This window comes from Thalassospira sp. B30-1 (genome assembly GCF_015767575.1).
Taxonomy (GTDB): domain Bacteria; phylum Pseudomonadota; class Alphaproteobacteria; order Rhodospirillales; family Thalassospiraceae; genus Thalassospira; species Thalassospira xiamenensis.
Window position 1 is genome coordinate 2,770,858 of the sequence record NZ_CP065232.1, and the last position, 57,671, is coordinate 2,828,528.

At 55.8% G+C, this 57,671-nt stretch carries 49 protein-coding genes (2 of these 49 only partly in view); 27 read left to right on the forward strand and 22 right to left on the reverse strand.

All coding sequences use genetic code 11. From position 1 onward, the window contains the following. Window positions 1–45, reverse strand: the 5' end (the start) of a protein-coding gene (gene asnB / locus IT971_RS13365; RefSeq protein ID WP_063095557.1) for an asparagine synthase (glutamine-hydrolyzing). It extends 1,896 nt beyond the left edge of the window; the window shows 45 of its 1,941 coding nt (coding positions 1–45); its start codon is at window positions 43–45; its stop codon lies off the left edge, out of view. 169 nt (window positions 46–214) lie between these two features. Between asnB and IT971_RS13370 the strand changes: the two genes are divergently transcribed. Next, entirely contained in the window at window positions 215–721 is a 507-nt protein-coding gene (locus IT971_RS13370) for an Lrp/AsnC family transcriptional regulator (protein WP_007091414.1), read from the forward strand. Here IT971_RS13370 and IT971_RS13375 read toward each other — a convergent pair. Beyond that, window positions 718–2,640, reverse strand: coding sequence for a sigma-54-dependent Fis family transcriptional regulator (locus IT971_RS13375; protein ID WP_063095555.1), 1,923 nt, complete (start codon window positions 2,638–2,640; stop codon window positions 718–720). The two genes, IT971_RS13370 and IT971_RS13375, sit on opposite strands and share 4 nt — an antisense overlap. Before the next feature lie 386 nt (window positions 2,641–3,026). Here IT971_RS13375 and adh point away from each other — a divergent pair, with 386 nt between their 5' ends. After that, window positions 3,027–4,547, forward strand: coding sequence for an aldehyde dehydrogenase (gene adh / locus IT971_RS13380; protein WP_063095879.1), 1,521 nt, complete (start codon window positions 3,027–3,029; stop codon window positions 4,545–4,547). Window positions 4,548–4,607: 60 nt separating this feature from the next. Further along, entirely contained in the window at window positions 4,608–5,021 is a 414-nt protein-coding gene (locus IT971_RS13385) for a DUF779 domain-containing protein (protein ID WP_007091411.1), read from the forward strand. 150 nt (window positions 5,022–5,171) lie between these two features. Here IT971_RS13385 and IT971_RS13390 read toward each other — a convergent pair whose 3' ends face one another. Further along, a complete protein-coding gene (locus tag IT971_RS13390) occupies window positions 5,172–6,176 on the reverse strand; it encodes a YeiH family protein (protein WP_063095553.1) in 1,005 nt (334 codons plus the stop codon). Between the two features lie 111 nt (window positions 6,177–6,287). On the opposite strand from IT971_RS13390, the gene IT971_RS13395 reads away from it, so the two are divergent. From IT971_RS13395 to IT971_RS13410, 4 genes are all read left to right on the forward strand, one after another. Further along, complete coding sequence (locus tag IT971_RS13395; protein ID WP_306460231.1) at window positions 6,288–7,181, forward strand: LysR substrate-binding domain-containing protein; 894 nt, start codon at window positions 6,288–6,290, stop codon at window positions 7,179–7,181. Between the two features lie 192 nt (window positions 7,182–7,373). Next, the gene (locus tag IT971_RS13400) at window positions 7,374–8,759 is read left to right on the forward strand and encodes a cytochrome ubiquinol oxidase subunit I (RefSeq protein WP_063095552.1); all 1,386 of its coding nucleotides are present in this window, start codon (window positions 7,374–7,376) and stop codon (window positions 8,757–8,759) included. Further along, window positions 8,756–9,754, forward strand: a complete 999-nt coding sequence (cydB, locus tag IT971_RS13405; RefSeq protein ID WP_063095550.1) for a cytochrome d ubiquinol oxidase subunit II — start codon at window positions 8,756–8,758, stop codon at window positions 9,752–9,754. Before IT971_RS13400 ends, cydB begins: the two co-directional genes overlap by 4 nt. Beyond that, on the forward strand, window positions 9,754–9,882 hold the full coding sequence (locus tag IT971_RS13410; RefSeq protein WP_040059893.1) for a DUF2474 family protein: 129 nt from the start codon (window positions 9,754–9,756) through the stop codon (window positions 9,880–9,882). Before cydB ends, IT971_RS13410 begins: the two co-directional genes overlap by 1 nt. A gap of 113 nt (window positions 9,883–9,995) precedes the next feature. Here IT971_RS13410 and IT971_RS13415 read toward each other — a convergent pair whose 3' ends face one another. Together IT971_RS13415 and IT971_RS13420 are read right to left on the reverse strand one after the other, a co-directional pair. Then, window positions 9,996–10,394 (reverse strand): cupin domain-containing protein, encoded by a 399-nt coding sequence (locus tag IT971_RS13415; RefSeq protein WP_063095548.1) that lies wholly within the window; start codon window positions 10,392–10,394, stop codon window positions 9,996–9,998. Window positions 10,395–10,426: 32 nt separating this feature from the next. After that, window positions 10,427–11,644 (reverse strand): PLP-dependent aminotransferase family protein, encoded by a 1,218-nt coding sequence (locus tag IT971_RS13420; RefSeq protein WP_063095547.1) that lies wholly within the window; start codon window positions 11,642–11,644, stop codon window positions 10,427–10,429. Between the two features lie 231 nt (window positions 11,645–11,875). Here IT971_RS13420 and IT971_RS13425 point away from each other — a divergent pair, with 231 nt between their 5' ends. Genes IT971_RS13425 through astB form a run of 4 tightly spaced genes read left to right on the forward strand, consistent with a single transcriptional unit; the run spans window position 11,876 to window position 16,996 of the window. Beyond that, entirely contained in the window at window positions 11,876–13,117 is a 1,242-nt protein-coding gene (locus IT971_RS13425) for a hydrolase (protein WP_063114506.1), read from the forward strand. Window positions 13,118–13,121: 4 nt separating this feature from the next. Next, on the forward strand, window positions 13,122–14,141 hold the full coding sequence (gene astA, locus IT971_RS13430; RefSeq protein ID WP_063092695.1) for an arginine N-succinyltransferase: 1,020 nt from the start codon (window positions 13,122–13,124) through the stop codon (window positions 14,139–14,141). Window positions 14,142–14,159: 18 nt separating this feature from the next. Then, window positions 14,160–15,641 (forward strand): succinylglutamate-semialdehyde dehydrogenase, encoded by a 1,482-nt coding sequence (gene astD / locus IT971_RS13435; RefSeq protein WP_063092694.1) that lies wholly within the window; start codon window positions 14,160–14,162, stop codon window positions 15,639–15,641. After that, a complete protein-coding gene (gene astB, locus IT971_RS13440; RefSeq protein WP_063092693.1) occupies window positions 15,638–16,996 on the forward strand; it encodes an N-succinylarginine dihydrolase in 1,359 nt (452 codons plus the stop codon). The genes astD and astB overlap by 4 nt, the downstream gene beginning before the upstream one ends. Window positions 16,997–17,015: 19 nt before the next feature. Here the strand turns inward: astB and IT971_RS13445 are convergent, their stop codons facing one another. Beyond that, a complete protein-coding gene (locus IT971_RS13445; RefSeq protein ID WP_139190028.1) occupies window positions 17,016–17,312 on the reverse strand; it encodes a hypothetical protein in 297 nt (98 codons plus the stop codon). Window positions 17,313–17,501: 189 nt separating this feature from the next. Between IT971_RS13445 and IT971_RS13450 the strand changes: the two genes are divergently transcribed. From IT971_RS13450 to cysN, 4 genes are all read left to right on the forward strand, one after another. Continuing rightward, window positions 17,502–18,914 (forward strand): aminotransferase, encoded by a 1,413-nt coding sequence (locus tag IT971_RS13450; RefSeq protein ID WP_063092692.1) that lies wholly within the window; start codon window positions 17,502–17,504, stop codon window positions 18,912–18,914. Between the two features lie 101 nt (window positions 18,915–19,015). Next, entirely contained in the window at window positions 19,016–19,477 is a 462-nt protein-coding gene (locus tag IT971_RS13455) for an Lrp/AsnC family transcriptional regulator (RefSeq protein ID WP_037990814.1), read from the forward strand. A 211-nt stretch (window positions 19,478–19,688) separates the two neighbouring features. Then, a complete protein-coding gene (cysD, locus tag IT971_RS13460; protein ID WP_063092691.1) occupies window positions 19,689–20,594 on the forward strand; it encodes a sulfate adenylyltransferase subunit CysD in 906 nt (301 codons plus the stop codon). Further along, entirely contained in the window at window positions 20,594–22,513 is a 1,920-nt protein-coding gene (cysN, locus tag IT971_RS13465) for a sulfate adenylyltransferase subunit CysN (protein ID WP_063092690.1), read from the forward strand. The genes cysD and cysN overlap by 1 nt, the downstream gene beginning before the upstream one ends. 111 nt (window positions 22,514–22,624) lie before the next feature. On the opposite strand, the gene IT971_RS13470 is transcribed toward cysN, so the two are convergent. Next, a complete protein-coding gene (locus IT971_RS13470; RefSeq protein WP_230729415.1) occupies window positions 22,625–23,482 on the reverse strand; it encodes a GIY-YIG nuclease family protein in 858 nt (285 codons plus the stop codon). 295 nt (window positions 23,483–23,777) lie between these two features. On the opposite strand from IT971_RS13470, the gene IT971_RS13475 reads away from it, so the two are divergent. The 4 genes from IT971_RS13475 to IT971_RS13485 are packed head-to-tail and all read left to right on the forward strand — an operon-like array spanning window position 23,778 to window position 29,405. Continuing rightward, window positions 23,778–24,521 carry an ImuA family protein gene (locus tag IT971_RS13475; RefSeq protein WP_063092689.1) on the forward strand — a complete coding sequence of 248 codons (744 nt, stop codon included), beginning with the start codon at window positions 23,778–23,780 and terminating at the stop codon, window positions 24,519–24,521. After that, a complete protein-coding gene (locus IT971_RS22415; RefSeq protein WP_252724152.1) occupies window positions 24,451–25,569 on the forward strand; it encodes a DNA polymerase Y family protein in 1,119 nt (372 codons plus the stop codon). Before IT971_RS13475 ends, IT971_RS22415 begins: the two co-directional genes overlap by 71 nt. Next, window positions 25,514–26,062, forward strand: a complete 549-nt coding sequence (locus IT971_RS22420) for a hypothetical protein (RefSeq protein ID WP_252724153.1) — start codon at window positions 25,514–25,516, stop codon at window positions 26,060–26,062. The genes IT971_RS22415 and IT971_RS22420 overlap by 56 nt, the downstream gene beginning before the upstream one ends. Before the next feature lies 1 nt (window position 26,063). Next, a complete protein-coding gene (locus IT971_RS13485) occupies window positions 26,064–29,405 on the forward strand; it encodes an error-prone DNA polymerase (protein ID WP_223305158.1) in 3,342 nt (1,113 codons plus the stop codon). Between the two features lie 64 nt (window positions 29,406–29,469). On the opposite strand, the gene IT971_RS13490 is transcribed toward IT971_RS13485, so the two are convergent. The 5 genes from IT971_RS13490 to IT971_RS13510 form a co-directional block, all read right to left on the reverse strand. Next, entirely contained in the window at window positions 29,470–31,221 is a 1,752-nt protein-coding gene (locus tag IT971_RS13490; RefSeq protein ID WP_063092686.1) for a M14 family metallopeptidase, read from the reverse strand. After that, a complete protein-coding gene (locus IT971_RS13495) occupies window positions 31,218–32,072 on the reverse strand; it encodes an ABC transporter permease (RefSeq protein WP_063092685.1) in 855 nt (284 codons plus the stop codon). Before IT971_RS13495 ends, IT971_RS13490 begins: the two co-directional genes overlap by 4 nt. A 4-nt stretch (window positions 32,073–32,076) precedes the next feature. Then, window positions 32,077–33,000, reverse strand: a complete 924-nt coding sequence (locus IT971_RS13500; protein WP_007091388.1) for an ABC transporter permease — start codon at window positions 32,998–33,000, stop codon at window positions 32,077–32,079. 69 nt (window positions 33,001–33,069) lie between these two features. Further along, on the reverse strand, window positions 33,070–34,602 hold the full coding sequence (locus IT971_RS13505; protein ID WP_063092684.1) for an ABC transporter substrate-binding protein: 1,533 nt from the start codon (window positions 34,600–34,602) through the stop codon (window positions 33,070–33,072). Window positions 34,603–34,667: 65 nt separating this feature from the next. Further along, window positions 34,668–36,500, reverse strand: a complete 1,833-nt coding sequence (locus IT971_RS13510; protein WP_063092683.1) for a dipeptide ABC transporter ATP-binding protein — start codon at window positions 36,498–36,500, stop codon at window positions 34,668–34,670. A 627-nt stretch (window positions 36,501–37,127) separates the two neighbouring features. On the opposite strand from IT971_RS13510, the gene IT971_RS13515 reads away from it, so the two are divergent. Next, window positions 37,128–37,841 (forward strand): GNAT family N-acetyltransferase, encoded by a 714-nt coding sequence (locus IT971_RS13515; RefSeq protein ID WP_063092682.1) that lies wholly within the window; start codon window positions 37,128–37,130, stop codon window positions 37,839–37,841. 51 nt (window positions 37,842–37,892) lie between these two features. Here the strand turns inward: IT971_RS13515 and IT971_RS13520 are convergent, their stop codons facing one another. The 3 genes from IT971_RS13520 to IT971_RS13530 all read right to left on the reverse strand — a co-directional run bounded on the left by IT971_RS13520 (window position 37,893) and on the right by IT971_RS13530 (window position 41,107). Continuing rightward, entirely contained in the window at window positions 37,893–39,089 is a 1,197-nt protein-coding gene (locus IT971_RS13520; RefSeq protein ID WP_063092681.1) for a CmpA/NrtA family ABC transporter substrate-binding protein, read from the reverse strand. A 3-nt stretch (window positions 39,090–39,092) separates the two neighbouring features. Further along, window positions 39,093–39,680, reverse strand: a complete 588-nt coding sequence (locus tag IT971_RS13525) for an ANTAR domain-containing response regulator (protein WP_007091383.1) — start codon at window positions 39,678–39,680, stop codon at window positions 39,093–39,095. Window positions 39,681–39,799: 119 nt separating this feature from the next. Next, on the reverse strand, window positions 39,800–41,107 hold the full coding sequence (locus IT971_RS13530; RefSeq protein WP_223305160.1) for an MFS transporter: 1,308 nt from the start codon (window positions 41,105–41,107) through the stop codon (window positions 39,800–39,802). A 777-nt stretch (window positions 41,108–41,884) separates the two neighbouring features. Here IT971_RS13530 and nirB point away from each other — a divergent pair. The 4 genes from nirB to IT971_RS13550 are packed head-to-tail and all read left to right on the forward strand — an operon-like array spanning window position 41,885 to window position 48,425. Continuing rightward, a complete protein-coding gene (nirB, locus tag IT971_RS13535; protein WP_063092679.1) occupies window positions 41,885–44,353 on the forward strand; it encodes a nitrite reductase large subunit NirB in 2,469 nt (822 codons plus the stop codon). Between the two features lie 5 nt (window positions 44,354–44,358). After that, window positions 44,359–44,709: a nitrite reductase small subunit NirD gene (gene nirD / locus IT971_RS13540; RefSeq protein WP_063092678.1), complete on the forward strand. Its 351-nt coding sequence runs from the start codon at window positions 44,359–44,361 to the stop codon at window positions 44,707–44,709. Then, the gene (locus tag IT971_RS13545) at window positions 44,699–47,434 is read left to right on the forward strand and encodes a nitrate reductase (RefSeq protein WP_063092677.1); all 2,736 of its coding nucleotides are present in this window, start codon (window positions 44,699–44,701) and stop codon (window positions 47,432–47,434) included. The genes nirD and IT971_RS13545 overlap by 11 nt, the downstream gene beginning before the upstream one ends. After that, window positions 47,406–48,425, forward strand: coding sequence for a bifunctional precorrin-2 dehydrogenase/sirohydrochlorin ferrochelatase (locus IT971_RS13550; RefSeq protein ID WP_063092676.1), 1,020 nt, complete (start codon window positions 47,406–47,408; stop codon window positions 48,423–48,425). The genes IT971_RS13545 and IT971_RS13550 overlap by 29 nt, the downstream gene beginning before the upstream one ends. On the opposite strand, the gene IT971_RS13555 is transcribed toward IT971_RS13550, so the two are convergent. Further along, window positions 48,422–49,618, reverse strand: a complete 1,197-nt coding sequence (locus IT971_RS13555) for a pyridoxal phosphate-dependent aminotransferase (RefSeq protein WP_063092675.1) — start codon at window positions 49,616–49,618, stop codon at window positions 48,422–48,424. The two genes, IT971_RS13550 and IT971_RS13555, sit on opposite strands and share 4 nt — an antisense overlap. 167 nt (window positions 49,619–49,785) lie before the next feature. Here IT971_RS13555 and IT971_RS13560 point away from each other — a divergent pair, with 167 nt between their 5' ends. Next, the gene (locus tag IT971_RS13560) at window positions 49,786–50,421 is read left to right on the forward strand and encodes a CDP-alcohol phosphatidyltransferase family protein (RefSeq protein WP_063092674.1); all 636 of its coding nucleotides are present in this window, start codon (window positions 49,786–49,788) and stop codon (window positions 50,419–50,421) included. A gap of 106 nt (window positions 50,422–50,527) precedes the next feature. After that, a complete protein-coding gene (locus IT971_RS13565) occupies window positions 50,528–51,682 on the forward strand; it encodes an ABC transporter substrate-binding protein (protein WP_063092673.1) in 1,155 nt (384 codons plus the stop codon). A gap of 45 nt (window positions 51,683–51,727) precedes the next feature. On the opposite strand, the gene IT971_RS13570 is transcribed toward IT971_RS13565, so the two are convergent. The 6 genes from IT971_RS13570 to IT971_RS13595 all read right to left on the reverse strand — a co-directional run bounded on the left by IT971_RS13570 (window position 51,728) and on the right by IT971_RS13595 (window position 56,120). Continuing rightward, window positions 51,728–52,075 carry a hypothetical protein gene (locus IT971_RS13570; RefSeq protein ID WP_037989728.1) on the reverse strand — a complete coding sequence of 116 codons (348 nt, stop codon included), beginning with the start codon at window positions 52,073–52,075 and terminating at the stop codon, window positions 51,728–51,730. Between the two features lie 78 nt (window positions 52,076–52,153). Further along, window positions 52,154–52,435 carry a GIY-YIG nuclease family protein gene (locus tag IT971_RS13575; RefSeq protein WP_063092672.1) on the reverse strand — a complete coding sequence of 94 codons (282 nt, stop codon included), beginning with the start codon at window positions 52,433–52,435 and terminating at the stop codon, window positions 52,154–52,156. Between the two features lie 53 nt (window positions 52,436–52,488). Then, entirely contained in the window at window positions 52,489–53,271 is a 783-nt protein-coding gene (locus tag IT971_RS13580) for an SDR family oxidoreductase (RefSeq protein WP_063092671.1), read from the reverse strand. Between the two features lie 91 nt (window positions 53,272–53,362). Then, window positions 53,363–54,025, reverse strand: a complete 663-nt coding sequence (locus IT971_RS13585) for a 2-dehydro-3-deoxy-6-phosphogalactonate aldolase (protein WP_063092670.1) — start codon at window positions 54,023–54,025, stop codon at window positions 53,363–53,365. Window positions 54,026–54,060: 35 nt separating this feature from the next. Then, window positions 54,061–55,008 (reverse strand): 2-dehydro-3-deoxygalactonokinase, encoded by a 948-nt coding sequence (locus IT971_RS13590; RefSeq protein WP_063092698.1) that lies wholly within the window; start codon window positions 55,006–55,008, stop codon window positions 54,061–54,063. Between the two features lie 143 nt (window positions 55,009–55,151). Continuing rightward, window positions 55,152–56,120, reverse strand: a complete 969-nt coding sequence (locus tag IT971_RS13595) for a cation diffusion facilitator family transporter (protein WP_063092669.1) — start codon at window positions 56,118–56,120, stop codon at window positions 55,152–55,154. Between the two features lie 823 nt (window positions 56,121–56,943). On the opposite strand from IT971_RS13595, the gene IT971_RS13600 reads away from it, so the two are divergent. Then, window positions 56,944–57,671: the 5' portion of an SRPBCC family protein gene (locus IT971_RS13600; protein ID WP_007091361.1), read on the forward strand. It continues 547 nt past the right edge of the window; 728 of the gene's 1,275 nt are visible here — the first part of the coding sequence; its start codon is at window positions 56,944–56,946; its stop codon lies off the right edge, out of view.

Below are 57,671 nucleotides of genomic sequence, written 5' to 3' on the forward strand. Positions count from 1 at the left end.
GCCGTCGCCATTGCGACCAAGCCACAGACCGGTGATGCCGCACATGAAAAATATCCCTTTATCATTTGCCCTACTTAAAAACGATCCGGGCGCGTTCGACAATCAAAATCATGGGCTTGCCGACAAGGATTTGCAGTTTGTTTCGGGGATTTTGGTCGCGTGTAATGACAAGCGGTGATAAACAGGCAGCATTGCCCATCAAGCTGGAAAGACCATGCTGAAACTGGATCGACTGTTCATCAAAATCCTGCAGGTTTTGCAAACCAATGGCCGGATTTCGAACCTTGATCTTTCAGAAGAGGTCAATCTGTCGCCCTCGCCCTGTCTGGAACGGGTGCGCAAGCTTGAGGAAGCCGGGCTGATCACGCAATATCTGGCGGAAATCGACCTTGATAAAATAGGTGCTAACCTGCACATCATGGCCGAAATCACGCTGGGCAATCATCTGGTCGATGATTTCAAACGGTTCGAAGCCGCAATCACCAACGTCCCCGAAGTCATTTCCTGCTATAAAATCGCCGGGCCGTTCGATTACACGATGGATATGATCTGCCGCGATATCGCGCATTTCAACCAGCTCAAAGAAAAGCTTCTGGCCGCCAATATCGGGATCGAGAATTTCCGTGGCCATGTGGTGATGGAACGCACCAAAACCTTTTCGGGCTATCCGCTCGAAAGCCTCACCGCACCCTCACCGCTTGACGGCGTGCTCAAGGGCTAGGCTTCACGCCTTATATCGAACCGATCCATCTTGCGATAAAGCGTATTGCGGCTGATGCCAAGCGCCTTGGCGGTTTTGCTGATATGCCAGCGGTGATCATCAAGCACCTGACGCAAAGCATCGGCTTCGGCCCGTTTCAGGATCGATCCGGCGTGATTTGGATCGCACGTAATGGCTTCGTGGAAATCGTCGGGCAGGTGCGACCGCAGGATCAAACCACCTTCGGCAAAAACGCAGGCATATTGTAATACATTGACCAGTTCGCGGATATTGCCCGGCCAGTCATGGCGTGACAGCAGCTCCAGAACGTCGTCCGAACAACGAACATCCCCCGCCATATCCCTGGAAATACCGCGAAGAAGCCGGGCGATGAGATCCGGCAGATCGGACCGTTCGCGAAGTGCTGGCAGGGAAAGGCGCGCACCTTTGATCCGGTAAAGCAGATCTTCGCGGAATTTGCCATCCGCCACCGCACGGGTCAGATCGACATTGCTGGCACAGATCAGACGGAAATTGACCGGCACGGATTTGGTACTGCCAAGCGGCTCGACCGTGCGTTGTTCAAGCACACGCAAAAGCCGCCCCTGTGCTGAAAGCGGCATATCACCGATTTCATCCAGGAACAAAGTCCCGCCATCGGCCTGCTTGATCCGCCCGCCAAAGCCATCGCGTGCCGCACCGGTAAAGGCACCACCGGCATGACCGAAAAGCTCGCTTTCAATCAGGCTTTCGGGAAGGGCCGCGCAATTGATCGCAACGAACGGTTTGCGCGCACCGACCGCAGCGGCATGAATGGCGCGCGCCATATGTTCCTTGCCGCTGCCGGTTTCGCCCGACATCAGAACATTGATACGATTGGTCAGAAGTTTGCTACCGACCTTGTAAAGACGACGGATTACCGGGTCCTGATCGGGGATGTCACCGGTTTCATTCGCCGCCGAACGCGCGGACGGACGCGATACTGGTGCTGGCCGCATCGAGATAAACTTGCGCCGCTGCTTTTCAGGCAAAGTCACCCGCCCGAACAAAAGCCCCCCCCCATTGACGGGCAGGGCCTTGGCCGATACAGAAGTTGATGCCCCCTCGCCCACGCCAAGCGTCGCGATCAGGCCATCCAGATCAAAACCGAACATCGATTGCACATCGCGCGCGTTGTCCGCCGCCGCCAGCAAACGGCGCGCGGTCGAGGTCGCACCACGGATATTACCATCCGGGCCAATCGAAATAAGGGCATCACGGGTCGATCCGACATGCTGGGCATCGGGATGAAGATGCAGGATCAGGTCGGATGCGCATTCATCAAAGAAAAGGATACGTTCAAGCGCATCGGCATAATCGGCAATCAGGCTTCGGACGCGCAGGCAATCGGTGCGTTTGATGTCATCGCGCACGGCAGACACATCAAGGACAGAGCAAACCTGCCCTTCGGGGTCAAACACCGGTGCCGCCGTGCAGGTCAGCACCGCATGTTGCACCAGAAAATGTTCGTCCTTGTGGATGGTGATCGGACGACCTTCAACGATGCAGGTGCCGATACCATTGGTGCCCTCGCGTTCCTCGCTCCAGACCGCACCGGGCAAAAGACCGTTGGTGCGAAACGACGGCAGCAACGTGTGGGCCGCGACACTGTCAAGGATCACACCGTCATTATCGGTCAGGAAAACCGCATAGCCCGACGCATCGATCTTGCGATAAAGCGTGCGCACCAGATCATGGGCATGATGATAAAGTCGCCCGCTGCGATCACGGCGCTGGCGGGTTTGGCTTTCGGGCATGACTTCGGGACGGCGCAAAGTGTCATGCGCCAGACCAAAGCGCTGTTCGCAACGTTGCCAGCTTTCGAGAACGGCGCGATTTTGGGCGACGCCACTTAACTGCAACGCAGCTTCGATCCGTCCACCGTAATGGTTTCCAGACATAAGACGTTATCTCCCTTGCGTCGGTATTTTGTCGGGAATGCGTTCTGGCATGGCCCGGCTTGCGGCTTTGTCCGCGTCCGATCACAGCCAAGATCGTAACACATCACAGCCCCGAAACGCCAAATGGTTTCCGTGCAAACAGACGGCATAATTGGTTGTGTCACGAATATGGGACAGTTTGTACCACCTGTGCCACGACACGGAACGGCATGACACAATCGCCCCCAATCAGCGCCATCTTCCAACCGATTGTAAAAAGGCAAAAAAAATCGGTCACCGGGTCCTCTGGCACAGAATTTTGCGAACTGGCACGTACTTTGCGGAACTGTCAGGGCCAAAACCAAAAACAGGTGGCAAAGCCGCCTTCCGATCATGGAGGATCCAAGATGATTTACAAGAATCCGGGCGACGCGGGCAGCGTCGTTGCATTCAAATCCCGTTATGACAACTATATCGGTGGCGAATGGACCGCGCCCACCAAGGGGCAGTATTTCGAAAATGTCTCGCCGGTGAATGGCAAGCCATTCTGCGAAATCGCACGATCCAGTTCGGAAGATATCGAAAAGGCACTTGATGCCGCCCACGGCGCAGCCGAAGCGTGGGGCAAAACATCGGTGACCGAGCGGGCCAATATCCTCAATAAAATCGCCGACCGCATGGAACAGAATCTTGAAATGCTGGCGGTTGCCGAAACATGGGATAACGGCAAGGCGGTGCGTGAAACGCTCGCCGCAGACATTCCGCTGGCGATTGATCATTTCAGGTATTTTGCCGGTGCGATCCGCGCCCAGGAAGGATCGCTTGGCGAGATTGACGACAATACCGTCGCCTATCACTTCCACGAACCGCTTGGCGTTGTCGGACAGATCATTCCGTGGAACTTCCCGATCCTGATGGCAGTCTGGAAACTGGCCCCGGCGCTGGCGGCGGGCAACTGCGTTATCCTGAAACCGGCCGAACAGACCCCGGCATCGATTTGCGTACTTCTGGAACTGGTTGGTGATCTTCTTCCGGCCGGTGTGCTGAACGTTGTACAGGGCTTCGGGGTTGAAGCAGGCAAGCCATTGGCACAAAGCAACCGGATCGCCAAGGTCGCCTTTACCGGTGAAACCACCACCGGCCGCCTGATCATGCAATATGCCAGCGAAAACATCATTCCGGTCACCCTCGAACTGGGCGGCAAATCGCCCAACATCTTCTTTGATGATGTGATGGCACAGGATGATGATTTCCGTCAGAAAGCCGCCGAAGGCATGACCATGTTCGCGCTGAACCAAGGCGAGGTCTGCACCTGCCCGTCGCGTGCGCTTATTCAGGAAAACATCTATGACAAGTTCATGGATAGCGTCCTGTCACGCGTGGCCAATATCAAGCAGGGCAACCCGCTGGATAGTGAAACCATGATCGGCGCGCAGGCATCGACCGAACAGATGGAAAAAATCCTGTCCTACCTTGATATCGGCAAGCAGGAAGGTGCCGAAGTCCTTTGCGGCGGCGGCAGGGCGGAACTGGGTGGCGATCTTTCGACCGGGTTCTATGTCCAGCCGACCATCTTCAAGGGGCATAACCGGATGCGGATTTTCCAGGAGGAAATCTTTGGCCCGGTTGTTTCAGCAACAACCTTCAAGGACGAGGCAGAGGCGCTTAAAATCGCCAACGATACGCTTTATGGCCTTGGTGCCGGTGTCTGGACCCGCGATGGCACGCGTGCCTATCGGTTTGGCCGCAATATTAAGGCCGGTCGCGTCTGGACCAATTGCTATCACCTCTATCCGGCGCATGCCGCCTTTGGCGGGTACAAGCAATCGGGTATCGGACGTGAAAACCACAAGATGATGCTCAACCATTATCAGCAGACCAAGAACCTGCTGGTTTCCTATGATCCAAAACCGATGGGCTTCTTCTGATCGGAATGTTCTGGCCGGGTGCCCGTTCGCACCCGGCCCTTCCCGATACAGGAGGCGAAGATGACAACAGATCAAATTCCGGCACGGGTCACGGCCACCGACGCGGCCACCGCCCTGATCCGGAAGCTCAAGGACATTCACGGCCCCCTGATGTTTCATCAATCCGGCGGGTGTTGCGATGGCAGTGCGCCAATGTGCTTTCCGGATGGGGAATTCAAAACCGGCGATCAGGATGTGTTACTGGGCGAAATTGAAGGCAGCCCGTTTTACATCGGACGCGCCCAATTCGAATATTGGCGTCACACACAGCTGATCATTGACGTCGTGGATGGACGCGGGGGGATGTTTTCGCTTGAGGGACCCGAAGGCAAACGCTTTCTGACCCGATCACGCATCTTCACCGATGACGAATGGAATGCACTGAAATACGCCGAACAAGGAAACGAGCAATCTAAAACAGAAGCAAGAACGTAAAGAAGATTACCAACGCAGATCTACCCGTGACATTGCGCGATCCCTGCCTCCCACAGTGCCTGCTCGCCAATGTCTGAAGATGCCGGACGCATCTTCCCCTTGCCCGTCGCCATTCCCCCCGAACAGGCGGCGGGCTTTTTTTATCTGCGATCAGGCCAAAATCACCAGCACCAGAAGACCAAGTGCACACAGCACCAGAAGCGACAGAAGGGCAGCTGCCATCACCCGCCCGCCAACATGCATGACGCTTCGGATATCGACACTTAACCCCAATGCCGCCATGGCAAGGATGGTCAGGAAGGATGAAATTGTGCGCATCGGCTCCAGCGCGATTTCGGGGATCATGCCAAATGAACGGGCTGCCATCGTCGCAACGAACCCGACAATGAACCACGGCACCATCTGGGTCACAGGCAGGCGAACCTCGCGCTTGCGCCCCCCCATAAGGGCAAGCGCAAAGATCACCGGGCCAAGCATCAGAACGCGGATCAGCTTGACGAGTGTTCCGACCTGCACCGCCAGGGGCCCCGCCGGGGCCGTCGCGGCCAGAACCTGCGGTACGGCATAGACCGTCAGCCCGGAAAAAATACCATATTGCGCGGCACTCAGGCCCAGCCCGACATGCACCAGCGGCAGGGCAAAAACAAACAGAACCCCCAGAACCGCGGTAAAGGCGATGGAGGCCGCAACATCATCGGATTTTGCTGAAATCACCGGGGCGGTGGCGGCAATCGCCGAATTGCCACAGATCGAATTGCCGCAGGCCACCAGCATCGCTAAATGCTTCGACAGTCCAAGTAACCGCCCGATATGGAAGCTTAAAAACAGACTGGTGCAAACCACCAGAACAATGGCCGCAATCAGGCCAAAGCCCGCCTGCCCCAAGGCCTGCGCGGAAATTGACGCGCCCAGCAAAACAATCGCGATTTCAAGCACGGTCTTCCCACAAAACCGCACACCATCATGAAACAGCTTGGCAAGGCCAAACACGGATCGCACCACCACACCAAGCAGGATGGCAAAAACCAGACTTTCGATCCAGCCATGCCCCAAAAGGCTACGCTCCGCCTGCTCGACCAGTTTGGCGATAAGGGCAATCGCCGTGGTCAGGAACAGACCGGGCAAAAGGGATTTGAGGTGGGCTTTAAAAAACATGATCTGCCTGTAAAATGTGACAGGCGAAAAATCACACGATCAATCATTTACTTCCATCGAATAAAAATGGATATTTCATTCGATAATTTCGAACAATAACGAGCATGTGCCATGATGACCCTTGAACAGCTTGCCATCTTTGTGGCCGTGGCCGAACGCGAACATCTTACAAAAGCCGCCGATGCAATTGGCCTCACCCCCTCGGCAGTCAGTTCGGCGATCAAGAACCTAGAAGGGTTTTATGGCGTTGCATTGTTCCACCGGGTCGGACGGCGGATCGAGCTTAGCGAAACCGGGCGGCTGTTCTTGAACGAGGCCAAGGCGACCTTGGCACGCGCACGCGCCGCCGAACTGACACTGGCGGAACTTGGCGGATTGCAGCGCGGCGAACTTAACGTTTATGCCAGCCAGACAATCGCCAGTTACTGGCTGCCACCGTTTTTGATGCAGTTTCATGATCAGTATCCCGGCATTGCCATCAATCTGACGATTGGCAATACAAAAACCGTGGCCGATGCCGTCCGTGGTGGTGCCGCCGATATCGGCTTTATCGAGGGCGAAGTTGATGAACCGGCACTTGCCATGCGCGAAGTCGCCGAAGATGCATTGGTGGTGGTGGTCGGCCCCAAACATCCCTGGGCCGATGGCAGGCCCTTAAGCGCGCAGGACCTGACAACTCAAAGCAGCTGGGTCCTTCGCGAAGCCGGATCTGGCACACGTTCGGAGTTTGAGAATGCGGTACACCAGTCGGGCATTGATCCGCAAAAACTCAAAATCGCCCTGACATTACCGGCGAACGAGGCGGTGATTACCGCGGTTGAAACCGGCATCAGCGCCACCGCCGTTTCAAGCTTCGCCGTCAGTTCCCTGATCGCGCAGGGGCGGCTTTTCCGTGCAGCATTTCACATCCGCCCACGCAAATTCATGATGCTGCGCCACAAGGAACGCCGCCAGACGCAAAGTTCGCTGGCTTTGGAAAAGCTTTGCCTTTCCACAAACGCATAATCGAATTTTTCCAGATCAAAATTGCGAATACGCAATGCACAATTCGGACGGGCCCTTTATCACTTTGTCCTTATGAACACGGCCCCTGATCCGCTGTTCTCAGTGAATCAGGTCATGCAATGAGCGATTTCGCGTTGCAACGAAAAACGCGGCCCGACAGGAAGGCTTTGCCTGATAAAAGGACCAACGCCAATGTTTGATCCCGACATATTGGCCCGCGTGCAATTCGCGTTCACCATCTCGTTTCACATCATTTTTCCGTCCTTTACCATTGGACTGGCCAGTTATCTTTTCGTGCTCGAAGCACTTTGGCTGCGCACGCGTGATGACACCTATCTGGCGCTATATAAATTCTGGCTGAAAATCTTTGCGCTGGCCTTTGGCATGGGTGTCGTTTCGGGCATTGTCATGTCCTATCAGTTCGGCACGAACTGGGGACCTTTTTCCGAATTTACCGGCAGCGTGCTGGGCCCGCTTCTGGCCTACGAGGTACTCAGCGCCTTTTTCCTCGAGGCCGGGTTCCTCGGCATCATGCTGTTTGGCCTTAACCGTGTCGGGCCGAAGCTGCATTTCACCGCGACCACGATGGTTGCAATCGGCACATTATTTTCCGCCTTCTGGATTTTGTCGGCCAATAGCTGGATGCAAACCCCCACCGGCCATATTATCGAAAATGGTCGGGCTGTTGTCCAAAGCTGGTGGGATGTGATCTTTAATCCAAGCTTCCCCTATCGGCTTGTTCACATGGTTCTGGCCGCCTTCCTGACCACCGCCCTTGTGGTTGGTGCGGTGGGGGCGTGGCATTTGTTGCGTGATCGGGAAAACCGCGCCGCACGGATCATGTTTTCCATGGCAATGTGGATGGCCGCCATTGTGGCCCCGATCCAGATCGTGGCCGGCGACATGCACGGGCTTAATACCCTTGAACATCAACCGGCCAAGGTCGCGGCGATGGAGGGCCATTTTGAAACACAGAACGGCGCGCCGCTGATCCTGTTTGGCTGGCCCGACATGGCGGCAGAGGAAACAAAATACGCCGTTGAAATCCCGAAACTGGGATCAATGATCCTGACCCATGACTGGGATGGCAGGATCACCGGATTAAAGGATTTCGCCCCCGAAGACCGCCCGAATGCGACCATCGTATTCTGGACATTCCGCATCATGGTCGGACTTGGCATTTTGATGGCGTTACTTGGTATCGTCAGCCTGTTCGCCCGGTGGCGCAAATCGCTTTATAGCTGCGCGTGGCTGCATCGCTTTGCCCTGATCATGGGGCCAAGCGGCTTTATCGCCATTCTGGCCGGATGGTTCACCACCGAAATCGGGCGTCAGCCCTGGGTGGTTTACGGGTTGATGCGCACATCCGAAGCCGGATCGCCCGTCGCCCCGACCGCAATTGCCGGATCGCTTGCCGCATTCGTCATTGTCTATGCCATCGTGTTTGGGGTTGGCACCGCTTATATCATCCGCGCGATGAACAAGGACCCGCGTTTTGCCCATTCGCCCAAGGGTGAAGTCCTGCGCGCCGGAAGCCGCCCGGTTTCTGATCCCACCATCCCGACGGCAGGAGAATGATCATGGATTATCAACTGATCTGGGTACTGCTGATTGCGGTTGCCGTTTTCGCCTATGTCACGCTTGATGGTTTTGATCTTGGCATTGGCATTCTGTTTCCGTTCATCAAGGACCCGGCCAAACGCGGCAAGATGATGAATACGGTTGCCCCTGTGTGGGATGGCAATGAAACCTGGCTGGTTCTGGGCGGTGGCGGGCTTTATGCCGCCTTCCCGCTGGCCTATTCATTGCTGATGACCGCGTTTTATATCCCGGTTTTCATCATGCTGCTCGCCCTTGTGTTTCGCGGGGTGGCGTTCGAATTCCGGTTCAAAAGCCGCGATCATCAAAAACACTGGGACTTTGCCTTTTCCGCCGGGTCGATCATTGCGGCCGCGATGCAGGGTGCAATGCTGGGTGCGTTTATCGAAGGCATTGCCGTTGAAAATGCCAAATTCGTTGGCGGCCCGTTTGACTGGCTAAGCCCGTTTTCGGTGTTCTGCGCGTCTGCCGTCGTGGTTGGCTATGCCCTGCTTGGCACCGGCTGGCTGATCATGAAGATGGAAGGCAATTTTCAGGGGCGTTTGCGCGCCCTTGCCAAACCTGCGGTCATCTGGATGGCGGCCAATCTTGGCGTGGTGTCATTGATGACAAGCTATATCCACCCAGCTTATGCCGCGCGCTGGTTTGATATGCCAAACCTGTTTTTCCTGGCTCCGATCCCGATTGTCACGACCGGTCTGCTTTTCTGGCTTTGGCATGCGGTCAAGCACCGGGAAAAGACGGTATTTGGCATTACACTTGGCATTTTCTTCCTGTGCTATGCCGGGTTTGGCATCACGCTTTATCCCAATATCGTCCCGCCGATGATTGATTTCAGAACGGCCGCCGCCCCCGACAACAGCCTGTCCTTCATGCTGGTCGGTGCTGCCATCCTGATCCCCATCATTCTGGCCTATACCGCCTATGCCTATTGGGTATTCCGGGGCAAGGTCGGGGATGAAGGATATCACTGATGACGGCATTTTCACCCAAACCCAAAACCCGGCGTGTGCTTTGGTTTATCGGGCTTTATGCCGGGGGCATCCTTGTGATCGGGGCCGTGTCGCTTTTGCTCCGCAGCCTGATCACCGGAATTTCATGAAAATATCCGATCACAAATATCGGATTACTCCGTCTACCTGCTGACACTTGTCAGCAACTCCGGCCCGGCAGCAAGGTCCCCCACCCCTGCCGGGCCTTTTCATTCGGGGTCAGTCATTGGCCCAGATAATCGCCATCCGCCACTTTTTCCAGCCAATCCACCGCCGATCCGTTGACGGATTCCGCAATCGCGATATGCGTCATCGCGGTTTTATCGGTCGCCCCGTGCCAGTGCTTTTCACCCGGTTCGAACCAGACGATATCACCGGGGCGGATTTCCTCGCGCGGTCCGCCTTCGCGCTGCGCCCAGCCAAGGCCGCTTGTGATAATCACGGTCTGGCCCAGCGGATGGGTATGCCATGCGGTGCGCGCGCCCGGTTCAAACGTCACAATGGCCCCGCCGACACGGGCGGGATCGGTGGTTTGAAACGGGCTGTCGATCCGAACCGTACCGGTAAAGTAATCCGGCGATCCCTTGGTCGATGGTTTTGATGCGTTGCGCAGGATGTTCATGGTGATCCTTCGGCTTTGTTTCGTGGTGCACTTTACTGATTGTGCACCCGCCGGATCAGCAATGCCAAGCGTTCGATACCATCACGGATGCGACCCGCCTTTTCGGTGGCAAAGCTGAGCCGTGCGGTATTACGACCAGTATGGTCACAGAAAAAGGCCTGACCGGGGACGAAGGCGACTTTGGCGTCGTGCAGGGCCTGTTCCAGCAATTGGCGACTATCGATATTTTCCGGCAGGGTCAGCCAGATGAACATGCCGCCTTCGGGCCTTGTATAGGATACGGTTTCGGGCATGAATTCATCCAATGCCGCCAGCATCGTGTCGCGTTTGGCGCGATAGGCATCGCGGATGGTATCAAGATGCCCCGGAAACAGTTTGCGCGCCGCACGAAGGGCGATTTCCTGATTGATGGTCGATACATGCAGATCACCGGCCTGCTTCATCAGAACCAGCCGTTCAATCACCGGACATGGCGCACAGACCCAGCCAATCCGAAGGGCCGGCACCAGCGTTTTGGAAAAAGTGCCAAGCTGAATGACGGTTCCGGCCTGTGGATCGCCATTGGTTTCATCAAGGGCAAGCAACGATGGCAAAACGTCGCCTTCGTAGGACAGCTTGCAATAGGCCGCGTCTTCAAGAATGACCGCACCATATTTGCGCGCGATTTCGAGCACGGCCAAACGCCGTTCAAGACTATAGGACCGCCCGGTCGGGTTCTGGAAATCGGGTGCGAGATAGGCAATGCGCGCACCACGTTCAAACGCGGCTTCGAGTTCGGCAATCACCGGGCCATCATCATCCATATTCACCCCGACATAGGTCGGACGGCGCATGGAAAAGGCCTGCATCGCACCAAGGTAACTTGGCTTTTCCACGACGATTTCGCGGCCCGGCTCCAGCAACAAACGGGCGAGCATATCAAGTCCCTGCTGCGCGCCACAGGTAATCAGGATGTTATCAATCCCGCGCACTGCCCCGCTGGTGGCCAGATCATCGACAATCCATTGGCGCAGGGCCGGCAGGCCTTCGCTAATGGAATATTGAAGGCTTTTGCGACCCGCGGCCTCGTCGGTCGTCAGACCACCATAGATGGCATTGAAATCGGCCAGCGGGAAGAGCGACGGGTCGGGTACGCCTCCGGCAAAGGAAATGATTTCCGGCCGGTCGGCCACTTTAAGCAGATCACGGATTTCGGAGGCGGTAAGCGCACGGGCATCGCGAACGATCAGGTCATTCCATTGGACAGTCATGGGGCTTCTCTTTAGGTCAGTGTTGTTGCCATTATTTGGCAAGGAAGACTGACCTAAATCAAGTTTATTTTTCTAGTGGCATAAATTTTGAAATAAAATTACCAAACCACATTTCATCAGACCGCATGTAATTCCGTTTCCATCCCCCTATCCCGCACCACCTGCCGGGCGGTTTTTGGCACGATATATCCAATAATCAATCAACAATGCCAAACCGCTCCAAAGGTTATCATGACCGAATATGCAAAGTTTCAGCCTTGGCTCGACTGGCTTGATCAGCGTTACGATGAAACGCTTGATCGCCTGAAATCGTGGTCGGCGATCAATAGTGGCACGGGCAATATCGACGGACTTGACCGGATGCGTGACGCCATTCTGGATGCCTTTGCCGAACTTGATGCCACAACCGCCATTATCGACCTGCCCGATGGCGAGGCGGTTGCGGCAGACGGTAGCATCGCCCCCGTGCGCTATGGCAAGCTTTTACATTTTTCCAGACGGCCACAGGCCCCGGTTCGGGTTTTGCTGTGCATTCATTATGACACGGTCTTTGCCATCGACAGCCCGTTTCAAACCCCGCGCCTGATTGATGAAAACACCTTGAACGGGCCGGGTGTTGCCGATGCCAAGGGCGGCATCCTGACGATCCTCAATGCGCTAAGCGCACTGGAACGAAGCCCCTTTGCCAATGGCATCGGCTGGGACGTGATCCTGAACCCGGATGAAGAAACCGGCTCCATCGGATCGGCCCCGATTTTGGCCGAACACGCACGCGCCGCCGATTTCGGGATGCTGTATGAACCGGCACTGGAAGACGGCACCCTTGCCGGGGCACGCAAGGGATCGGGCAATTTTTCCATCCGGATCAAGGGGCGTGCGGCCCATGCGGGGCGTGAATTTCATGCCGGGCGAAGTGCCATGGTCGCAGCCAGTGACTGCGTCATGCGCCTTGATCAGCTTAACGGCAAGGTTGGCGAAGCCACATTCAATATCGGCAAGATCGATGGCGGCGGGCCGGTCAATGTCGTGCCCGAAAGTGCCGTCGTGCGCTTTAACATTCGGGTTTCAAACCATGACGAACGCCATCAGGCCGAAAATGAAATTGCCGATGTCATTGCTGCGATCAATCAGCGCGACGGCATCACCGCCGAACTGCATGGCCAGTTTGGCCGCGCGCCAAAACCAATGGCTGGCAGGACCAAGGCGCTTTTTGAATGGGTGCGCGAGCTCGGTCATGACCTTGATCTTGATATCGCATGGAAACCCACCGGGGGCTGTTGCGATGGCAATAATCTGGCCGAGGCCGGATTGCCCAATATCGATACCCTTGGGGTACGCGGTGGCCTGATCCATTCCGATCAGGAATTTGTGAAGCTCGACAGTTTGATCGAACGGGCAAAGCTTTCGGCCCTGATCCTGATGAAAGCCGGTTCAGGCGATTTGCCCAACGCATTGAAAAAGACGGAGATATAAAATCATGATGCGTGTCCGCCCCGCCCGCATGAGCGACCTTGACCGGCTGGTTGATCTGGCATCCTCCGCCAGCAAGGGGTTAACCACCCTTCCGGCCAATCGTGACGTGCTTGAAGCCCGCATTACAGAAAGCATCGAGGCCTTCGGGGCCGATATCGACGGCCCCGGTGATGAAAGCTATTTCATGGTTCTGGAAGATACCGCCAATGGCAAGGTCGCAGGCACCTGCGCGATCTATGCCGGGGTCGGTTTATCGAAGGCCTTCTATAACTACAAAATCCTGAAACTGACGCAATATTCGCATGAACTGAATGTCACGGTGACATCGCGCCTGCTGACCCTTGTGAATGATTATCAGGGTGCTACCGAGGTGGGCACACTTTACCTTGACCCGGACTATCGCAAGGACGGCAACGGGCAGCTTCTGGCACGGTCGCGATACCTGTTGATGGGGTGCTTCAAGGAACGGTTTTCGGAAATGGTCATGGCCGAAATGCGCGGCTGGCAGGATGAAAACGGTAAATCACCAATGTGGGAAGCGCTGGGATCGCATTTCTTCAACATCCCGTTCCCCGATGCCGATTACATTTCCGGGGTGGGTAATAACCAGTTCATTGCCGATCTGATGCCGAAATACCCGATCTATATCGAAATGCTGCCCAAGGCCGCCCAAGATGTGATCGGCAAAACCCACGATGAAACGCGACCGGCACTGAACCTTTTGAAAAAGGAAGGTTTCCGGTTCTCAAATGCGGTCGATATTTTTGATGGCGGACCATGCGTTGATGTCCGGCTTGATGACATCCGCACCATCCGTCATTCCAAAATCGCCACCATCCGCAAAATCGTTGATCGCACAACCTCCATGGAACGCCATCTTGCCTGTACGCTGGAACTTTCCGGGTATCAGGCAAGCTGGCTTTACATGAATGTTGTGAATAGCACGCATGTCGATCTGGACCGCGATCAGGCCGAAATCCTTGGTCTGCGTGCTGGCGATCAGATCCGTTTTGTCACCGATTAACACGCAGGAGCAGGCATCATGACCCAGAAATCAAATCCCGCCCTGTTCATCAATGGCACATGGCAAACCGGCAATGGCAAAGCATTTCACGCCGAAAATCCAGCCAATGGCGATATCGTCTGGCAGGGGAATTCCGCCAGCAGTGATGATGTTAACGCTGCGATCATGGCGGCACGAAATGCCTTTCCGGCATGGGCAAAATGCGACCTCAGTGAACGGATCGAAATCCTTGAACGGTTTGCCGGGCTTCTCAACGATCACAAGGACGCACTGGCACGCGCCATCAGCCTCGATACCGGAAAACCGCATTGGGAGGCCTTGACCGAAGTCGGTGCTATGGCCGGCAAGATCGCGATTTCGATCAAGGCCTATCATGAGCGCACCGGCACGCGCCAAGGTGACGCACCGGGCGGCGGACAGGCGATTTTGCGCCACAAACCCCACGGGGTTGTGGCGGTCTTTGGTCCCTATAACTTCCCCGGCCATCTGCCCAACGGCCATATCGTCCCGGCCCTTCTGGCGGGCAATTGCGTGGTGTTCAAGCCATCTGAACTAACCCCGCTTGTCGCCGGGGAAACCGTAAAGCTCTGGCAACGGGCCGGATTGCCGGGCGGGGTTCTGAACCTTGTGCAGGGCGAACGCGATACCGGCATTGCCGTGGCGCAGCATCCCGGTATCGACGGGCTGTTCTTTACCGGCAGTGTCCCGACCGGACGCCATTTGCACCATGCCTTTGCCGGGCAGATGGACAAAATCCTGGCCCTCGAACTTGGCGGGAATAATCCACTTGTCGTCTGGGACGCCGCCGATCTCGATGCCGTCGCCCACCATACCGTCATGTCGGCCTTTATCACCGCAGGGCAACGTTGCACCTGCGCGCGCCGCCTGATCGTGCCATCCGGCGCAAGTGGCGATGCGATGGTCGCCGCGATCAATGACTATTGCGACAGGCTGATTATCGGTGCGCCAGATGTTGATCCCGAACCCTTTATGGGGCCGGTGATTTCCAACCGGGCGGCCGATGGCCTTATCGCGGCACAGGCAAAACTTGTTGCCAATGGTGGCAAAATCATCCGCGAAATGACGCGTCCCGATCCTGCCCGCGCGTTCCTGACACCGGGTCTGATTGACGTGACCGATGTAAAGTACCGCGCGGACGAGGAACTGTTTGGGCCGATCCTGCAAATCATCCGGGTCGACAGCTTTGATGCGGCCATTCTTGAAGCCAACAATACCCGTTTTGGCCTTGCCGCCGGGTTGCTGTGCGATGATGCCGAACTTTGGCAACGTTTCATCCATGAAAGCCGCGCCGGGATCGTCAACTGGAACAAGCAACTGACCGGCGCATCCAGTAGCGCCCCGTTTGGCGGCATCGGCGAAAGCGGCAACCACCGCCCGTCGGCCTATTACGCCGCCGATTATTGCGCATGGCCGGTCGCAACCCTTCAGACCGACAAACTGATCGCCCCCGATACCGCCCCCAAAGGAGTCCGCCCATGACCCGATACACCATCGAAGCCAATTTTGACGGTCTGGTCGGGCCAACGCATAATTATGCGGGATTAAGCTTTGGCAATGTCGCATCGACCAGCAACGCCAGCACCCATTCCAATCCGAAATCCGCCGCCCTTCAGGGCCTGATCAAGATGAAGGCCCTGCATGACATGGGCTTTGTTCAGGGCGTATTGCCACCCCATGAACGCCCGCATGTCAAAACCCTGCGCGATGTTTTCGGCTTTCGTGGATCGGATGGTGATGTTCTGGCCTCGGCCTGGAAAACCAACCCGAACCTTGTTCTGGCGGTATCATCGGCATCCCCGATGTGGACGGCCAATGCCGCAACCGTCTCGCCCAGTGGCGATACAGGCGATGGCAAGGTGCATTTCACCCCGGCCAATCTGTGCGCCATGTTCCACCGATCCATTGAACATCCGGTAACCGGGCGCGCACTTGCCGCGACATTCGCCGATCCCGATCATTTCACCCATCATGCCGCCCTGCCCGGCACGGACCATATGGGCGACGAAGGGGCTGCCAACCATACCCGTTTTTGCGGTGATTACGGTGCGCGTGGGGTCGAATTTTTCGTCTATGGCCGTCATGCTTTTGATCCGGGCAAAACCCGGCCAAACCGTTATCCGGCACGCCAGACGTTCGAAGCCAGCAGCGCGATTACCCGTCGTCATGGCTTATCCGAAAATGGTGTCGTCTATGCGCAGCAGAACCCGGACCTGATTGATGCCGGGGTGTTTCATAATGACGTGATTTCGGTCGGCAATGCCAATGTGCTGTTCCATTACGAGGACGCCTTTGTCAACACACCCGCCGTCATCGACGACATCCGGCGCAAGATGGATGGCATCGCTGATTTCATCAGCATTGCGGTGCCCAAAAGTGCCGTGCCACTTTCCGACGTGATCAAAAGCTATCTGTTCAATTCACAGCTTTTGCGCCTGCCGGAAAACGGTCAGATGATGCTGATCCTGCCGACCGAGGCCGAGGAAACCATATCGGTCCGCGATTATCTTTATGACCTGATCGGCAAGGGCAACATACCGATCCGTCAGATCAAGTTTTTCGACCTGCGCCAAAGCATGCGCAATGGCGGCGGGCCTGCCTGTTTGCGGCTGCGCGTCGCCCTGACAGAGGAAGAATTTGCCGCCACCAACCCGCAAAGCCTGATCGACGATCAACGCTTTGCCGAACTGACAGGCTGGGTCGAAAAACACTATCGCGACCGCCTAAGTGCGGATGATTTCCGCGATCCAACGCTTCTGAACGAAGTCCGAACGGCCCTTGATGAGCTCACACAGCTTCTTCAGCTTGGTCCGATTTATGATTTCCAGCACACCTAATTAGCATGCATCTACGGTGCTAATGGTTAAAGTAACGTCGGACGAATCTAACGTTTCCATGATGCGCTTTGTCCGTCAAAACAACCGCAACCACGGCTCCGATAGCTGCGAAAACCAGCATTGCAGCAAAACTGTACCCAAAGAAATTTGCCATAATAATACTAGACAATATCGATGCGCCAATACCTCCGAAAAGCATGGCAGTTTTTATTTCACTTGAAGTACTTCCGTAGACCACCTCGGCTTGGCAACCGATACAGACCTTTACTCCATTCTGAGAAACATAATGGCAATGTGGGCAGGCAATTTCAGACATTTTTACCCCAAACTTAGAAATTAAAAAGTGATTCGAAAATTAAACTATCTTCGGTTGCAAAGGCAACGAGTTTCAACCGCAGCCACTGCTGTAAAGTCTACCAGCTTCAAAATTTAATACCGGACCAATCGTGGCAGAATACCGGGAACAACAAGCTTTACGCCCCACACAAAGCCCCGGAGACCTGCCATGTCGACCCTCTATGATACCGAACTCCTCAAAAGATCGGATGCGGCCAATATCCTGCATCCGGCATCCGTGGTTGCCGATGTGTCAAACAACGGCCCGGCCCGCATTTTTGTTAAGGGCAAGGGCGCATTCATTACCGATACCGACGGCAATAGGATGCTGGACGGGGTTGGCGGGCTTTGGTGCATGAATATCGGCTATGGCCGGACCGAGATCGGCGATGCGATGAAGGCCGCATCCGATCAGATGGGCTATTTCCATACCTTTGCCGGGGCATCCAACCCGGCGCAGATCGAACTGGCCGAAAAGCTGGTGGCAAAGATGCCCGATCACATCACCAAGGTGTTTTTTGGCAGCTCCGGGTCGGATGCCAACGATACATTGATGAAGATCGTCTGGTATTATAACGGGCTTCGCGGCAAGCCGGAAAAACGCAAGATCATCGCCCGCAGGCAGGCCTATCACGGTACCACCATTGCCACCGCCAGCCTGACCGGGCTTGCATCGTTTCATCGCAATTTCGGCCTGCCGATCCCCGAAGTCAAACACACCTCGCTACCGCATTATTACCGCGAAGCCAAACCGGGCGAGACCGAGGAACAGTTTTCGGACCGGCTGGCAAACGAGCTTGAATCCCTGATCATCGCCGAAGGCCCTGAAACGGTCGGTGCCTTCATTGCCGAACCGATCATGGGGGCCGGTGGTGTGATCACCCCGCCCAAGGGCTATTTCAAGGCCGTTCAGTCGGTTCTGAAAAAGCACGACATCCTGTTCATCTGTGACGAGGTTGTTTGTGGTTACGGCCGCACCGGCCACTGGTTCGGTCATCAGCTTTATGACATTCGCCCCGATATGATCGCCACCGCCAAGGGCCTGACCAGTGGCTATTTCCCGATGTCGGCAGCCTTCATCAGCGATGATATCTGGAAAGTCCTGCGCGACGGGTCCGCAACCCTTGGCGCATTTGCCCATGGCTTTACCTATTCCGGCCATCCGGTGGGATCGGCCGTGGCACTGGCCAACCTTGCGATCATCGAAGGTGAAAATCTGGTCGCGAACTCGGCGGAAACCGGTGCCTATCTGCATGCGCAGCTTAACGATACCTTTGGCCATCACGCTCATATCGGCGAAGTCCGCGGTGTCGGCCTTCTGGGTGCCTTGCAACTGATGGCGGACCGGGACACAAAAACCGGGTTCGATCTGAAACACAAGATTGCCGCGCGCTGTGCCGCAGCCATCGGAAACCAGGGCGTGATTGTCCGCCCGCTTCCAACCGCCGACAGCCTGGCATTTTCCCCGCCCCTGACGCTTGACCGGCGCGAAGCCGACCAGATGGTCGATGCGATCAAAAAGGGCATTGATCAGGTGATGGGTGAACTGAGTGCCGAGGAACGCAAGGGCATGGCTGCCTGATTTTCGAAACACCCCAAATCCTGCCCCACTTGCCCGACCGGAATACTGGTCGGGCCGTTTTTTTATGTGTAAGGTGGCGCAAACAAGATAACGGCGACCCGATGATCAAGATCGACGAGATCAACCTTAAAATCCTGCGCGCCCTTCAGGCCAATGCAAAGCTGACCAATCTCGCCCTGTCAAAGCTGGTGGGACTAAGCCCGAGCCCCTGCCTTGACCGGGTCAAAAAGCTTGAAAAAGAAGCGGTCGTGAAACGCTACCGCGCGGTACTTGATATCGAAAAAATCTGCCCGCATGTCCGGGTCTTTGCCGAGGTCACACTGACCGGCAAGACCGCCGCCGATTACAAACGGTTTGCCGACGCGGCCAAAACCATCCCCGAAGTCGTTGCCGCCTACCGGATTTCAGGACCGTATGATTATATGCTGTGCCTCGTCTGTCGCGATGTGCAGCATTATCATTCCCTGTCCGAGGAAATGATCCACGGCAACCTTGGCATTACCAAATTCATCGGCCATGTCGCCTTGGCCCAGACCAAGGCATTCAGGGGCTATCCGGTTTAAGGTCAGAGCCTCATCAATCACAAAGAAAACACCCAAAGAACATATTTCCTTTGTACTAGAAAATATCTGGTTATCTTTTTTGTGTGATTTGGATAGAACGCGCTTGCATCAAAGCCGTTTCCATATTACCCATCAAAGCAACGTGAAATACATTTATAAACACACATTTTGTGTTATTTGCCACAGTTTTGATTGATCGGCAGGAACGAGAATGCAGCCTAATCTGACCCATCTCCGCCAGCTTGAGGCCGAGAGTATTCACATTATCCGCGAAGTTGCGGCGTCGTTCGAACGGCCTGTGATGCTTTATTCCATCGGCAAGGATTCGTCGGTTTTGCTGCATCTGGCGCGCAAGGCATTTTACCCGGCCCCGCCGCCCTTCCCGTTGATGCATGTCGATACCACATGGAAATTCCACGAAATGATCGAATTTCGCGACAAGGTGGCGGCGGAATACGGGTTTGAGCTGATTGTTCATATCAATCAGGAAGGCGTTGATCAGGGCATTGGCCCATTCACCCACGGATCAAGCCTGCATACCGACGTCATGAAAACCCAATCGCTGAAACAGGCGCTGAACAAATACAAGTTCGATGCAGCCTTTGGCGGGGCGCGGCGTGACGAGGAAAAGGCACGCGCCAAGGAACGCGTGTTTTCGTTCCGCACCGAAACCCATCGCTGGGATCCGAAAAACCAGCGCCCGGAACTTTGGGACATTTACAACGCACGGATCAACAAGGGCGAAAGCATTCGCGCCTTCCCGATCTCGAACTGGACCGAGCTTGATATCTGGCAATATATCTATCTCGAACAGATCCCGATTGTGCCGCTGTATTATTCGGCCAAACGCCCGGTTGTTGAACGTGACGGTATGCTGATCATGGTTGATGACGACCGTATGCCGCTTAATCCGGGTGAAAAGCCGGAAATGAAATCGGTACGGTTCAGAACGCTTGGCTGCTATCCGCTGACCGGTGCGGTTGAGTCCGAAGCCGCCACCCTGCCCGACATTATCCAGGAAATGCTGCTGACCCGCTCAAGCGAACGACAGGGGCGCATGATCGACCATGATCAGGCCGGTTCAATGGAAAAGAAAAAGCAGGAAGGCTACTTCTAATGGCGCATCAATCCAACCTGATTGCCGATGACATTCTCGGCTACCTGAAATCCCAGGAAGAAAAAAGCCTGCTGCGCTTCATCACGTGTGGCAGCGTTGATGATGGCAAATCGACCCTGATTGGCCGTCTGCTTTGGGATTCCAAACTGATCTTCGAGGATCAGCTTGCCGCTCTTGAATCCGATAGCCGCAAGGTCGGCACCCAAGGCGGCGAGATCGATTTCGCCCTGCTGCTCGACGGGCTTCAGGCCGAACGCGAACAGGGCATCACGATTGATGTCGCCTATCGCTTCTTTTCGACCGACAAACGCAAATTCATCGTCGCCGATACCCCCGGCCATGAACAATATACCCGTAACATGGCAACCGGTGCCTCGACTGCCGATGTCGCCGTGATCCTGATCGATGCCCGCAAAGGCATCCTGACACAGACACGCCGCCACAGCTTCATCACGTCGTTGCTGGGGATCAAGCATGTGGTGCTCGCCGTGAACAAGATGGACCTGATCGACTATGATCAGGACAAATTCGACACCATTGTTGCCGACTATAAAGAATTCGCCAAAGACCTTGGCTATAGCTCGATCATGCCGATCCCGTTATCGGCCCTTCGCGGCGATAACATGATCGAAGCCAGCCCGAACACCCCTTGGTATGATGGCCCCACGCTTCTGGCGCATCTTGAAACAGTTCAGGTCGAACAGGATGCGATTGAAAAGCCCTTCCGCCTTCCGGTGCAGTGGGTCAACCGCCCGAACCTTGATTTCCGGGGTTTTTCCGGCACCATCGCATCGGGCATCATCAAGCCGGGCGATCCGATTGCCGTCACCGCATCGGGACAGACCAGCAAGGTCAGGGAAATCGTCACCTTTGACGGCAACCTTGATCAGGCATTCGCCGGTCAGGCCGTGACCATTACACTTGAAGATGAAATCGACATTTCGCGCGGCGATGTTCTGGCACGCCCAGATGAACGCCCGGAATTTGCCGACCAGTTCGAAGCCCGCATCATCTGGATGCACGAAGATCATCTTCTGCCCGGCCGGCCCTATATCATCAAAATGGGCGCACAGGTCACCAACGCACAGATCAGCGACCTGAAATACAAGGTCAATGTCAACACGCTGGAACATATTGCCGGCAAGACGCTGGAACTGAACGAAGTCGGCATTGCCAATATCGCAACCGACAAGGCACTGGCCTTTGATCCCTATGATGACAACCGCCATTCGGGCCGTTTCATCATCATCGACCGTTATTCCAACGCCACCGTTGGCGCAGGCATGGTCAACCATTCGCTTCGCCGTGCGACCAACGTCAAATGGCAGGAAATGGACATCAACAAACAGGCGCGTGCCTATCAGAAAGGTCAGAAATCAGCCGTTCTGTGGTTCACGGGTCTTTCGGGTGCCGGTAAATCGACCATCGCCAACCTGGTCGAGAAAAAGCTGCATGCCATGGGCAAGCACACCTACACCCTTGATGGTGACAATGTCCGTCACGGATTGAACAAGGACCTTGGCTTTACCGATGCCGACCGGGTGGAAAACATCCGCCGTGTGGGTGAAACCGCCAAGCTGTTTGTCGATGCCGGGATCATCACGCTGGTATCCTTCATATCGCCGTTCAAAAGCGAACGCCAGTTTGCGCGCAACCTTCTCGAAGATGGCGAGTTCATCGAGGTCTTTATCGACACCCCGATTGAAGTCTGCGAACAGCGCGACGTGAAAGGCCTTTATAAAAAGGCCCGCGAAGGCAAGATCGCCAACTTCACCGGGATCGACAGCCCGTATGAAGCACCGGAAAACGCCGAGATCACGGTCAACACATCTGATCAAACTGCCGAACAGGCAGCAGAGATCATCGTTGCCAAACTCGAAGAATTCGGCGTTCTGGGTGCGTGGTATCCGGAAATTTAAGGTGAATGCCAAGATTAGAGAACAAGACTGGTCACCTTCCAAAACCCCGGCTAGACGCCGGGGTTTTCTTTACTTTTTAGTGATCATATTCAGAACCAACTCCCCAACCGATCATTCATCATCGCTATTTTCTATGGAAGCATCTGAAACGATTTGTTCGTTTTGCCAATCCGCATAAGTCTTATTTGTCCCTTTAACCCGCCAAGTTATGCGCCCATTGTCAGGACGACCGAAAATGGTCGCAGAGGCTGCGCTGGGACTATTGAATGTCGTATCTTCTTTAAACTTCAGCAGCCCATCACGATCAGGAACCAATCTTCCTTCGCGAACCAGCTGTTCATGAAGATTTCGATATCCACCTGCGCTACTCTCCCAAGAAGATCTTGCGTGAGAGTTAGCCAAAACAATAAAATCACCACCAATTTGTTGCGCTTGAGCAAACAACCCATATTTGGGACTTTTTATAATGAAAACAGGTGATTTATTTTCCCAAAACTCGGTTGATGCTGAGGAACTTTTTTGCATGACACCAGAGTCATCAACTCTTGGTTTTTCTCTAAGGAAATCCATCCCCAAAACAGGAAGCGTGATTCGTATTTGCTCAATAAAAAATTCCATATCAGCAAGATCAGCTTCAGGTAGAAAGCCATATTCTGGCGAAGTGCTATTTACAAGGCTAGCTCGGCCTGCAGCCGAGACAATTGATATCAATCGACTTTCCAGATAACGAGCATGCGCTTTCGTTAAATTCTGGTCCTTACTTGTTACAACGCAAACCTTATCCCAAAACTCTTTCGTCTCATCTTTATTGTGAGAGACGAGCCGTTTAGCGACATTATCGCTTTCTCCGACATAAACAAAAGTTTGCGTCGGTTCTTCCGGATTAACACCAGTTAAGAAATAGACCCCTGTTCGCGCTATCTCTGACCGCTTTATAAAATCAGGCAAGCGCGTACGCGGTGCGGTCATGACATGACCAGTCCAGTTCATTATCTCGGCTGTAATGATTCCGCTTGGTGTGCCATCGACCAAGAAGAGCCTAATACTCCTGCCCTTAAGCAAAGCAATTCCCCATATTGATAGCATTATGTTTAGTTGTATCATCCCCACGATAGCTCTGTCATTGCGAGAAACTCATACTATTTCGTTTTCGCCCAAAGGCTTGGCAGGTATTCAACACAACATCTGACATTTTCCCGGTCTTTGCTGCTTGACTCCTGTCCCGTCCTGACTACATAAAAAGAACAAATCAGGAACTTACATCATGTCGGACAGACGTCTTCATCTTGCCCGTGCTGCGTTGCAACGGGCCGAAAAACAATGGAAAGGACAGGTTGCCTGCCTGCCCGGCGGGACGGATCGGATCATGCGCCGTGCCTTTGGCGGGGTCGATCTTGCACATCATATCAGCATCGGGGGCATTGCCCCGGTGGGTCTGCATGAAATCATCTGCGGTCATGATGATGCCGCCGCCTCCATTCTGGCATGGTATCTGGCACGACTTTCCATCGGGGATCAAACAGGCAAAAGCCTGTTTTGGATTCGACAACGGCGCGCGATTGACCAAGGCGGGCTTTATCCGCTTGCGCTGCCAGCGACGGATATGCCGGTCATGATGGTGGTTGATCGGCAGGCCACCGCCCTTTGGACCAGCGAGGAATCAGCAAAATCCGGCCAGATCGCCAGCATCATTGTCGAAACCACGGATTATGACCTGACTGCGGCACGCCGCCTGCAACTAGCCTGCGAAGCCGGACATACGCGCCTGATTGCGATCCGGCATATGCGGTCCGATGGCAAAACCATCGCATCCAGTGCGCATACGCGGTGGCGGATAACGCCGGAAGCAGCGAAACATTCAACAACAGGCAACCGACACATACTCAGCCTGATCGGGGGACGCGGGGTTCGACCGGGCAGCTGGAGAATGCAAATTGATGCAACAACGTTTTCTTTATCTGTGGCTGACGCACTGGAAAACAGATTGCCACCGGATCGATATGCCTGAAACCGGGGATGATACCCCGCAAACCGCATCATCCCCGCAACGGGAACCGGTCGTGATCACGCGAGCTGATCACAAGGGTGTGCTTGTCTGCGGCAGCAACAAGGCAGCACAATCACGCGGGCTGGCACCGGGCATGAGCCTTGCCGAAGCACGCAGCATATACCCGGCTTTGCGCGACCTTCCCGAACAGCCCGATCTTTATGAACGCCATCTGGCGCGTTTGATCCGCGCGATGGACCGATACAGCCCGTGGGTTGCCCGCGACCGGTTCTTGCAGGAAGCCGATCATAACCATACAGGTGATGCCGGATTGTGGCTTGAAATTACCGGCGGCAGTCACCTTTTTGGTGGCGAAAGTGCGCTTCTGGCGCTGGTTCTGCGCGATGTCAAATCACGTGGTTATGCTGGCCGTGCCGCCATTGCCGATACGGCAGGTGCGGCATGGGGGGCGGCACGATGCCACCCTGCTGCCTTGGCTGATCAACGGATTTTAAGCCTGCCGCGCGATCATGATATTGCCGCCGGTTTTCCGATATCCGCCCTGCGTCTGGCCGAACAGACACGTGTCACCCTGTTTCGGCTGGGGCTGAAACATCTGGGCGACATCACCCCGATGCCGCGTGCCAATATCACCACGCGCTTGGGGCCCGAAGTTTTGCAACGGCTTGATCAGTTTTATGGACGTCTGCCCGAACATCTGAATTTCAATTTGCCAGATCGGCCATGGCTGATCCGGCGCAGCTTTGGCGAACCGCTGGGCGATGCGGCCAATCTGGCGATTACGGTTGAAAGCATGGTAACGGAACTCTGCAACAATCTGGCGCAGGAAAATCTGGGTCTGCGCCGCATTATCCTGCGCTGTGTACGGGTTGACGGGCATACCCATACCATCACACTTGGTACCGGAAGCCCGTGCCAGTCCGCCCAGCATGTGTTGCGATTGCTGTCTGAAAAAATGCCCCGGTGTCGATACTGGTTTTGGCATCGAACAGGTGATTGTCTACGCCCCGTGGGTCGAACATGTGGCCTTTCGCCAGTCGCGCCTTGACCAGCAACAGGAAGAAACCACCGACCAGATTGCCCTTGCCCAGTTGATCGACCGGATTTCCCACCACCTCGGCCCGCGCGACATGCTGTTTCACCCCGGCCACCACGCCAGCCACTTGCCTGAACAGGCTTCTGTGCGACAGGCCGTTAACGCCCGGACATATCCGGCCAGACGCACCGACATGACATTGCCCAAACGCCCGGCACGCCTGATCGACCCGCCCGAACCGGTCGAAATCCTTGCGCGCGACACCAATGGCACGCCAAGCCGCCTGCGCTGGCGCAAAATGGCGGTCGATATCATCCATGCCGAAGGCCCCGAACGGATTTGCCCGGAATGGTGGCAATGCCTTGATCAGGATGAATATGCCCTATCCCCCAAGACACGGGATTATTTCCGCATCCGCGATCAGGCAGGCCGATTGTTATGGGCCTTTCGCACCGGCCCAACCGGGCAGGATATCTGGTCCATCCATGGATTGTTCGGGGACTGACATGACCGATTTCCCCCTTCAGCAATCGGCATCTCCTTACGCCGAATTACAGGTCAGCAGCAATTTTTCCTTCCTGCGCGGTGCCTCCCACGCCGAAGAACTGGTTCTTATGGCCGCAACCAAGGGACTGCATGCCATTGCGATGACCGATCGCAACACCTTGGCCGGGGTCGTGCGTGGCCACACGGCACATCAGCCCCACAGGGACCGGCTGAATTATATTGTCGGCTGTCGGCTTGATCCCGTCGATGGTCCGTCGATGTTATGTTATCCGACGGACCGCACCGCCTATGCCCGGTTATGCCGGTTACTGACCCTTGGCAAACGCCGCGCGCCAAAGGGCGAATGCGAAATTTATCTGGCCGATATCATAAGTCATGCCGACGGATTGCTCTTCATCGCGGTCCCGCCACAAGTCCCCGATGACACCTTCCGCACGCAGTTGATCGACCTTAAACGCCATTTATCGGGCCAGCTTTGGCTTGCCATCGGTCGGTTCATGGACGGGTTTGATAGCGAACGGCTGGCCTTTACCGAGGCGGTCGAGGCTGAACTTGCCATCCCCGCAGTTGTCACCAATGACGTGCACATGCATGTCCGCTCGCGCAAACCGTTGCAGGATGTCCTGACCTGCATCCGCCATCATTGCCGGATCGAGGATGCCGGATATCGGCTGTTTCCCAATGGCGAACGCCATATCAAAAGCCCGCAGGACATGGCGAAACTTTTCCCGACCCATCCCGAATGGCTGGCTCGCACGATTGAAATCGCCGATCAATGTCGGTTTTCCTTATCCGAATTACGCTATGAATATCCCGATGAAAATGACGGATCGGGCGAAGGCACGCAGGAACGCCTGACCCGCCTGACATGGGAAGGCGCGCATAAACGCTATCCCGACGGCATTCCCGACAAGGTCCGGGGATTGATTGAGGCCGAACTTAAACTGATCGACGAACTGGGCTACGCTCCCTATTTCCTGACGGTGCATGACATTGTCGCCTTTGCCAGATCGCAAAACATTCTGTGTCAGGGACGCGGATCGGCCGCCAATTCATCGGTCTGTTTCTGTCTGCATGTCACATCGGTCGACCCGGCCAAGGTGGAACTTCTGTTTTCGCGCTTCATCAGCAACGCACGGAACGAGCCGCCTGACATTGATGTCGATTTCGAACATGAACGCCGCGAAGAGGTGATCCAGCATATCTATCAACGTTATGGCCGGGAACGGGCCGGATTGACGGCAACCGTGATTTCATACCGGTCGCGAAGCGCCATCCGCGATGTCGGCAAGGTGTTCGGCCTGCCCGAAGACACCATTATCAAACTGACCAAAACCATCTGGGGATCGGGCAGCAAGGGCGCGCATGATGAAATGATGCGCCAGTCGGGCATTCATCCAGATGAACCGCGTCTGAAAGCCGTTCTTGATCTGGCAGGCGAACTGACCGGGTTCCCCCGCCATCTGTCCCAGCATGTCGGTGGCTTTGTCATCACTCGTGGCCCGTTATGCGAACTGTCCCCGATTGCCAATGCCGCGATGGAGGACCGCACCACCATCGAATGGGACAAGGACGATATCGATGCGCTGGGCATCCTCAAGGTCGATGTGCTTGCCCTTGGAATGCTAAGCTGTATTCGCAAGGCATTCGATGAATTGAGAAACCACAAGAATATCGATCATGATCTTGCAACCCTTCCCAAGGAAGACGGGCGGGTTTACGACATGCTGGAAAAAGCCGACAGCATCGGCACGTTTCAGGTCGAATCTCGCGCGCAAATGAGCATGCTTCCACGATTAAAGCCGCGCAGCATCTATGACCTGACCATTCAGGTTGCCATTGTCCGCCCCGGCCCGATCCAGGGCGGCATGGTTCACCCCTTCCTCCAACGGCGCATGGGCCGCGAAAAGGTCGATTACCCGTCAAAGGAACTCGAAGCCGTTTTAAAGCGCACCTGTGGCGTGCCGCTGTTTCAGGAACAGGCCATGCAGATTGCCATCGTGGCTGCCGGCTATACTGGCGGTGAGGCCGATGAATTGCGCCGTGCCATGGCAACTTTTCGCCGCACCGGCACGATTGGCGCGCATCGCGACAAATTCATCAATGGCATGCAAAAAAACGGATATGACGCCGAGTTTGCCGAACGCTGCTTCAAACAGATCGAAGGCTTCGCCGATTACGGCTTTCCCGAAAGCCATGCAGCCAGTTTTGCCATCCTTGCCTATGCGTCATCATGGCTTAAATGCCATCATCCTGATGTGTTCTTATGCGCCCTTCTGAACGCGCAACCGATGGGGTTTTATGCCCCGGCGCAACTGGTTGCGGATGCCAAAAATCATGGTGTCCGGGTGCTTGAAATCGATATCAATCACAGTTTCTGGGACAATCATCTGGAACGGGAACTGGGCCGCGCCAGCGGTCATCTTTCCGTCCGGCTGGGCTTCCGCCAGATCAAGGGGTTCGGGCAGTTCGATGCCCTGTCCCTGATCGCAAACCGCCCGACCGGCGGATTTCAGGATATCTTTCTGATGGCGCGCCAGACCGGGCTCTCACCCGCCGCCCTTGAAAAACTGGCCGAAGCCGATGCGTTTGGCTCCCTTGGCCTGTCACGGCGCGAAGCGTTATGGGCCGTCCGCCGGTTTGGCAAGGGGCGCAAGGCCCCGGCGGCCCTGCCCCTGTTTGAAGCTGCCCAGAATTTCAACCACAATATGGGCGTTTCCGCCGAATTCGGGCCCGAAGCCCCGGTCAACTTGCCAATCATGGGACCGGGCGAAGAAATCATCGAGGATTACGCAAGCCTGCGGCTGTCGCTTAAGGGGCATCCAATATCGATGCTACGCGATTCCCTGTCCGCAGCCGGGGTGTGCAAGGCGACCGATCTGGTCAATTTCAAGAATAACGAACGGATCAACCATGCAGGACTTGCCATTGTCCGCCAGCGGCCCGGCACGGCATCGGGGGTTGTTTTCATCACCCTTGAGGATGAAACAGGCATCACAAATCTTGTGGTCTGGAGCAAGGTGATGGAACAGTTCCGCCGCGAGGTTATGACCGCCACCGTCCTTGGCGTGTCGGGCAAACTTCAACGCGAAGATGGCGTCACCCACATCATCGCCGATAAACTGGTCGACCTGTCGGGGATGCTGCAAAGCCTGACAGATAACACCCGCATTGCACGCGCCAATAACGCCCATCCCCGCAACCTGCGCTGGGCCACACCCGCCGCAGGACCATCCGATCAAACCAGCCCCGTCCCCCAAGACCTTGATCAACTTGAACAACGCCACGGCAAACAGCAAAACACATCACGCCTTAAGGTCGATAGCCACGATTTCCACTAAGCCCTGAAACGAAAACACCCCGGTACGTAAACCGGGGTGAATTGCCAAAGACTGATATTGTGGATCAGCTTCGATCAAGGCTCTGCAACGCATCATAGGCGGCAACAACCGTTGCCATCTGCGCGGTATGGGCCGCGATGAAGGCATCGCCATAGATCGTTTCATCGGGATATTCGGTAATCAGGGTCAGCGGCACGTCATGACGATCATCAATGGAAATCATACACGGGAAACCATTGATGATCTGAAAACCGGTTTCACCGGCATGAATGCGATAAAGATCGATCTGTGCCGCATTGAATGCCAGAAGCCCCGGAATGGCGGCAAGTTTTCGGGTGACCTGATCGATAAAGTTTTCCGCCCGTTCCGACCATTCATCATGATGACGCATGATCAGGAAGAACCCCTTTGGCAGGGTCCACATGCCAAACCCGCGCGGAACATATCCCGAAAGCGGCCGGGTCCATTCATGGCAGGGATAGCCATGCAGATTGACATGCAGGCTTGCCCCGCTGATGGCACGCGCCCGTACCCGGATTTCCTTTTCATAAAGGCCATCACCGCTGCGATATTCCATGTCATCGCCAAGCGCTGTATAGCGCGCCGCGTGATGCATATGGAACGGGTTATCAACAATCAGGCGCTGATGAAGGGCATAACCATCCGGATTTTCCAGCGGTGAAATCGTGAAATGTGCCCCATCACGTTTTGCCAGCTCCAACGCCCCGCGAAGCGCGCCCGCAACACCGGAAATCTCGTTGGGATGCTGCCCGCCACTGATCATGACCGGCAAATCCGTACCCTTGTGATAGCGCGCATTCAAAATACGCCCTGATCGCGATGTCGCATGGAATTCTTCACCGCTGATCCCGTCAAGCTCTGCGCGGATTTGCGCAACCGTCAACGGGCGGGTGGTGCGATCAATCTGTTGCATCTCACCCGTTGTCTCGTCCTTTGACAGGGGGCGCAATTCAACCGTGACCCGGGCGTCACCATCACCGGATACCTGACGGATTTCCGGGACGATCTGTCCCGGCTGCAATCCGCGATCACCCAGCGGGCGGCCCGATTTGACCTGAAAATATTCCAGCAGCGAGAAATAGAAATCCTCGTGCAGGGCTTCATGCAGGCTCAGAACCTCGTGACCATGGGCGATCTTCTGATCATGCCCCGGCAGATCAACCGAGATATTCAGTTCTTCGAAATAAGGTTCCTGATCGCCCCAGTCATGATCGGCAATGGCCGCCATGGTTTGGGCAAAAAGCGCCTCATATTCGGTTTCAGTCCGTTCATCGCGGACAATCTGACCATCGGCATCGATAATCCGCACCCAGCCGGTCGGCGACAGGTGGGTTTCATCAACCACATCCTGATGCACCCGGTTTGGCGCAAAAACTTCGTGACGGGTTTCAACCCCATCTGATCCGCGCAGGATCACATCATAGGTACAATCGCAACGATCCGATGCCTCAAACGTGATCAAGGCTGGCGTAACCAGGGCCGCCAAGGGATAGGTTTCAAGCAGGAAGCGATTATCCGCCGCATTTTGATGGCGCGGATAACGCACCGTGATATTGGCAATGCCTGATTTTGCCAGATCAATATCTTCAAGGAAGAAATGCAAAAGCGGCTTATAGGAACTACGAATGCGCGCCTTGATCCCCTGCTGGGCCAACTTTGCCTCGGCCGCGGCGCGGGTTTGGGCATCGTTAAACAACCATGCCTCAATAAGCTGCCCGGGGCGGGCGGCCTTGACGATTTCATCAATCAGGTTTGGAAGGGTCGGCGCAAAGGTGGTGGCGAAAATCTGTGTCATTTGGACGTCCTGCCTGTGGGGTCAAGGCTATCGCGCAGCCAGTCGCCCAGAAGGTTCAGGCCAAGCACGGTCAAAAGAATGGCAAGCCCGGGGAAAACCGATACCCACCAGGCATTCTGCAAATAGGTCCGCCCATCGGCCAGCATCCCGCCCCAGCTTGGGATCAGGGGGTCCACCCCCAGCCCAAGGAAGGTCAGGCTGCTTTCAAGCAGGATGTTGGTCGCAACATTAAGCGTCATCAGAACAATCACCGGCCCGATCAGGTTGGGCAGAAGGTGACGGAACAGGATATGAATATCGCGCACGCCAATCGCCTTGGCCGACTGGATGAATTCCCGATCCCGTAGTGACAGAACCGATCCCCGCACCAGACGGGCATATTGCACCCATTGCGCAATGATCAGCAGAATGATCATGTTGGTCAGTCCACCGCCGATGATCGCGATAAAGGTGATCGCCAGCAAAATGAACGGCAATGCAAGCTGCACATCGGCAAAGCGCATCACGATCATGTCCCAGAAACCGCGATAATATCCCGATATCAGGCCCATGATCACACCAATGACAACCGCCCCTGCAACGGAAAACAACCCAACCTGAAGCGATATTTTGCCGCCTGAAACCACACGTGCCAACACATCACGCCCGAGCGGATCGGTGCCAAAAATATGATCGGCATTGGTAAACGGCGCGATCAGGCGGGCCGAAAGATCAATCTTGTCCGCGCCGCCAGGAAACAGCAGATCGGAAAACACGACCAGAAAACAGATGCCACCGGTCAGAACAGCCCCCAGAACGAATTCAAGATTTTTAAAACGCGCAAACCGCGCCTTGGTTGCAGTGGTCGCCATGGGGTTACTCCGTCCGGATACGTGGATCAATCAGGCCATAGGCAATGTCGACAAGCAGGTTCACCCCGACAATCATGATCGACAGAACCGTAATCACAGCCTGTAAAACCGGATAATCACGTGCACCAACGGCCTCAAAGGCCAGCGTGCCCATTCCCGGCCAGTTAAACACCAGCTCAACGACAACAATCCCGCCCAGAAGGTTGCCAAACTGCAAACCGAAATAGGTAACAAGCGGGATCGCACAGTTGCGAAGCGCGTGTTTATACAGCACGACATTCTCGCTAAGCCCCTTGGCGCGCGCGACCATGATGTATTGCGACTGAAGGGTTTCCAGCATCGAGGTCCGCACAAGCCGCACATTGGTCGCGGTCAGGATCACCCCCATGGTGATGGCTGGCATGATGAAGTTCTCAATCCCCGTCATGCCACTTGGCGGCAGAAGCCGGAAAGTAATCGACAGCAACAGCACCAGCATGATCGCCAGCCAGAAATTCGGGAATGACAGACCAACCAGCGACAGAATGCGAATGACCTGATCGGGCCATTTGCCACGCGAAATGGCGGCCTTGATCCCCAGCGGGATCGAAATCACGATCGACACAAACATCGATGCAAACGCCAGCATCAGGGTAGCGGGCAATGCATTGCCAATCAGGGTGGAAACCTGCGTTCCACCAAGGAAGGATCTACCGAAATCAAGGCTGAAAAGCCCCAGCATGAAATCGGCATACTGAACAAAAAACGGCTGGTTCAAACCAAGGGATTCACGAATACGTGCAAGGTCTTCCTCGGTGATGCTGCCGGCCCCCTGGCTTAGCATCAGCGCCGGGTCACCCGTCAGGCGTATGGCAAACGAGACAATCAATGTCACCGCGACGACCACGAAAATCGCCTGCAAAAGGCGTTTGATCAGAAAACCAGCCAAAACACTTGTCCTTTAAAGAAATAGGCATGAAAGCCGCCCGGCATCGATCCGGGCGGCTTTCGTTTCACATCAGTCGACAGTCACTTCCGTCAGGCGCAGACGGCTGTCGGGAACCGGGGTGAAATTCTTGACGCGCTTGGACACCCCAAAGATCGCATTGAGGTTATAAAGCGGCATTTCCAGCGCGCGATCGGCCGTGTAATGTGCAATCGACTGCAGGATTTCTTCACGTTTGGCACGGTCGGTAATCGCACGCTGGGATTCCAGCAGCTTGTCGAGTTCCGGATCGCTGTCATACGGGTTCCACTTTTCGCCCGTGTGATACATGAAGTAAGCGGTGTTATCATAATCAAGCGTCCAGCCGCCCCACGACTGCTGGAACATCGCACCGGTTTTACCCGCCGGAATTATGTCATTAAGCAGAACGTTGGTTTCATAAGGCTTGATCGTCGCGTTCAGGCCAATCACCTGAAGGTAGCTGGCAACGGCCTGGGCAACTTCGTTAAAGGTTGCGTCATTGCCGCGAATGTCGATCTGGATTTTCGTACCCGGTGCAACACCGGCTTCTTTCAGAAGCGCCTGTGCCTTGGCCGGATCATACGGCAACGGTTTCATCGACGGATCGTTACCAAACGACAATTCACCCTGGAAACTTGCAATCGGGGCTGCCTGACCACCAAGGATCGAGTCAATGATCGCCTGACGATCCACACCGTAAATCATCGCCTTACGGACTTTTTCATCCGCCGTGATGCCATTGCCGGTGTTAAAGCGAAGCGCATAAACCGTCGGGCTTACGGTGGTGACGATATCGATATTTTCGTCTTCTTCAATGGTCGGGATCATGCCAATCGGAATGGTCGGCGGAATGACAAGGTCAACGTTCCCGGCCTGAAGTTCCGCAACCGCGGTCGACGGTTCACTGATGAAGCGATACTGGATGGTCGAAAGTTTCGGCGCACCGCCCCAATGATCAGCATAGGCTTCAAGTGTCAGACCAACTTTCGGCTCATAGGAAACCATTTTGAACGGACCGGTGCCGATCGGATGGGCGTTGAAATAATCTTCGCCTTTTTCCGCGATATATTTCGGCGGAACAATCATCGCACCATAACCGGCAAGCTTGGTCAGAAGCACCGGATCCGGCTGGGTCAGATGCATATCGACGGTGTTTTCGTCAATAACTTCGACCGATTTGATCGCAGCATAGTTTGACCGCTGCGGCCCTTTTTTGCCTTCATCGCCCATCAGGCGATCAAAGGTGAATTTGACCGCTTCGGCATTGAACGGCTCGCCATTCTGGAAGGTCACGCCTTCGCGCAGATGGAAACGGATGCGCGTGCCGCCATCAAATTCTTCCCATGATGACGCAAGCCCCGGAACCAGTTTGGCATCCGGCCCGCGATAGGTCAGACCGTCATAAATATTGGTCGCAACCGACGACCAGTTGACCAGAAACGTATCGACCGGGTCCCAGCTACCGGGGTCCTGTGGTGATGAAATGGTCAAGGTGCCTTCGGCATATGCCGGCGCAGTTGCCATCAGACCGCCCGCAAAGGCAAGAGCCATCAGCGCACTGCGCATTCCCTGTTTTTTCGTCATGTTATTTTTTCTCCGTTGTTGGTGGCTTGGCGCGAGGGGAGACAGGCTTGCGACCCAAGGGCCGCTTAACGTGCGTCGGCCACAAAGTGACCGGGCGCAATTTCACGATGGGCAAGAATGGCCGGCTCATCACCGACCCGACGGATCGGGCTTGGAATTTCACCATCCATCAGGATACGGTCGCGCAGGATTGTGGGGTCGGCGACCGGTACGGCACTCAGAAGCCGCTGGGTATAGGGATGGGTCGGCGTTTCAAGAACCTGCTGACGCGATCCAAGTTCGGCAACCTGACCAAGATAAAGCACGGCGACCCGATGGCTCATTTTTTCAACCACCGCCATGTCATGGCTGATGAACAGATACGCAAGCCCGTGTTCTTCCTGAAGCTCCATGAACAGATTGATGATCTGCGCCTGGATCGACACATCAAGGGCCGAAAGGGCTTCGTCGGCGATGATCAGCTTGGGATTGGATGCCAACGCGCGCGCAATGCAGATACGCTGGCGCTGACCACCGGAAAATTCATGCGGGTAACGGTTAGCATGGGCCGATGTCAGGCCGACCCGCTCCAGCAACTGGTCAACCCGCGCAGCAATCTGTTTTTCACCGTCAATCAGTCGGTGCGTGCGGATCGGCTCGGCAATCGAAAAGCCGATTTTCTTGCGCGGATCAAGGGACGCAAACGGATCCTGAAAGATATACTGGATCTCCTGACGCAGGCGCTGCTGTTCGCCTTTGCCCATGTCACTGAATGCGCGACCTTCGAAACTGATATTGCCCGCCGTTGCCTTTTGCAATTGCTGGATCGTGCGGCCAATCGTCGATTTGCCCGATCCGGACTCCCCGACAAGCGCCAGCGTTTCACCGCGATAAATATCGAAACTGACATTCTCGACCGCATGCACACGGTGGGAAACCCCGCCAAACAGGCCCTTTTTGATATCAAAGCGCGTTACCAGATCACGCACCGACAATAACGGGGCCTCGTCGTAACGTGCGGTATTCTGGATATGCTCCGTCCCGACCAGACGCGGCGTATCGCCATCCATCATCGTCACCGGGAACCGTTTGGGGAATGCTTCGCCTGTCATGCTGCCCAGTTTCGGAACTGCGGATAGCAATGTCTGGGTATAGGGATGGGCCGGATTGGCAAAAATATCGGCAACCGTGCCTTCTTCGACCTTCTTGCCCTTCCACATGACGACAACATCATCGGCAACCTCGGCAACAACCCCCATGTCATGGGTGATGAAAATCACCGCCATGCCAAGTTCTTGTTGCAGATCACGGATGATGGTCAAAATTTGCGCCTGAATGGTCACGTCAAGGGCCGTTGTCGGTTCATCCGCAATCAGAACCTTGGGCCGGCAGGCAAGCGCCATGGCAATCATGACGCGCTGGCGCATCCCGCCCGAAAGCTGATGGGGATACCGCCCCAAAAGTTCCTGCGCATCGGGCAGCCGCACCATATCAAGCAGCCGTTTGCTTTCAACAAGCGCATCGGGCTTGGACATGCCTTCATGCAGCATAAGGGATTCCGCAATCTGATCGCCGATGGTGAAAACCGGATTCAGCGACGTCATCGGTTCCTGAAAGATCATCGCGATGTCTTTGCCGCGAATGCGGCGCATCTGTTTTTGCGACAGTGCCAGCAAATCTTCATCGCGATCTTTTGACGTAAACCGGATACGCCCCGATGCATAGGATGCGCCCATCATATCGGCCAGACGCATGATCGACATCGATGTCACCGATTTGCCTGATCCGGACTCTCCGACAATTGCCAATGTCCTTCCGGGTTTCACGGCAAAACTCAGATTTTCGATAACCCGGCTGTCGCCGAACTCAACGGACAAATCTTCGACGGACAGGATCGGAACAGAAACAGCATCAGTCACGCAAACATCCTCGGCAATGTAAGGCGGATGCGCGGGTGGCGCGCACCGGTCAAACCGGTGTCAGTGCTGCAAAAAACGATGGCCGCAAAGAAGGAATTTTCTTCAGGCACGGTGGGGGCCGTGACCTTCTGATCATGCGTAACGGAAAGTTGTAACGCGGTCCCTCTTAACGACGATTGCCAACAACCCTGATACCGAATTCATGGTTTTTTATTTTGTATACAAACCTCATCATTTATTCGACAAATTGTCAACGAATTGAATTTCACTAAATTCAATTCGGTTTAAATGCCCTGCTGCCGCATAATCCACTGCACAGCCCGAACGTATTAAAGGTTTGTTTCAAAACCACAATTTTGCATCGCAACATTTCACCATGTTTCTGGTGTATGCCAACGCACTTCACAATCAAAAGACGAACCCATCACATCGCTTTCGGAACCCACCCCGAAGACTCCTCATGCACCGGCACCAACCATCCTTCCCTTTGCCAAACCATGGCCGGTTTTGGGATACCCCTTTCCGGTCAGAAAATTGGCACCATTAATTTTACCAAAACGGCTCTTTATGGCGCACCACTAATATCCCAGACTGCATGCTCCCTTGCCTCGCAACAAAGGTCCTCAGATGCCATCCGAACATAAAAACGAATTTGGCCAGTCGGTCGGTCGCCCGGTTGAAAACTGGAAAGAATGCCCGATGCCACCACGCAGCGACATGGCTGGCCGCCATGTCATTGTCAGTCCGACCGATGTGAAACGCGACGCCAGACAGCTATTTGACGCCAACCGCACAGCCATGGACGGATCGCGCTTTACCTATCTTTTCACCGATGCGTTCGAGGATTTTGATGCTTATCAGGCGTGGCTTGAAAGCATGGCCGCCACCCGCGACCCGATGCTTCATACCATCATCGACAAGGCATCGAACAAGGCCGTCGGCATTGCCGCCTTCATGCGGATCGATACCAAATTTGGCGGCATTGAAATCGGCAATATCAATTATTCCCCGGCGCTTTCGAAAACCATCGGCGGGACAGAGGCGATGTATCTGATGATGAAACGCGCCTTTGACGAACTGGGTTACCGCCGGTACGAATGGAAATGCGACGATCAGAACGCCCCATCACGTGCCGCCGCCCTGCGATATGGCTTCACCTACGAAGGCACCTTCCGCAACCACATGGTCTATAAGGGCCGCAACCGCGATACCGCATGGTTTTCGATTACCGATCTTGAATGGCCGATGGTCAGGGCCGCGTTCGAAGCATGGCTTGCCCCCGGCAACTTTGATGAAACCGGCAAACAACGCAACAGCCTGCAAAGCTTCCGCAGGGCATAATCGCGCCAATAATATCGCCCCATGAATCACGCCTCTGGTCCGGTGCCGGTTTTATTCCCCGACACCGGCAAAGCTGCGCATGTCGAATATGCTGTTATCCAGAAACGCATCCGGGCCGACAAACGCCCGGTCGGCGGCATCATTCGCGCCCTCGACCCGCCAGTCATCATGCGGAAGCGCAACATCAAGCCCCTTGACCGCACGACGATAAAGATCAGGACGATAAATGTCGGAAATAAGCGTACCGAAATCGACAGAGGCATCCACCTGCCCCCAGCGCTGCATCTGTGTGCCAACCCACGCCCCCTGCGACAGCCACGGGAACGTCGCGGTATAGCGATAAAACACATGGCGATCAGGCGCCTCAATCGGGTTGTCACCGGGTTTAAGTACCGGCCGGCCAAGTAACGAGGCCCGCAGAATATCAAACGATGCCCCGACGTGATTTTCACCAGACAGCAATTGCGCCAGTTCGGTGCGGTTTTCCGGCTGATCGGCCCATTCCGCTGAACGGACAAGCGCACGCACCAGCGCATCCACCGTATCGGGATTGGATTGCACCCAGTCTTCGCGCACGCCAAGAACCTTTTCCGGGCTACGCGCCCATATGTCTTCCTTAAGGGCGACAATCACCCCGTCCCCATGGAACACCGCCCGCTGGTTCCAGGGTTCCCCCACGCAATAGCCATCGACCCAGCCATTGCGCAGACTGTCAAACATGCGCGGCGGTGCGATGACGCCGATATTAACGTCCTTGTCCGGGTCAATACCGCCTGCCGCCATCCAGTAACGCAGTTCGTAATTATGGCTCGAATACGGGAATACGGTCGCAAAGGACATGATCGGGCGACCATCCGCCCGGTCCTCGTCGATCACCTTTTTAAGCGCCCGCGCCGAAAGCCCGCGCGGCCCGAGCATCGCCGCCGGATCCGCTTCAAGCATCCGCTGATAAAGCCGGGTTGAAACCGTAATCGCGTTCCCGCCGCGCCCCAGCGCCATCGGCACCGCAATGCGCTGCGACGGCATCCCGCCAAGTCCAAGCCGCGCTGCCAGCGGAATACCCGCCAGCAAATGGGCCGCGTCATAAACCCCATAAGACAGCTTGTCGCGAATGGCGGCCCAGGACATTTCCCGGATCAGGGTCAGGTCGATATTTTCTTCCTCGGCAAAGCCCTTGGCACGCGCCACGACAGGCAGGGCACAATCCACAAGTGGCACAAAGCCAAGTCGAACCTGTTTAAGGGACATGCGTTAGAACTCCAACTGAAAGGCCGTGATCACGCTTTGCGCGATTTCAGAAATTTTGCGGTTCTGTTTCATGGCGTTTTTGCGCAGCAGGTTATAGGCCTCGTCCTCGCTCAGCCCCTTTTCCTGCATCAACAATCCTTTGGCCCGGTCGATCAGCTTGCGATCATTAAGCTTGGCCTTGGCCTCGTCCCGTTCTCGGCGCAATTGATCAAACGCGTTAAAACGCGAAATCGCCATTTCGACGATGGGCCGAATACGATCCTGGCGCAAGCCATCAACGACATAGGCACTGACCCCGGCCTCGACCGCCTCGCGGATCGTATTGCTGTCGCTTTGATCGACAAACATCGCAATCGGGCGTGCAATAACACGCGATACCTGAAACATCTGTTCAAGCGTATCACGGTCCGGGTTTTCAAGATCAATGATGATGATGTCGGGGGCCAACGCCTGAATGCGTTCGACCAGATTGTATGACGTGCCGATGCGGCTGACACGGGTATAGCCACTTTCGACAAGGCCGCGCTCGACAATGGCGGCACGGTCCGGGTTTTCGTCGATCACCAGAATGCTGAAGTCTTCAAGCTTCATTTAGAACCTTTTCCCTGACGATCAAGGCCTCTCTCCTGTCTGTTCTTTTTCGCCCCGGACCTTGATGGCCCGGTGGAAACCGGGATGCGGCACATGCCGCATCCCGGAAAGATCGTATGTTATTCCGCCGGAACCGCCTGCGCACCGGATGGCAGCGCATCGCGTTCCTGCATGGCTTTTTCGAAACGTTCCTTTTCCTCGGCCACGGTCTTTTCCGAGAAACGAACCGCAAGGGCTGCAAAGGAACAGACAATCACGGCAATACCAAGATACATCAGTCCCTGCTGATAGGTCAGTGCTTCGGATTTGAACAGGAAGCCCGCGGCAACCGCCCCGGCATTCCCGCCCGCACCAACAATACCGGCAACCGAACCAAGCGCCTTGCGGTTAACAAACGGAACAATCCCGAATGTCGCTCCTTCGGACATCTGCACGAAAAGCGAGAAGACCACCATCATCGACACCGCGATGACCAGCGCATCCATCATCGAAAACGCAACAAGCGCAACACCTTCAATGAACAGCGCCAGAAACAGGAATTTGACCCGCCCCGAAAGCCCGCCCTTGGCGGCAAACTTGTCGGAAAACACCCCGCCCAGCGTGCGGGCAAAGATGTTCATCAAACCAAACAGACCGGCAATCAGACCGGCGGTCTGAAGGCTAAGTTCAAACCGGTCAAAGAAATAGATCGCGGCGATGTTGTTGATCGTAAGCTCGACACCGAAACACGCCCCGTATACCAGAAACAGCGCCCAGACCCGGTAATCCTTGGCCGCGGCCAGCATGCCCTTGGTCGCACCGGCATGATCATCTTCCGGCGACAGAGCACCGCTTTTGCGCATGTCGGCATAGTTGCCATCCGGCGCATCTGTGGTGAAGAACCAGTAAAGCACGGCAACCACCAGCATGATCACACCCGGAAAGACCATTGCCAGACGCCAGCCCATGGTTTCCGAAACACCAAAGCCAAGCACCATGGCAAGGATCAGCGGCATGACCATCTGTGTCACACCACCGCCAAGGTTACCCCAGCCCGCCGTGGTGGCGTTTGCCGTCCCAACGACGTTCGGCGCAAACATGGTCGAGGTATGATACTGCGTGATCACAAACGATGCCCCGATCGAGCCGATGGCAAGACGCGCCAGCAGGAATGTTTCATAGCTGTCGGCAAGCCCGATCAGCATGACCGGCAGGGAACCGATAACCAGCAACGCCGTATAGGTCTTGCGCGGGCCGATTTTATCGCAAAGCGGCCCGATCAGAAGACGGACCAGAACCGTGATGGCGACAGACGCAATGATGGTATTGCCGATTTCACCCTTGGTCAGGCCAAGATCGTCACGCACAAGCGGCATCAGCGGTGCGATACCGAACCAGCCAAAGAAACACAGGAAGAAGGCAAGCCAGGTCAGGTGGAAAGTCCGCATCTGGACAGTCCTGAGACTGAAGAGATTGATGCGCGGAGCCTTGTTTTTGATTTCCATAACAATGAAGCCCTTCGTTTGGGTCACTCCGAACCGGTTTCCCGGTTGTCGCGACCGACGGTTATTTCCCCAAGGGCCGCACGCTTCATCAGATGGATTCCGCTGGCGGCCCGTCATTCGTTTCGACTGCGGCTGCGCCATCGTTGCGCGCCAAAATCGAACGTCTGATCGCCCGCCATTGGACGAAGAACTGTGAGTCACCCGTCATTGGGCCTGCTTCCGTCGAAGCGGCTCACACGAAACAAGTTGTGCAAACCGCGCGCCAATTTTTTCGCGTTGCGGAAATTTTCAAATAATCACCTGAAATCCAAAGCATTTTAACAACCGCAACCGCACAAACAGAAAAACTGCCCCATCAACGAGCCTTGTATTTGCACATTTTTTAATCTCATCACTTTGCGTGTGGTTATTTTTTGAACAATCACAGGTTTTGTACAATTTTCGAGCATCCTACAGGTCATCGAAACCTGATTTAAAATCAGTATCTTGCAAGTTTTTTGGCGCAATCTGCAGTTCTGGCACGCAACTTGTATAGTAAGGGACAAGAGCGCGGGCAAGGTCGCCTGCTGCCACGGCAGAAATGCCAAACCCCTATATAGAATCCAATGGCGGGTTCACCCGGATAACGACGTCCGTTGCGAGATTGCCTTTTTGACAGGCAGTGCGCACCGGGCGTTTTTTTTTGCCAATTCGCTTCCCGCGATCAGGAGCCAGAGACAAATGAACCACGTCCCTGCAGCACTTACCAAGAAACCCCGCCTTGTTGTCATCGGCAACGGCATGGCCGGCATGCGCACCGTCGAGGAAATCCTCGGTCGCGCCCCTGACAAATACGAAATCACCGTTTTCGGAGCCGAGCCACGCGTGAACTATAACCGCATCATGCTCTCCCCGCTTCTGTCGGGCGAAAAGGAATTCGACGATATCGTCATCAATACCGCCGAATGGTATCAGGAAAACCGCATCCATCTGTTTTCCGGCGATCCGGTGATTGAAATCGACCGCACCCGCAAGGTCGTCATTTCCAAAAGCGGCACCGAAACCACTTATGACCAGCTCCTACTCGCCACCGGGTCCGACCCGATCATGATCCCGATCCCCGGCCACAAGCTTTCGGGTGTTATCACCTTCCGCGATGTCGATGATGTCGATACCATGCTGAAAACCGCGGTCAATGGCGGCCCCGCCGTCGTGATCGGTGGTGGCCTTCTGGGTCTTGAGGCCGCTGTCGGTCTGCAGGCACGCGGCATGTCGGTCACGGTCCTGCATCTGGCGGGCCATGTGATGGAACGCCAGCTTGATCCGTCGGCGGGTTATCTCCTTGCACAGGAACTGGGCCGTCGGGGCATCAATGTCATTACCGAGGCCGACACCGCCGAAATCGTCGGCGCCGATTGCGTAACCGGCGTCCGGCTTAAAGACGGGCGCATGATCCCGGCTGATCTGGTGGTCATGGCTGTTGGCATCCGCCCCAACGGTCGCCTTGCCGCAGACGCGGGACTGACCGTCGAACGCGGCATTGTCGTTGACGATGTCATGACTACCAGTGATCCGGATATCTTTGCCGTTGGCGAATGCGTGCAGCATCGCGGGCAATGCTACGGCCTTGTTGCACCGCTGTTTGAAATGGCAAAATCCTGTGCCGATCATCTGGCCGAAATCGCAACCGATGGCTATGCCGGCTCGGTCACCTCGACCAAACTGAAAGTCACCGGGGTTGATGTTTTCTCCGCCGGTGATTTTTCCGGCGGCGGCGAAACCGAGGAAATCGTCTTCCGCGATGCCGGACGCGGCGTTTACAAACGCATCGTTCTGGAAGACGGCAGGATCAAGGGGGCCGTCCTTTATGGCGATACATCCGATGGCGGCTGGTATTTCCAGCTGATGAAAGATGCTCAGGACGTGACCGAACTTCGCGATACCCTCGCCTTTGGTCAGGCCTTCGCCGGGGGATCCGCCGGAAACCCTCTTGACGCCGTTGCCGCCCTGCCAGACGACGCAGAGATTTGTGGCTGCAACGGCATTTGCAAGGGAACCATCGTTTCGGCCATCACCGAAAAGGACCTGACAACGCTTGACGAAGTCAAAGGCCACACCAAGGCATCCGCATCCTGTGGTTCATGCAGCGGCCTTGTCGAAAACCTTCTGGCGGCAACCCTTGGCGGTGATTATCAGGCGGCTGCGGTCAAACCGATCTGCACCTGTACCGATCATGACCATGACAATGTCCGTCGCCTGATCAAGGCCAAGGAACTGAAATCCATGCCTGCCGTCATGCAGGAACTGGAATGGAAATCATCGGACGGCTGCCATGTCTGCCGTCCGGCGCTGAACTATTACCTGCTGGCCGCATGGCCGGGTGAATATGTCGATCATGGTGCGTCGCGCTTCATCAATGAACGCGTCCACGCCAACATTCAGAAAGACGGCACCTATTCGGTGGTACCGCGCATGTGGGGTGGCCTGACCAACCCGCGCGAATTGCGCGCCATTGCCGATGTCGCCGACAAATTCGATATCCCGACCGTCAAGGTCACCGGCGGGCAGCGCATTGACCTTCTGGGTGTCAAAAAGGAAGACCTGCCTGCCGTCTGGGCCGATCTGAATGCGGCCGGGATGGTTTCGGGTCATGCCTATGGCAAGTCCCTTCGCACGGTCAAAAGCTGTGTCGGGCAGGAATGGTGCCGCTTTGGCACCCAGATGTCGATGAGCATGGCGGTCGACCTTGAAAAAATGACCTGGGGCTCGTGGATGCCCCACAAATTCAAGATGGCCGTATCAGGTTGCCCGCGTAACTGTGCCGAAGCCACGATCAAGGATTTCGGCATTGTCGCAACCGATGGCGGCTGGGACCTGCATGTGGGTGGCAATGGCGGCATTCATGTCCGCGCGACCGAACTTCTGTGCAAGGTCACAACCGATCAGGAAGTAAAGGAATATTGCGGCGCCTTCATCCAGCTTTACCGCGAAGAAGCCCGCTATCTGGAACGCACCGCCCCCTGGATCGAACGTGTCGGCCTGAAACACGTTCAGGAACGCGTTGTCGATGACGCCGAAAATCGCGCCGCCCTGTTTGAACGTTTCATCGAAAGCCAGAAAACGGCGCAGGTCGATCCGTGGGCCGAACGCGCCAGCCAGGGCGTGGACGCGCACGAATTCAGATCCCTTTCCCTGATCGCAGCGGAGTAACGGCAATGACGGATATCGTAAACTGGGTAAATGTCGGACCGGTCGCCAATATCCCGCTTCAGGGGGCCCGCACCTTTCAGACCGAAACCGACCGCATCGCGATTTTCAGAACCCTTGATGATCAGGTCTACGCCCTTCTGGACCGCTGCCCGCACAAGGACGGGCCGCTGGCACAGGGGATCGTGCATGGCCATTTTGTCACCTGCCCGCTGCATAACATGGTCTTTTCGCTTGAAACCGGGGCGGCACAGGGCCCCGATGACGGCTGTGCGGCCAAGGTGGAGCTGCGCGTCATTGACGGCACGGTTCATATCGGCCTGACGGCGGAACAAATCGGTTTGCGCCATGCGGGGTGAGGTTAAAACCACCTGTCCTTATTGCGGCGTTGGCTGCGGGCTGATCGTCTCCCCCACCCGGGACGGCTGGGCGGTCGGGGGCGACCCCGATCACCCGGCCAACCGGGGCCGCCTGTGCTCAAAGGGTGCCGCCCTGATCGATACGATCACCGCCGAGATGAAGCGCGATTTCCGCCTGCTGAAACCCGAAATCGATGGCAAAACCGTCGACTGGCAGACCGCAACACAGGAAACCGCGGATCGCCTGCGCGCAACCATCCAGAAACATGGCCCGAAATCGGTGGCGTTCTATGTTTCCGGTCAGCTTCTGACCGAGGACTATTATATCGCCAACAAGCTGATCAAGGGTTTCATCGGGTCACCGCATATCGATACCAATTCCCGGCTATGCATGGCATCAACCGTGGTCGGGCACAAACGCGCCTTTGGCGCGGACGTCGTGCCGGGATGCTACGAAGACCTTGAAATTGCCGATCTGGTCGTCCTGACCGGATCGAACCTGGCATGGTGCCATCCGGTCCTGAACCAGCGTTTGCGCGCAGCCAGGGAAAAGCACGGCACCAAGATCGTCGTGATCGACCCGCGCAAAACCGCAAGCTGCGACATCGCCGATCTGCACCTGCCAATCAAACCGGGCAGCGACGTTGCCCTGTTTAACGGCCTGCTGGCATGGCTTGACCAGAACGGTCATTGCGACCTTAAATATGTCGCCCGTCACGTCAAGGGCTATGAAGCAGCCGTTGCCGAGGCACGCGCGGACTGCCCCGATATCGAGAGTACAGCAAAAAAATGCGGCCTCGATTATCCTTCCGAGATCAGCGCGTACGCCGATCATGACGGCTCGGGTCTGGGGAAACTGGAAACGTTCTTTAACTGGTTTGCCGCCTTTGACCGCACGGTCACCGTGTTTTCACAAGGTGTCAACCAGTCCAGCAGCGGCTCTGACAAGGTCAATGCGATCATCAATACCCATCTGGCAACCGGGCGGGTCGGCAAACCGGGATCAAGCCCGTTTTCCGTCACCGGCCAGCCAAACGCCATGGGCGGGCGCGAGGTTGGCGGCCTTGCCAACCAGCTTGCCGCCCACATGGACCCGAACGATGTTAACGACGTTGATCGGGTCCGCCGCTTCTGGAAATCCGATATTCTGGAACCGGGCGAGGGATACAAGGCGGTTGATATGTTCCGCGCCATCGAACGTGGTGAAATCAAGGCCGTCTGGATCATGGCAACAAACCCCGCTGTCAGCCTGCCCGATGCGGACCGCGTCCGTCTTGCCCTGTCGCGTTGCCCGCTTGTCATCGTGTCCGACACGGTGAACGATACTGACACGCTGCGCTATGCCCATATCAAGCTACCCGCCGCCGGTTGGGGCGAAAAATCCGGCACGGTCACCAATTCCGAACGCCGCATTTCCCGCCAACGCCCGTTCCGCAAATTGCAGGGTGACGCCAAACCCGACTGGTGGATCATGACGCAGGTCGCACGCGCCATGGGCTATGGCAAGGCCTTCAAATACCGCGATCCTGCCGATATTTTCGCCGAACACGCCGCCCTGTCGGAATTTGAAAATGACGGGATGCGCGCCTTTGACATCGGCAAATGGCACAAGGCAAAAAAATCGACCTACGAGGCGATGGAACCCTTCCAATGGCCCGCATCGCGCAAACATCAGCCCGCAGGCGGGGCCGAACGTCTTTACGGCAATGGCATTTTCACCACCTCAAACGGGCGGGCCCGTATGCTGGCGGTTGCGCATAAACTGCCCATGTCGCAACCGGGCAAGGAATTCCCGCTGATCGCCAATAGCGGCCGCTACCGCGATCAATGGCACACCATGACCCGTACGGGCACCGCCGCCCGCCTTTCGGCCCATCGGCCCGAACCGTTACTCGAAGTCAATATCCTTGATGCCAGGCGTTACAAGCTGACCGATGGCGGCATTGCCAGAATCAAAAGCAAACGCGGCACCGCCCTGATGCGCGTATCCGTATCAGACGCGCAGACGCCCGGCGAAGTCTTCATGCCGATGCACTGGAACGATGTTTATTCATCTGCGGGCGGTATCGGGCGTTTGCCAACCGCCCATGTTGATCCCTTTTCCGGGCAACCGGAAACCAAACATATCCCGGTTTCCATAGAACCGTTTGAACCGCTGTGGCAGGGATTGCTGTTTTCCAACACGCCGGTTGATCTTTCAAACCTGCCCTATTGGGTGGCGGCAACTGGTCCCGGCTGCATGATCTACGAAATCGCCGGCGACAGGCCCTGCCTGTTCAAATCCATGTTGCCAATGGCGGCCAACAACACCGGTGATGAAAACGCCATCGAACACATCATTGAATATAACGACGGCAAAAAAGGCGTTCATCGCTATGCCCGCCTGAATGGCGACCGCATCACCGGTGCGCTTTTTGTCGGCCCGGATCGCCCCGCCCTTGGCCGGGACTGGATATCGGCATTGCTGGGCAATGATGTCATCAGCGGGCCGGAACGCAATGCGCTTCTGGCTGGCCGCATGCCCGATGCCGGGGCGATCAATGACCGGCTGATCTGTTCGTGCTTCTCGGTCGGGCTGGCCGCCATCACGCGCGCCATCCATGACCAGAATGCGGTCAGCACCGCCGATATCGGCCGCCTGTTGCAAGCCGGAACCGGATGCGGCTCCTGCCTGCCCGAACTCAAGGAGATTCTTGATGACGCATTACCGCGCGCCGCAGAATAAGCAGCAGTATAAAACGGCCAAACCCGAAAACCTGTATGGCCTTGAAACGGAAAACCGGGAAACCTTCCCCTTCTTTCCGGCCTTCGTTCATGTCACCGGCAAAAAGGTCGTGGTGCTGGGCGGTGGCGAGGTCGCGGCGGGCAAACTCCGCCTGTTGCTGCGAAGCCAAGCCGACATTACCGTCATCGCCCCGGAACTGTGCACCGACATCGCAACGATGGTCGATACCGGCGCGATCCGCTGGGAACCCGCCCCGTTTGTCGATACCATGCTAAACGGTGCGGTGATGATCTTTGACGCCGCCGATGACATGCAATTGACCCGCCGGGTCAAGGTCGCAGCCAAACGGCGCAACATCCTTTTGAATGTCGTCGACAAGACCGAACATTGCGATTTCATCGTGCCGGCAATCCTTGACCGGGCACCGGTGATGATCACGATCTCGACCGGCGGCTGCGCCCCGGCACTGGCCCGCATCATCCGCCAACGGCTTGAAACCACCCTGCCCGCATCAATGTCACAATTGGCAAAACTTGCACGCAGCGCACGCCGTCGCGTTGCCGCCCACCTGCCCGACAATGTCGCACGGCAACGGTTCTGGACGCATTTCTTCCAGAACGGATTGCAGGACACCCATCTGAGCCAAAGCACCCCGCAGGACCTTGACGCCGCCCTGACCCGCTTCGTCCCCGAAGGCAGTTCCGCCACCGTCCCGGGTGGCCAGATCCTTCATGCCGATGTCGCAGCCGACAATGCCTTTGACCTTGCCCATGGCATTGCGCGCGCGATTGAAACATCGGACATCATTTTCCACATGCCCGGCATCGCGCCTGACATTCTGGGCCTCGCCCGCCGCGACGCCACCGTGATCGAACTCGAAAGCACCGGCGATGACGGAAACATCGATAACGACGCCCGCGAACGCCTGAAACACCAGGCCGCCTTTTTCGCCCGGCAAGGCAGCAATATCACCTGCCTGTATCGCAACTAACGCTTCAAAAACCGCGCCAGCCCATCCATTGCCCTGTGAATGCGGTCTTCCGATACCGCATAGCAGGCTCGGATATGACCGGCACCCTCTGGCCCAAATGCCTCGCCGGGGGCAAGGCCGATGCCCTCGGACAGCAAAAGCGTCTTGGCAAAGGTCAACGTATCCTCAACCCCATCAACCCGGAAAAACGCATAAAACGCGCCTTCTGCTTCAGGCAGGTGGATGCGGTTCATGTCGCGTAACCGTTCGGTGATTGCCGCGCGCGCACGGCTGTATCTGGCACGCGAAGTCGCAACGAAATCCTCTCCCTGCTCAAGCGCCACAATGCCCGCCTGCTGAACAAACCCCGCCGGGCAGGACACGTTGAATTCCATCATCTTTTCAAGCTCAGCCCCAACCCCCTTGGGTGCTGTGATCCAGCCCAGACGCCAGCCCGTCATCGCCCAGCTTTTGGAAAAACTGTTGATCACCATGATCCGCGTATCGTCACTGACATAGGGCACAAATGACGGTGCCACGTCCGATCCGTCATAGATCAGGCGCGCATAAACCTCATCCGCAATCAGCCAGATCCCCCGTTCGGTGGCAAATTCGACCAGCTTTTTCTGGTCCTCCGCGGGCATCACCCAGCCGGTCGGATTATTCGGCGAATTGATCAGAATGGCGCGCGTATCGGGCGCACAGGCGGCAATGAATTCATCGATATCAAGCTGCCAGCCATCAATCCCGGCGTGCAACGGAACCGTTGTCACCTGCGCGCCCAGAACCTTTGGCATCGCAATGATGTTGGGCCAGATCGGCGCCGTGGTCACCATCCTGTCACCCGCCTTAAGGATCGACTGCATCGCAATCATCAGGGCATTTAACCCCGATACCGTCACGGTGATGTTTTCACGGTCCAGTGACGTGCCATAAAGACGATCGGCATAAACCGCCAGCGCATCGCGAAGCGGCGTGATACCCCGATTGGGTTGATAGAACGTGTCACCGGCTTCAAGGGCCGCAATCGCCGCCTTGCGGATGAATTCCGGGGTCGGCTGATCGGGTTCGCCAAACCACAGCGGCACGATATTTCCCCGCCCCATTCCCAGATGGGCAACCTCGCGGATCAGCGACGCCCCGATATCGCGGACATCCTTGCGGATACCGTCTACCGCAAAGGAAGAAGTCGGGATAACGTTCGAAACGGACATATGGAGCGCCCCGATAAAATTGAATTGCCATACAGACAACAGCCAATCCCGTTTTCAACGCCCCGTCAATCGGACAATTTCAAACCGGTATCATCACGCGTGCATGATTTCCCAACAGACCGTGATAGGATTATGATGTGTCTGCAATGATTTAACCGGAAACCAGAATGTTTGATGCCCGTCTGCGCCCGCTGATCGACAAGCCGCTCAATGCCGTCGCCCGCCGCCTTTCAGGAAGCGGCATCACGCCCAACATGGTGACCGGCCTTGGTTTTGTCTTTGGTCTCCTGGCCGCCGCCGCACTTGCCTTCCGGCTTGATCACATCGCCCTTGGCCTGATTTTGCTCAGCCGCATCATGGATGGTCTTGACGGCGCCGTTGCCCGCCATACCCAGCCGCGATCCCGCCATGCCGGATCAAAGTCGCAGGAAAGCGACCTTGGCGGTTATTACGATATTGTCGCCGATTTCCTGTTTTATTCGGGTATCATTCTGGCCTTTGCCATCGGACGCCCCGAACACGCCCTGATGGCGGCATTCCTGATTTTCTGTTTTGTCGGCACCGGATCAAGTTTTCTGGCCTATGCGATCATCGCGGCCAAAACCGGCCGCAACCATGAAAAACAGGGCAAAAAAAGCTTCTATTACCTGACCGGCATTACAGAGGGCAGCGAAACCATCTTTGTCCTTGTGCTGATATGCGTTTTCCCGCAATGGTTTAATCATATCGCGGCTATTTTTGGCGCGTTATGCATCCTGACAACAATCGGCCGGGTGATGCAGGCCCGACGGGATTTCGGATAAGGTCAATGTCCCGCTTTCGCGAAGCTTGAAGTCGCGATCTGCGCGCGCCATATCGAAATCTCGGACGACGAAACAGAAAACACCTTTTTAACCGGTTCGGCACAACATGAAAAAGCAACAAGAACACGCTTCGAAACCGGCAAATGGCACCCGATTTTCCATCCGATTTTCCGTCCGTTTTTGCACCATCGCCGCCGCGGCCATGATGCTGTTTGGCTGCGATGACAGCGGCCCGATCAAAATCGGTTTCATCGCCGGTATTTCCGGTGACGGTGCTGATACCGGGATCGCAGCCCTTCACGCGATGGAACTTGCCGCCCAGCAGGTCAACGAAAAAGGCGGCATTCATGGGCGGTCACTTGAAATCATTGCCCGCGATGATCAGAAAAATCCGGAAACCGCACAGGCCGCAGTCCGCGAATTCAAGGAACTTGGCGTCACCGCGATCATCGGCCCGATCATCAGCTCGATCGGCATGGCGATGCTGCCGGTGATCAACGAACTTGATATCGTGGCCATATCGCCCACCGCCTCGGCTGCGGAATTCACCGGTCTTCGCGATAACTTTTTCCGGATGAATTCGACAACGCGTGAAAATGCCGATGCCTATGCCAGACGCAATATCGACAAGGGGCGCATGCGCATTTCCCTTGCCCTGGACGGTGAAAACGAAGCTTTCACCGAAAGCTGGTACCGTGAATTCCTGCTGACCTTTGACAAGCTTGGTGGGCGGGTTGTCTCGAAAGTCTGGTTCAACACCGCCGATACCACCAAACAGGATGTCGCACGGCAATTACGCGCCGATAGTCCCGATGCGATCATCTTCATTGCCAATGGTGTCGATAGCGCCGAACTGGCAAAGGAAATCCGCAAAATTGATCGTGACATCCCGCTTTCGACCGCCGAATGGGCCGGAACGGAACAATTGATCACCTTCGGCGGGGATGCCGTCGAAGGCATGGAACTGCTGCAAACCTATGATCGTTACGCCACCAACCCGCACTATCAGAAATTTGTCGCCGATTACCGGAATAAGTTCAATGAACAGCCCGGCTATACCAGTGTCCTGGCCTATGATGCGATGACCGTTTTGGTCGCAGCCCTTGAAACCCGGGCACCCGATCAACCGCTTTCGGATGCGCTTGTGACCCTGCCACCGCAACAGGGCCTGCATCAGGAATTGATGTTTGACCAATTCGGTGACGGCAAACGCGATGCCTATTTCGTAAAAATCAAAAACGGGCAGTTCATTCTGGAATAAAAAAACCCCGACGGATCGGGGCTTTTGCTGGTCTGGATTGACAGATCAATGATCTGATTCTTCGACAAAATTCTCGGAAAGGCCGGTATCATATTCCATGCCCTCGCGGGTCAGAACGATGCTGGCCGGATAGCCCTCGCGCGCCAGTCCCTTGCGGGCTAGGGCAACCCAGACCGCCGGATTGGCAAAGCCGCTGGCGTCGCGCGCGGCAACCACGAATTTCCCGACATGAACATGATCCCCATGCGCATGCGGAATACGCAAAAGGGTCGCATCACCCGTGGCTTCGTCAATCGATCCCGAATTCGGGTCCTTGGCGATAATCTGCGCCAGCACAAGCGTGCGCAGCTGCAGGTTATTGAGCTTCAGCGGATTTTTGCGTTGTACCGGCATGATGTCGTCCTGATGGTTTGAAACTGTTGGCCCAGATATCTGCGACTGCGCGCAAATATTCAAGCCCTGATTTGTTTATCACACGCCCCCTGCCAGCATTTTGCGCAATTTCCGGTCACGCTTTAAATGCCATTCGCGGCTCATCGCCTCGCCAAAGGTGCGGAACCGTTCGACATAAACAAGCTCCCACTGCCGACCACGTGTCGTCTTGGCTCCCTTGCCGCTGTTATGCGTCGCAAGCCGGGCCTCGACATCGGTTGACCAGCCAACATAGGTGCGCGGGCGGGGCACCTCCCGCTCGCGCAACACATAGACAAAGGTGAATGACGCCATGCTAGCACCACCCTTTGCGCCGGGCATTTGGTGATATCCTGGATTTCGTTGCAGACCGCCCTGTAGCGAAAGACGACATATCAGCCCATGGTCGAGTTGAAGGCACCACCATCTAGCAGAATGTTTTGACCAACCATAAACTTTGCATGCTCGCTGCACATGAAGGCACAGGTCGCCCCGAAATCAATCGGATCACCAAAACGCCCGGTCGGCAGCCCCGCCTGCGTTTTGGCGCGCGCCTCTTCAAGGCTGATATTCTCGTTCTTCGCCCGATTGGTCATCAATGCATTGATGCGATCCGTATCATGTTGGCCCGGCAACAGGTTGTTCATGATCACGCCATCCTTGGCCACCTGGCGCGCGGTTCCGGCCACAAAGCCGGTCAACCCGGCGCGTGCGGCATTCGAAAGGCCCAGATGAGGGATCGGCGATTTGACCGAACCCGATGTGATATTAACAATCCGGCCCCATTTGCGCGAAATCATGCCCGGCAAAACCGCCGTTGCCAACAGGATCGGGGTCAGCATGTTGGACTGAACCGCCGCTTCCCATTCGGCCTGTCCCCAGTCCGACCAGACACCGGGCGGCGGGCCACCGGCATTATTGACCAGAATATCGGGCATGCCTTCGGCCGCCAGAACCTTGTTGCGGCCCTCTTCGGTGGTGATGTCACACGCAACCGTGGTGACTTTCACCCCATATGTATCGCGGATATATTCCGCCGTTTCCTTTAACGGCCCTTCTGAGCGCGCATTCAGCGTCAGATCAACACCGGCTTCCGCCAGCTTGATCGCACAACCACGCCCAAGTCCCTTTGATGACGCACAGACAATCGCCTTGCGGCCCTTAATTCCCAGATCCAATGGATCCTCCCATTCTGGAATTCTTGCAATGGCAGGAATTTAGCCCGGCAATGACGCCCCGGTCAAACAGCCTTCCACAATCCGAAAGGCATTAGTCGCCAAACACCGCATCATGCGCCGCGACATAGGCTTTGGCGGCTTTTGAAACATCATCCGCCGTCATACCCGGCTTATAGATACCTGATCCAAGACCAAATCCATCACACCCCGCCTTGGCATAGACGGCAAAATCATCCGGGCCAACACCGCCGACGGCATAAACCGGCATATCGGCTGGCAGGACCGCACGAACCGCCTTGATCCCGTCTGATCCGATCACACTAGCCGGAAAGATTTTAAGCCCATCCGCCCCGGCCTTGATCGCGGCAAAGCATTCGGTGGGTGTAAGCACACCGGGCCACGATCCAAGGCCCAATTCCTTGGTTCTGGCGATCACCTCTATATCGCAATTGGGCGATACGATGAATTCGCCCTTGGCTGCCTTGACCCGTTCGGCGTCTTCGGGTGTTAAAACCGTCCCCGCCCCGATCAATGCCGCCGTACCGACTTCATCCTTCATCGCCGCAATGCTTTTAAGCGGCTCAGGGGAATTCAGCGGCACCTCGATCATCGTGATTCCGGCATCGACAAGCGCACGCGCCATCCCGGCCGCTTCATCGGGTTTCACCCCGCGCAGGATGGCAATCAGCTTGCGATGGGAAACCGGTTCCACCGCGTCCGTAATCTGTGAATTTACCGAAGTCGGATATGCCATGTTACACCTGCGAAACCTTGAAAAACAAAATACTGTTATGCATTGCGGATGGCCTGATGCGCCGCCGCAAGACCGGCAATCGTGATCGCCTGCCCATCAACGGCATGCGCATCAAACCCATGCACCGCCAACGCCTTGCGATACAAACCGGCAAGCTTGCCATCCCCGATCAGGGCAATCTGCGCATTTCCGTCCAGCGCGCCAACGACATCGGCAATTTCCGAACCGATCACAGCCCCGGAAAGAACCGCAGCACCCGCAACATTTGCGGCATTCGCATTGCCAACCAGCCCGCCTGCACGCACCGTAAACAGCTTGTGCAGGAAACCGGTCGGTGCATCGGATGCATCGCGTATCGCGGCCTCGAAAGTGGCATCATCCCATCGATCATCCATTGAATGGCGCAGGATCGATTGCCCGGAAAGCAGGGCAAAAACCTCGCCACTCATATAGGTTTTAAATCCAAGGATCGCTCCGCCCGAAACCCGCGCCCATTTCGAATGGGTGCCCGGCAAACAGACCCAACCATCAAATCCCGGCTGCGAGGCCATAAACCCGACAAGCTGGGTTTCCTCGCCCCGCATCACATCGGGATCATCGACCTGCTTAAGCCCCGGCAAAATCGCAACATCAATCCTTTGATCGGAAAGGACCGGTCGTACCGCGCCGGATGCCAATTCATCCGGGCGCACCGGCACAGAACAATACGGCGCTTCAAGCCACCCCTGCTTTGCCCCGGCCATGCCACAAATCACAACCCGCATCCGATCAGATGCCCCGGATGGCAACCACCGACCAATCAGATCGATCAGAACGCCCTCAAACCCAAGTGCCGCATCCGCCGCAATCGCATTCATGCCAAGCCGGCTTGAAACCTGATCAAGAATATTGGCACGATCATCCATCGCCCATGCCCGAACGTTGGATGTTCCCCAATCCACGGCAATCCATGCGGCGGAAGATTTAAGTTCCGATTGTGACACGGCCACCCTGCCCTCAAACGTTATGATTTGTTTGAATTCCTCATACTATTTGCAACAGGGCCGGTCAATCTGCGTCTGCACAGATGATCGGCTGAATGGCGGGATCATTGCACCCGATCATTGCACCCAATCACTGCGCCAGATCACTGAGCAAGAAGCTCCTGATGCGACCGCCAGTTTTGCGCTTCGATAAACACCTTCGCGACACCGGGAATGGTGGATCGGATATCGGCTTCGACCTGGGAAACGGTCGCCTCTATCTGGTTCGAACTGATATTGTCCTGAAAATCGACACTGATGCACACCATAAGGCTTTGCGGACCTTGATGCAGTGTAATGATTTCATTGGCGCGCTTGATCCCGGGAATGGCATTCACCATTGCAGTGATCTTTGACCGGGTTTCGGCCGTGGCACTTTCACCGATCAGCAATCCCTTGCATTCCACCGCAAGGAAGAACGCCGTAACCGCCAGAATGACGCCAATCGCAACCGATGCAATCCCGTCCAAAAGCGGCATATCAAGAACATACGCCGCCGATATCCCGAAAAAGGCAACGATCAGGCCAAGCATGGCCGCACTGTCTTCAAACAGGATGACGATCACGGTCGGATCTTTGGTATCGTGAATGGCCTTCAAAACTGGCGTATCGGGATGTTGCGTGACAAAGGCCCGGTAGGCTGTCCGGAACGCCAACCCTTCCAGCAGCATGGCAACCACAAGGATCGACAGCACGACATGATAGGTCATGACATCGAACCCGCCGATGCTGGCAACCATATGAATATCAAGCGCATGGGGATGAATGATCTTATCCACCCCTTCCCAGATCGAAACCCCCGCCCCAAGGCCAAAAATCATCACCGCCACCAGAAACGACCAGAAATAGGTTTCCTTGCCATAACCAAGCGGATGCTGCTTGTCGGGCTGCTTGTTCGACAGCCGGATACCAAGCAGAAGCAATCCCTGATTTCCGGTATCAACCAGCGAATGGATCCCTTCTGACATCATCGCGGCAGACCCGGTAACCGCCGCCCCGCCAAACTTGGCAACGGCGATCAAAAGATTGGCGGCAGCAGCCATATAAATGGCGCCTTTGGAAGAATGAGACATGATATGGTGGCTTCCGGGTTTTGTGGTTGTCAGGGTCAGGACCAGGGACTGGAAAGATTGTTGATCGGCCGATCTTCTTTGATCAGAAAATCCAGATTGCGCAACAGTCTAACCTGTTTTCACGAAATGTCATTGCTGGCAGAAAAATCAGGCCCAGACAGATGTGGGCGATTTTAAAACGTCGGTACGATTTTGATGTTCCCGCCCTCTAACGGAACACCCGTCACAAAACCCCGCCCAGGACGCCATATTCCATAAGGAATCATTCCTGTCCCTGATACGACCGGCGAAACCAAAACGCCCTGTTTTCAACGGATAACAACCGATCATGGCGATCTGACACCCAATGTTACACTCTTGCGTCGCAATTTTACTGTGTGATTGCCTCAAGGTTCCTGCCACCTGCCGTCCAATTCGCAATAGATTTTCAAATCTTTTTAATCGCCTGTTGTTCATCAAGGGCGAATGAAGAGCAGGTTACCTGCCGCATGAAAAGAGGGAGACTTTGGGTGCAATTGACAGCACGCGCCGCATACAAGACAGGCATCCCGTTTGCGGGCGCTTGTTTTTCAAGTATCTGCCCCCCTGTTGTGACCAACCGGGAAAGGGCCGAACTGCGCCACCGGGAAGCATTTCCATGTGCTTTTGCCTTGCCTGTTCGTTGCCGTGACAAACACCTGAAACCGGCCAATGATGTCGTCCGGAGACGGAAAATCACTGCTTCCTGTTTCATTGCACCCAAGACAGGTCCATCATTCACTCATTCCGCAAGGACCGACAAAGTCCTTCTCCCGTGACACCCTCATAAGTTGAGGTACCGATCATGCGTTTTTCTTCTGACATACAAGAACTCGTGTCGCGCCGCGAGAAAGGCAAAAGCCTTGAAGCGCCATTTTACAATGCCCCGGAAATCCTTGATCTGGATATAGAGGTCATTTTCAACCGGCACTGGATTTTCGTCGCGGTAGAGCCGGAACTGCCCGAACCGGGTGACTGCATCACGGTCGAGGTAGGCCGCGCATCGATCCTGCTTTTGCGCGGCGACGATATGGAAATCCGCGCGTTTCACAATGTATGTCGCCACCGTGGGGCAAAGCTGATCGACGAACGCGCCACGACAATCGGCAATATCGTGTGCCGCTATCACGGCTGGACCTATAACGAAGACGGCGATCTGATCCTGGCCGAACATATGGGGGCTGGCTTTGATAAAAGCTGTCACGGGCTTAAAGCCGTCCATATCCGTTCCATCGCCGGACTGATTTTCATCTGCCTTGCCGATGAAGCCCCCAAAGACATCGACGATATGGCCCGCGTGATGACGCCCTATATCGCACCGCACGACATCGCCAATTGCAAGGTTGCCTTCACCTCTGACCTGATCGAGGAAGGCAACTGGAAGCTGACGATGGAAAACAACCGCGAATGCTATCACTGCGAAGCCAACCATCCGCAACTGACCGTGCCGCTATCCGAATTCGGCTTTGGCTTTTCCCCCGATGAAATGGACGAACGCCGGTCCGAAGACGTCAAAAAATATACCAGCGCGAT

What these genes read in the sequence shown, in the direction of transcription:
- IT971_RS13475 (WP_063092689.1), top strand. Translation starts at nt 23,778, where the DNA reads ATGTCGGACAGACGTCTTCATCTTGCCCGTGCTGCGTTGCAACGGGCC.
- IT971_RS13530 (WP_223305160.1), bottom strand. Translation starts at nt 41,107, where the DNA reads ATGCGGACTTTCCACCTGACCTGGCTTGCCTTCTTCCTGTGTTTCTTT.
- IT971_RS13420 (WP_063095547.1), bottom strand. Translation starts at nt 11,644, where the DNA reads ATGACTGTCCAATGGAATGACCTGATCGTTCGCGATGCCCGTGCGCTT.
- astA (WP_063092695.1), top strand. Translation starts at nt 13,122, where the DNA reads ATGATGCGTGTCCGCCCCGCCCGCATGAGCGACCTTGACCGGCTGGTT.
- cydB (WP_063095550.1), top strand. Translation starts at nt 8,756, where the DNA reads ATGATCATGGATTATCAACTGATCTGGGTACTGCTGATTGCGGTTGCC.
- IT971_RS13415 (WP_063095548.1), bottom strand. Translation starts at nt 10,394, where the DNA reads ATGAACATCCTGCGCAACGCATCAAAACCATCGACCAAGGGATCGCCG.
- IT971_RS13370 (WP_007091414.1), top strand. Translation starts at nt 215, where the DNA reads ATGCTGAAACTGGATCGACTGTTCATCAAAATCCTGCAGGTTTTGCAA.
- IT971_RS13585 (WP_063092670.1), bottom strand. Translation starts at nt 54,025, where the DNA reads ATGGCATATCCGACTTCGGTAAATTCACAGATTACGGACGCGGTGGAA.
- IT971_RS13490 (WP_063092686.1), bottom strand. Translation starts at nt 31,221, where the DNA reads ATGACACAGATTTTCGCCACCACCTTTGCGCCGACCCTTCCAAACCTG.
- IT971_RS13400 (WP_063095552.1), top strand. Translation starts at nt 7,374, where the DNA reads ATGTTTGATCCCGACATATTGGCCCGCGTGCAATTCGCGTTCACCATC.
- IT971_RS13425 (WP_063114506.1), top strand. Translation starts at nt 11,876, where the DNA reads ATGACCGAATATGCAAAGTTTCAGCCTTGGCTCGACTGGCTTGATCAG.
- IT971_RS13470 (WP_230729415.1), bottom strand. Translation starts at nt 23,482, where the DNA reads ATGACCGCACCGCGTACGCGCTTGCCTGATTTTATAAAGCGGTCAGAG.
- IT971_RS22415 (WP_252724152.1), top strand. Translation starts at nt 24,451, where the DNA reads ATGCAACAACGTTTTCTTTATCTGTGGCTGACGCACTGGAAAACAGAT.
- IT971_RS13595 (WP_063092669.1), bottom strand. Translation starts at nt 56,120, where the DNA reads ATGTCTCATTCTTCCAAAGGCGCCATTTATATGGCTGCTGCCGCCAAT.
- IT971_RS13390 (WP_063095553.1), bottom strand. Translation starts at nt 6,176, where the DNA reads ATGTTTTTTAAAGCCCACCTCAAATCCCTTTTGCCCGGTCTGTTCCTG.
- IT971_RS13505 (WP_063092684.1), bottom strand. Translation starts at nt 34,602, where the DNA reads ATGACGAAAAAACAGGGAATGCGCAGTGCGCTGATGGCTCTTGCCTTT.
- IT971_RS13395 (WP_306460231.1), top strand. Translation starts at nt 6,288, where the DNA reads ATGATGACCCTTGAACAGCTTGCCATCTTTGTGGCCGTGGCCGAACGC.
- IT971_RS13525 (WP_007091383.1), bottom strand. Translation starts at nt 39,680, where the DNA reads ATGAAGCTTGAAGACTTCAGCATTCTGGTGATCGACGAAAACCCGGAC.
- adh (WP_063095879.1), top strand. Translation starts at nt 3,027, where the DNA reads ATGATTTACAAGAATCCGGGCGACGCGGGCAGCGTCGTTGCATTCAAA.
- IT971_RS13375 (WP_063095555.1), bottom strand. Translation starts at nt 2,640, where the DNA reads ATGTCTGGAAACCATTACGGTGGACGGATCGAAGCTGCGTTGCAGTTA.
- IT971_RS13385 (WP_007091411.1), top strand. Translation starts at nt 4,608, where the DNA reads ATGACAACAGATCAAATTCCGGCACGGGTCACGGCCACCGACGCGGCC.
- IT971_RS13560 (WP_063092674.1), top strand. Translation starts at nt 49,786, where the DNA reads ATGTTTGATGCCCGTCTGCGCCCGCTGATCGACAAGCCGCTCAATGCC.
- IT971_RS13445 (WP_139190028.1), bottom strand. Translation starts at nt 17,312, where the DNA reads ATGTCTGAAATTGCCTGCCCACATTGCCATTATGTTTCTCAGAATGGA.
- IT971_RS13570 (WP_037989728.1), bottom strand. Translation starts at nt 52,075, where the DNA reads ATGCCGGTACAACGCAAAAATCCGCTGAAGCTCAATAACCTGCAGCTG.
- IT971_RS13550 (WP_063092676.1), top strand. Translation starts at nt 47,406, where the DNA reads ATGACGCATTACCGCGCGCCGCAGAATAAGCAGCAGTATAAAACGGCC.
- cysN (WP_063092690.1), top strand. Translation starts at nt 20,594, where the DNA reads ATGGCGCATCAATCCAACCTGATTGCCGATGACATTCTCGGCTACCTG.
- nirB (WP_063092679.1), top strand. Translation starts at nt 41,885, where the DNA reads ATGAACCACGTCCCTGCAGCACTTACCAAGAAACCCCGCCTTGTTGTC.
- IT971_RS13555 (WP_063092675.1), bottom strand. Translation starts at nt 49,618, where the DNA reads ATGTCCGTTTCGAACGTTATCCCGACTTCTTCCTTTGCGGTAGACGGT.
- astD (WP_063092694.1), top strand. Translation starts at nt 14,160, where the DNA reads ATGACCCAGAAATCAAATCCCGCCCTGTTCATCAATGGCACATGGCAA.
- IT971_RS13575 (WP_063092672.1), bottom strand. Translation starts at nt 52,435, where the DNA reads ATGCCCGGCGCAAAGGGTGGTGCTAGCATGGCGTCATTCACCTTTGTC.
- IT971_RS13485 (WP_223305158.1), top strand. Translation starts at nt 26,064, where the DNA reads ATGACCGATTTCCCCCTTCAGCAATCGGCATCTCCTTACGCCGAATTA.
- IT971_RS13450 (WP_063092692.1), top strand. Translation starts at nt 17,502, where the DNA reads ATGTCGACCCTCTATGATACCGAACTCCTCAAAAGATCGGATGCGGCC.
- IT971_RS13565 (WP_063092673.1), top strand. Translation starts at nt 50,528, where the DNA reads ATGAAAAAGCAACAAGAACACGCTTCGAAACCGGCAAATGGCACCCGA.
- IT971_RS13495 (WP_063092685.1), bottom strand. Translation starts at nt 32,072, where the DNA reads ATGGCGACCACTGCAACCAAGGCGCGGTTTGCGCGTTTTAAAAATCTT.
- IT971_RS13410 (WP_040059893.1), top strand. Translation starts at nt 9,754, where the DNA reads ATGACGGCATTTTCACCCAAACCCAAAACCCGGCGTGTGCTTTGGTTT.
- IT971_RS13545 (WP_063092677.1), top strand. Translation starts at nt 44,699, where the DNA reads ATGCGGGGTGAGGTTAAAACCACCTGTCCTTATTGCGGCGTTGGCTGC.
- IT971_RS13520 (WP_063092681.1), bottom strand. Translation starts at nt 39,089, where the DNA reads ATGTCCCTTAAACAGGTTCGACTTGGCTTTGTGCCACTTGTGGATTGT.
- cysD (WP_063092691.1), top strand. Translation starts at nt 19,689, where the DNA reads ATGCAGCCTAATCTGACCCATCTCCGCCAGCTTGAGGCCGAGAGTATT.
- nirD (WP_063092678.1), top strand. Translation starts at nt 44,359, where the DNA reads ATGACGGATATCGTAAACTGGGTAAATGTCGGACCGGTCGCCAATATC.
- astB (WP_063092693.1), top strand. Translation starts at nt 15,638, where the DNA reads ATGACCCGATACACCATCGAAGCCAATTTTGACGGTCTGGTCGGGCCA.
- IT971_RS13455 (WP_037990814.1), top strand. Translation starts at nt 19,016, where the DNA reads ATGATCAAGATCGACGAGATCAACCTTAAAATCCTGCGCGCCCTTCAG.
- IT971_RS13515 (WP_063092682.1), top strand. Translation starts at nt 37,128, where the DNA reads ATGCCATCCGAACATAAAAACGAATTTGGCCAGTCGGTCGGTCGCCCG.